Below are 56,203 nucleotides of genomic sequence, written 5' to 3' on the forward strand. Positions count from 1 at the left end.
CGTCGGCGTCGGCGTCGGCGTCGGCGTCGGCATCCGCATCGCAAGCGCCCGCAGCCGCATCGGGCGACAAGATCAACGTCCCGCTAACCGGCGAGTTGCGCTACGACACGCTCGTCAACGGCGTGATGAATCAGACCGGCACGATCCACTGGGCCAACGACGGTCAGCGCTACGAGATGGTCGTCTCTATTCCGCTGCCGTTCGTCGGGCCGTTCGTGTATTCGAGCAAGGGCCATATCGATGCGTTTGGCATCGCCCCGGAACAGTATTCGGAGCAACGCGGCCGCCGCGCCGCCGATATCGCCATCTTCAACCGCGATACCAAGCAGATCGTCTACACGCGCACGCCGAACAGCCAGCCGCTCGCCGACGGCGCGCAGGACCGCTTCAGCGTCGTCATGCAGTTGACGAGTCTCGTGCGCGGCGCACCCGACGTGTACAAGCCGGGCGTCACGCGCCAGTTCAGCGTCGCGGACAACGACAGCAGCGAAATCTGGCCGATGGAAACCGTCGGCGACGAAACGGTGCAAGCGCGCGACGGATACGTGACCGCGCGGCATTTCACGCGCCTGCCGCGCCGCGAAGGCGACCGCCGCAAGCTCGATGTATGGCTCGCCCCCGCCCTAGGCTGGCTGCCCGTGCGGATTCTGCAAACGGAGCCGAACGGCTTGGAGGTCGAAATGCTGTGGGCCGGCAAGCTCCAGACGCCGACCGCTGCCGTCGAGCCGGAGGCTCCGGGCACGCGGGATGCATCTGAAGAAACCGCGCCCGCCCCGAATCCCGAAATCCGGCCGTGAGGCGGCGCGTCGAAGCACGCATCCACACGCGGACAAGCACTTTCACCGGAGCCGATATGCAGTTGAACATCAATGGCATCGACACGCGGTACGTACTCGACAACGAAGGCGGCGGCCCCTGGCTGACGTTCATTCATCAGCTTGCGGGCGATTTGTCGGTCTGGGACCAGATGGCCGGTTATTTCCGCGACAGTTACACCGTGTTGCGTTACGACCTGCGCGGCCACGGGCACACGGCGGTGTCGCCGGATGCCTTCACCATCGACGATCTTGCCGATGATCTCTCCGAACTACTCGACCGGCTCGGCGCGCCGTCGACGCATGTCGTCGGCTTGTCGATTGGCGGAATGGTCGCGCAGAAGTTCGCAATCAACCATGCGGACAAAGTGGATTCGCTGACGGTCGTCGGCGCGCCCGCCTTCATTCGTGAGGAAGCGCGCCCGACCTTCCTGCAACGCGCGGCGTCCGTGCGCGAAAGCGGAATAGCCGGTATCGTGGAACCAACGCTCGAGCGCTGGTTCACTGCGGAGTTCCGCAAGGCGCATCCGGAAGTCATCGAGCAGATTGCTGAAACGATAGCCAACACGCCCGCTGAGGGTTTTGCGCGTGCAGCCGAGGCGCTGAGCCGTTTCGATGCGCGCGCCGAGCTTGCGTCCATAGCGAAACGCACGCTCGTCGTGGCCGGTGAACAGGACAATGGCACGCCGCATGCTGAATCCAAACTGATCGCCGACACTGTGCCGGGCGCGCAATTCGAGTTACTGAATGCGGCACATCTGTCTCCGGTCGAGGTGTCACAGCGTTTTTGCGCATTGCTGGATGCGTTCTTGCGCGGACCCGCCTGAGCTTGTATCACAAGAAATAGCCTCGATAAAACCGGCATCACGTCGAGGCCACCCCTTGAATTCCCACCCCGTCGCTCCACTTAGGATGCAGGTTTGCCAGGAGCAAAAGGAATAAGGAGTGTCGCCATGCAAATGATCTACAACAGCCCTAACTATTGCGTCGTCGAATTTCCGCCGCAGGACAACCATCTCGCGATGATGTCGGGCGGTTACGAAATCGTCGACAAGAACACGCAACGGGAGATCTTCATCGACGGTGCGCTCGCCGAAAAGTTTCGCGAGCACGTGCAAAAGCTGATCGAGGAAGAACCATCGCTCGAAGATGTCGATGAATTTCTTGGCCAGTTCGACATCTTGATGACGCAACCAGTCGTCCTCCACTGATCCGCCGCCCAGGCGCTTCGTGCGCCGGGCGCCGTCACTGCTTGCCGGCGATCGGGCAAGCCATGCAGCAAGGCAAACAAGCGACACGCCAGAAAGACCCCGTCCCTCATCGGCGGGGTTCTTTTTTTGTACGTCGTACACACGCCTCCGGGTGTCCCGCGCAGAGCGACTGCCCTTCGCTGCGGCTACAATGACGGACTATTTCATCATCCGGTACAGGGCCTGTCCGTCATGAACCAGAACGCCAATCCGAGTCCGTCGGGCGTGAAATCGCCCAAGCGCGAATACACGCGCGGCGCCGCGCTGCCCGCGCTTTTGCAACGGCGCATCCTCATTCTCGATGGCGCGATGGGCACCATGATCCAGCGCTACAAGCTCGATGAAGCCGCTTATCGCGGCGAGCGCTTCAAGGATTACGACCGCGATATCAAAGGCAACAACGAGTTGCTGTCGATCACGCAGCCGCAGATCATCCGCGAGATTCACGACAAGTATCTCGCTGCGGGCGCGGACATCATCGAGACGAACACCTTCGGCGCGACGCGCGTGGCGCAGGCCGATTACGGCATGGAAGAGCTCGCGGCCGAAATGAACCTCGCATCGGCGAAGCTCGCGCGCGAAGCCTGCGATACCTTCTCGACGCCCGACAAGCCGCGCTTCGTCGCCGGCGCGATCGGACCGACGCCGAAGACCGCGAGCATTTCTCCGGACGTCAACGATCCGGGCGCACGCAACGTCACCTTCGACGAGCTGCGCAATACCTATTACGAGCAGGCCAAGGCGCTGCTCGATGCGGGCTGCGATCTGTTTCTAGTGGAAACCATCTTCGACACGCTGAACGCCAAGGCCGCCCTCTTCGCACTCGATGAACTGTTCGAGGACACCGGCGAACTCGTGCCGATCATGATTTCAGGCACCGTCACCGATGCATCGGGGCGCATTCTCTCGGGGCAAACGGTCGAGGCGTTCTGGAACTCGCTGCGTCATGCGAAGCCGCTCACGTTCGGGCTGAACTGCGCATTGGGTGCGGCGCTGATGCGTCCGTACATCGCGGAACTGGCGAAGCTGTGCGACACCTTCGTGTCGTGCTATCCGAACGCGGGCCTGCCGAACCCGATGAGCGATACCGGCTTCGACGAGACGCCGGACGTGACGTCGGGATTGCTGAAGGAATTCGCCGAAGCCGGTCTGGTGAATCTGGCGGGCGGGTGCTGCGGGACGACGCCGGAGCATATCGCGGAGATTGCGAAGGCGCTGGCGGACGTGAAGCCGCGCCCCTTTCCCGCTCAGTACCGCGACGCCGCCTGACATCAGAGAGACAAGACAATGACCGATCACACGATGCGTCTTTCCGGCCTCGAGCCGTTCAACGTCACCGACGGCTCGCTTTTCATCAACGTCGGCGAGCGCACGAACGTGACAGGCTCGAAGGCGTTCGCGCGCATGATCCTGAACGGCCAGTTCGACGAAGCCCTTGCCGTCGCGCGTCAGCAGGTCGAAAACGGCGCGCAGGTCATCGACGTCAACATGGACGAGGCCATGCTCGATTCGAAAGCCGCCATGGTGCGCTTTCTGAATCTCATCGCATCGGAGCCTGACATCGCCCGCGTGCCAATCATGATCGACTCGTCGAAGTTCGAGGTGATCGAAGCGGGTCTCAAGTGCGTGCAAGGCAAGGCCATCGTAAATTCCATCTCGCTGAAGGAAGGCGAAGACGCGTTCCGCCATCACGCGAACCTGATCCGCCGCTACGGCGCGGCCGCCGTCGTAATGGCCTTTGACGAGCAAGGCCAGGCCGATACCTTCGAGCGCAAGACGCAAATCTGCAAGCGCTGCTACGAGATCCTCGTGAACGAAGTGGGCTTCGCGCCCGAAGACATCATCTTCGATCCGAACATCTTCGCCATCGCGACGGGCATCGAAGAGCACAACAACTACGCGGTCGATTTCATCAACGCGACGCGCTGGATCAAGCGGAACCTGCCGTACGCGAAGGTCAGCGGCGGCGTATCTAACGTGTCGTTCTCGTTTCGCGGCAATGATCCGGTGCGCGAAGCCATCCATACGGTGTTCCTGTATCACGCGATTCAGGCCGGCATGGACATGGGCATCGTCAACGCCGGACAGCTCGGCGTGTATGCCGATCTGGACGCCGAGCTGCGCGAGCGGGTCGAAGACGTCGTGCTCAACCGCCGCGAAGACGCGACCGATCGTCTGCTCGAGATCGCCGACAAGTTCAAGACCGGCGCGGCGAAGAAGGAAGAGAACCTCGAATGGCGCAATCAGCCGGTCGAGCAGCGTCTTTCGCATGCGCTCGTGCACGGCATCACGAATTTCATCGTCGAAGATACCGAGGAAGTGCGCGCGAAGATCGAGCAGGCTGGCGGCCGCCCGATCAACGTGATCGAAGGTCCGCTGATGGACGGCATGAACATCGTCGGCGACCTGTTCGGCGCGGGCAAGATGTTCCTGCCGCAAGTCGTGAAGTCGGCGCGCGTGATGAAGCAGGCGGTGGCGCACCTGATTCCGTTCATCGAAGAAGAGAAGAAGCGCATGGCCGATGCCGGCGCGGACGTGCGCTCGAAGGGCAAGATCGTCATCGCGACCGTCAAGGGCGATGTGCACGACATCGGCAAGAACATCGTGTCGGTGGTGCTCCAGTGCAATAACTTCGAAGTGGTCAACATGGGCGTGATGGTGCCCTGCGCGACCATCCTGCAGAAGGCGAAGGAAGAAGGCGCGGACATCATCGGCCTGTCGGGGCTCATCACGCCGAGCCTCGAAGAGATGGCCTACGTCGCGTCCGAAATGCAGCGCGACGAATACTTCCGCGGCAAGCAGACGCCGCTTCTGATCGGCGGCGCGACGACCTCGCGCGTGCATACCGCCGTCAAGATCGCGCCGCACTACGAGGGGCCGGTGGTCTATGTGCCGGATGCGTCGCGTTCGGTGTCGGTCGCGTCGAGCCTGTTGTCGGACGAGGGGGCTGCGCGCTATCTCGACGAACTCAAGAGCGACTACGAACGCATCCGCTATCAGCACGCGAACAAGAAGGCGCAGCCGATGGTCACCTACGCCGAGGCGCGCGCGAACAAGACGAAGATCGACTGGACCGCGTACACGCCCAAGAAGCCGAGCTTCATCGGGCGGCGCGTGTTTCGCAAATACGACCTCGCGGAACTGGCGAAGTACATCGACTGGGCGCCGTTCTTCCAGACGTGGGATCTGGCCGGCCCGTATCCCGCGATTCTCAACGACGAGATCGTCGGCGAATCGGCGCGGCGCGTGTTCTCGGACGGCAAGTCGATGCTTTCGCGCATCATCCAGGGCCGCTGGCTGACGGCAAACGGCGTCGTCATGCTGCTGCCGGCCAACACCGTCAACGACGACGACATCGAAATCTACACGGACGAATCGCGCTCGCAAGTGGCAATGACGTGGCGCAATCTGCGGCAGCAAAGCGTGCGTCCGGTCGTCGATGGCGTGATGCGTCCGAATCGCTCGCTGGCCGACTTCATCGCGCCGAAGGAATCGGGCGTGAAGGACTACATCGGCCTGTTCGCGGTCACGGCCGGGCTCGGCGTCGACAAGAAGGAGCAGCAGTTCGAAGCCGATCACGACGACTACAGCGCGATCATGCTGAAGGCCCTCGCCGACCGTTTCGCGGAAGCATTCGCCGAAGCGCTGCATGCGCGCGTGCGTCGCGAACTGTGGGGCTATGCCTCGGACGAAACGCTCGACAACGAAGCGCTGATCGCGGAAAAGTACGTCGGCATCCGGCCCGCGCCGGGTTATCCGGCGTGCCCGGATCACCTCGTCAAGCGCGATATGTTCGAAGTGCTTCAGGCGGATGAACTCGGCATGAGCGTCACCGAATCGCTGGCGATGTTGCCGGCCGCCAGCGTGTCGGGCTTCTACCTCGCGCATCCGGACAGCACGTACTTTTCGGTCGGCAAGATCGGTGACGATCAGGTGCAGAGTTTCGCCGAGCGCATGGCGATATCGTCGTCGGATGCGGAACGGGCGCTCGCGCCGCTTCGTTGATTGCGCACACGCAACATATTCCGCGCGTGATAGCCGGAAACAGGCAGGCTTTCGGCGGGAACATTTTGATTTCCGTAGACTGGTAGCCGCGATAGGCCGTCACGACGACGGCCACGCATTCTTTCGTCACGGAGAAAGTCGCATGAAGAAGATGACGTCCGCCGTAGCCGTTTCGATCGCTGCTGCTGTGTTCGCTGCGTCGGGTTCGGCTGCCTTTGCACAGGCCAGCAGCACCGAGGCTTCGTCCTACTCGCCGCCGCAAACGGAGCACAAGAAGAAGCCCAAGAAGCCGAAGAAGCCCACGACGGCCAAGCCGGCGCCGGCAGAAGGCGGCCAGTCGCAGTAAGCGCACGCTTCATAGCTGAAAAAAAGAAAACCCGCATCGTTCGTTGCCGATGCGGGTTTTTTTCGCGCTGCTGACGATGCGAGTCAGGCGTCACACGCCCCAGAGAATGTCCTTGTTCTCTTTCTGCGCAAGCCGAAGCATGTCCAGAAACGGATAGGCGCGCTGCGCGAGTCCGATGGGAATCTCATGCGGATCGTGGCCCGCCTCGCCTTCATGGAAATGCCCGTCATGTTCGGCGCGCTCTCGCTTGTCGGTCACGATGGCCACTTCGAGCTTCTGAATGGCGACGGGCAGTTCGGCCGGCGTAATGACGCCCCGCTCCGACAGAGGCTTGCCGATGATGCCAAGCAAATACTCCGCGAGGTTATCGAGCATCATGACATCGGGTGCAGCCATGGTCTTGAATGTAATCAGCATGGGAAGGTCCTTTCCTTTTGTTGGATGACAGCCGGCTTTCTATGCAAATCCTGTTGCAAGCGCCGACGAGCCTGTTCTTCGCTGACAGCCACCCTCTTTAGACAGTTTAGCATTTGCTAAACTCCCGGTTTAGCAATGTCTCACGCTCGAATCGCGCGTGGTTTCGCGTCGTTTCGCGTGGTTCTTCACCAGGCGGTTGGCTCCGAAGCCGCGTCGCATGGCGTCTCGCTTCGCCTTCATTCTTCGCATCCGCACCCGCTTCACCGGATCACATTCAGCATGCTGCCCGCACACAAAGAAATCCTGGAAACGCTCATCTCCGACGCGGTCAAGCAGGTCGCGCAATCCACGCAAGGCGCGACTGAAGCCGCCTTCATCGCACCTGCGATCGTCCTCGAACGGCCAAAGGTTGCCGCGCATGGCGACGTGGCGTCGAATGTCGCGATGCAACTCGCGAAGCCGCTGCGCGCGAATCCGCGTCAACTCGCGCAGCAGATCGTCGATGCCCTGCTCGCGCATCCGGACGCGAAGGGGCTGGTCGAGAGCGCCGAAGTCGCGGGTCCGGGCTTCATCAATCTGCGTCTCGCCGCGAAGGCCAAGCAAGACGTGATCCCGGCGGTGCTCGACGATGCCGCCGCCTTCGGTCGCTCGACGCGCGACGCGGGCAGGCACGTGCTCGTCGAATTCGTGTCGGCGAATCCGACCGGACCGCTGCACGTCGGCCACGGCCGCCAGGCCGCGCTCGGCGACGCGCTGTCGAACCTGCTCGCGACGCAAGGCTACGACGTGCATCGCGAGTTCTACTACAACGACGCCGGCGTGCAGATCGGCAATCTCGCGATTTCGACGCAGGCGCGCGCGCGCGGCTTCAAGCCCGGCGACGCCGAGTGGCCCGAAGCAGCGTACAACGGCGAATACATCGCGGACATCGCGCGTGACTACATGGCGGGCGCGACCGTCGCGGCGAAGGACGGCGAGCCGGTCAAGGGCCGTGGCGACGTCGACGATCTCGAAGCCATCCGAACGTTCGCGGTCGCTTATCTGCGTCACGAACAGGACATGGACCTGACCGCGTTCGGCGTGAAGTTCGATCAGTTCTATCTGGAGTCGTCGCTGTACAAGGAAGGCCGCGTCGAAGAGACGGTGCAGGCGCTGATCGATGCCGGCAAGACCTACGAGCAGGACGGCGCGCTGTGGCTGCGCACCACCGACGACGGCGACGACAAGGACCGCGTCATGCGCAAGTCCGACGGCACGTACACCTACTTCGTGCCGGACGTCGCCTACCACGTCACGAAGTGGCGGCGCGGCTTCACCAAGGTCATCAACATTCAGGGCTCGGACCATCACGGTACGATCGCTCGCGTGCGCGCCGGCTTGCAGGGACTCGGCATCGGCATCCCGAAGGGTTATCCCGATTACGTGCTGCACAAGATGGTGACCGTCATGCGCGACGGTCAGGAAGTGAAGATCTCGAAGCGCGCGGGCAGCTATGTGACCGTGCGCGATCTGATCGAATGGTCGGGCGGCATGACGCCGGGCAGCGAAGCCGCGCCCGATCAACTCGACGAAGACACGATCCGCCGCGGCCGCGACGCCGTGCGCTTCTTCCTGATCTCGCGCAAGGCGGACACCGAATTCGTGTTCGACATCGATCTCGCGCTGAAGCAGAACGACGAGAACCCGGTGTACTACGTGCAATACGCGCACGCGCGCATCTGCACGATTCTGAGCGACTGGAAGGACCGCTACGCCGGCGACATCGCGCAAGCGGCGAAGGCGGACCTGTCGCCGCTCGCGAGCGATCGCGCGATGGCGCTGCTCAACAAGCTCGCCGAGTATCCGGAGATGCTCGCGCACGCCGCCGACGAACTCGCGCCGCACGCCGTCGCGTTCTATCTGCGCGACCTCGCTGGCGAATTTCACTCGTTCTACAATGCCGAGCGCGTGCTGGTCGACGAAGAGAAAGAGCGCACGGCCCGCATCGCGCTGCTCGCGGCCACGCGCCAGGTGCTCGAAAACGGTCTCGCGACCATCGGCGTGTCCGCACCGCAGAAGATGTAAGCGCATCTCCGCTCCTGTCGCGCGCCCTGTAACTTTATGACTACAGGGCGTGCCCGGACGCGAGCATGGCGCGGGCGCGCGTGACGCGACCGCTATAATCGTCGGCCAACTCGAAGACTTTTTTGCAGGTTATTCATACGATGGCAACACCACGCCGCACGTCGAAGCAGTCGCAATCGAAGCAAACGGGGGGAACCTTTCTCGGCATCGTGCTGGGTCTGATCGTCGGACTCGCGATCGCCGTGATCGTCGCGCTGTACATCACTCGCGCGCCGACGCCGTTCGTGGCGAAGGTAGCGCCGCCGGCATCGGAGAGCTCGTCCGCGCCCGCTGCGCAGCCGTACGACCCGAACCGTCCGCTGCAAGGCAAGACGCCCGGCCAGCCGGTGCCGCAAGCCGCGCAACCGACGCCGCCGAACACCGCGCCCGGCCAGAGCAACAATCAGACGCAGTCGTCGGGCATGCTCGACGAACCGCAGATCGTCGAAGTCCCGCCGACCATCGGCTCGACGGCTTCCGCGCCGAAGAGCGGCAGCGCGGCCATCGCGAAAAAGCCTGAAGCGGCGCCGGGCACGAACGGCTCGACGAGTTCGCCGACCGCCTCCACGCCGCCGAAGGCCGGCAGCGCCCCGCCCGCCACCGCGAAGACCACGCCGCCCGCTCCCGGCGACGTGAACACCGGCTACTTCCTGCAAGTCGGCGCATACAAGACGCAATCCGATGCCGAACAGCAGCGTGCGCGTCTCGGCTTCCAGGGCTTCGAATCGAAGGTGACGCAGCGTGATGCGGGCGGTGTGACGTACTATCGCGTGCGTATTGGTCCGTTCGCGAAGTTCGAGGACATGAACACGGCGCGTCAGCGCCTGTCCGATGCGGGCGTCGATACCGCCGTGATCCGCTTCTCGAAGCAATAAGCTCGTCCATGCATGACCTCGCCCGCGCCGCCGCACGAAAGCTGCGCGGGCGAGACCAAGAGCGGCGTGCAGCCTTAAGCCTGGTTTAAGCGTCGTATGTCCCACTTATGGGCCTTTTACGCGGCTGCTACGTTGCCATCACCTGCTCCTTCGCTCTCTTTCCGATCATGAAAAAACTGTTCAGCGCCCTCGCCTTTTCCCTCGGCATCGCCGCCGCGTCGTTGAGCGTCGCGGACGTGGCATCCGCCGCTCCTGCCGCAGGCAAGGACTACACGGTGTTGCAGGCGCCGCAGCCGGCTGGCGCCGAAGCCGGCAAGATCGAAGTCATCGAGTTCTTCTGGTACGGCTGCCCGCACTGCAACGAATTCGAGCCGTATCTTGAAGCGTGGGAAAAGAAGCAGGGTCCGGATGTCGTGTTCAAGCGCGTGCCGGTGGCGTTCCGTGACGACTTCATTCCGCATTCGAAGATGTATCACGCGCTCGTGGCGCTCGGCGTCGCGGAGAAGGTCACGCCGGCCGTCTTCAATGAAATCCACGTGAAGAAGAACTACCTGCTGACGCCTCAGGCGCAGGCCGACTTCCTCGCGACGCAAGGCGTCGACAAGAAGAAGTACATGGATGCGTACAATTCGTTCTCGACGCAAAGCGACATCAAGCGCGACGCCAAGCTGCAGCAGGACTACAAGATCGACGGCGTGCCGACGGTCATCGTGCAGGGCAAGTACGTCACGGGCCCGGCGCAGACGAACAGCCTGGAAGGCACGACGCAGGTGATGGACTTCCTCGTCCAGCAAGTCCGCGCCAAGAAAATGTAACTACGCAGAAGCCGGTATGAACGCAGGTTCTTTGAAGGTTTTCATTACCGGCGCGTCGAGTGGAATCGGCCAAGCGCTGGCCGAAGAATACGTGAAGCGCGGGGCCGTGATCGGCCTCGTCGCCCGGCGCGCAGATGCGCTTGCGGCATTCGCGGCGCGCCATCCCGCAGCATCCCTCTCTCTCTACCCCGCCGATGTCCGCGATCCCGAAGCGATCGCCGATGCCGCGCGCCGCTTCATCGCGGATCACGGCACGCCGGATATCGTGATCGCGAACGCGGGCATCAGCCAGGGCGCGCTGACCGGACACGGCGAACTGGAGACGTTTCGCGCGGTGATGGACGTGAACTACTTCGGCATGGTCGCGACGTTCGAGCCGTTCGTCGCGTCGATGACGGCGGCGCGGCGCGGCACGCTCGTCGGCATTGCGAGCGTCGCCGGCGTGCGCGGGCTGCCGGGCTCGGGCGCTTATAGCGCATCGAAATCGGCGGCGGCGAAGTATCTGGAATCGTTGCGCGTGGAACTGAGGCCGCAGGGCGTTGCGGTCGTCACCATCGCGCCGGGCTACGTTCGCACGGAGATGACGGCGGGCAACCCGTATCCGATGCCGTTTCTGATGGACGCCGACCGCTTCGCCGCGAAAACCGCGGATGCGATCGCCCGCAAGGTGCGTTACGCGACGTTTCCGTGGCAGATGCGCATCGTCGGCATGCTGCTGCATGTGCTGCCGCGCTGGCTTTACGACGCGGTTTTCGAGCGCGCGCCCCGCAAACCGCGCGGGAATCAGTCGGCTCAGTAACCGGCTCAATGCTCGACTGGGCGAAAAAAATCCGGCCTGACGGCCGGATTTTTTTTCGTCCTCTGCACGGGGCGGCTAATTCGACGCCGCCCGCGCAGTTTTAGAACGCCACGTACGGCGGACTGTTCGGCAGGTCGTATCCGACGTAGACGTGTCGCCCGAAGAAGAACGGCAAGCCGAAGTCGAAGTATCCGGTCATTCCGAGATGACCCGCGAGGCTGTTGAACGCATACTTGCCGCCGCCCGAAGTCAGGGTGCGCGCGCTCACGACGCTGAACGGCACCGTCGCCGTGTTGCCTCCGCTTCCCTTCACCGTCGCCGAAAGCGACTGCTCCGAACTCGGGCAATAGAACACGCTCGAACTGGAACACAGCGGGAAGTTGTCCTGGAAGAACAGACCGTTCGATCCCGAATCGAAGAACGTCTGCAGCGTCGCGCCCTTGTACGTGCCGGTGAGGTCGCCGAACGTATCGGTGCCGAGCTTCGTCACGCCGGTCAGCGCGTTGTTGCTCTGCGTGCCGATGCCGAAGACCAGCGTGCCGGTCGCGCTCGCCGCACCGGTATCCGGCACCGGCGGCAATTGAAGGATCACGCCGTTGTTGTCGACGGGAAACTTCGTGACCGGATTCGTGACTTGCTGCACCACCGGAACCGTCGTCCCCGTGCAGTTCGTGCCGTTCGCGCACGAGAAATACATGCTGTTCTGGGCGGTGGTTGCGCAGTTCGTGCCGCAATCGTAGGTTGCCGGCCCGATGCCCAGAATGCCGTTCGCGCCGATATCGGCAGTGGAATTTTCGTCGTTGCCGGACGGACAGCCGTTCAGGCCCGTCGGCGCCGCCGATGCATCGAGATCGCCGATGATCTGCACCGGCACCGCGCTCGCCACTTCCGTGCCCATGCGCACGTCGGCCTGACGCACCGTGCCCCACGTATAGCCGTCGGCGAAACCGGCGCATTCGGCCAGTTGCCCGCCGTTCGCCGTGCTGATCTTAGGCAGACTGCCGATGACCGACTGCGCCGCCGAGTTCAGGATGCGCAGGCCGAACGAGGCCGTATCGAGCTGAATGTGGTCAATGGTCTGGCAAACATTGGTGCCGGGCGCGCACACCGTCACGGAGACGTTCGGGATGTTGACGAAATTGGCGACGCCCGCGTCGACCGTGATCGGCACCGCGTTCGTGCCGTTCGCGGCGGTGGGCTGTGCGTTCGCCGTGCTGGACGAGCCGCCGCCCGAACCGCCCGAACCGCTCGACGAGCCGCCGCTCGAGCTGGAATGATCGTCGCCGCCGCCGCCGCATGCGGCAAGCGTCAGCGCGAGAAACAGCGCGCTGAACCAGCGGACTGCATTGCCGGTGCGCGAGGAAGAAGCCGCGCCGGGGCCGAGTGTCGTTCTACGCATGTCGGATTCTCCGGTCGCTTACTGAATGTCGCTGGCGGACACGCCGGCGGGCAAAGACTGCGGGAGGTACGCGCTTCCCACGAACGCACCCATATGGCCGCCGGAGTTCACGACGAGACCCGAGTCCTGGACGCTCACCGGGCCACGTCCGCCGCGTGCGGTGCGCTGCGCGAACAGGCCCTGCTGATACTGCGGAAAGTAGCTGCCGAGCAGCGTCGCGAGGTCCGGCATGCGCGGCCCGCGCCAGGCGATGCCGAACACCGCACCCGCCGACGACACGTATTCGTTGACGACCGTTCCGCTCGCGAGCGTGGTCGTGCGGACGGTGTAATCGGATGCGGCCGATGCGCCCGATGCGGCGGCATGCACGACCGCCTTCGCGGTGGTCGCGCCTTGCGGCGCGCTCAGCGGGTCGCCGCCGAGTCCCGCGTGCGCGGGCACGACGGCGCATACGCCGACCACCCCCGCGATCAAGGCCAACGACGCCTTGAGATGCCCATGACGAGCCTGCTTCAGTGCCTTCACTGGGCCTCCTGTCTGTTCCTGTGAATGTGTGCCTCGCGCGGCCCCTCAGGGCGGCGCGGCCATGACGTTTCGGCGACGTTTCCGCCGCTTTTCTGCGCACCGGTGATGAACGCTGTAGCCATCAGTATGCCAAACCCGCGAGACTGGCTTCCGGGCGGGTGTCGAACGGTGGCTGAGAATGGAATCGTAAGACCAGGAAAAGTTCCGAGTATATCGATCGTTTGCGAAAAGCAACCATCGACGGAACGAGCAGACGCGACAAAGCGGAACGCATCGAACGATGCGCTCCGCTTGGCTCCGGCTACAGCCGGCAGGAAGTCTCAGAAGCCGAGGCTGGCGAGCAGATCGTCGACTTGCGACTGATCCTGCACGACGTCGCTGCGTCCCTGCGGATTGATTTGCGGGCCGTTGAGCAGCGATTCCGGGTTGCCGGCGCTCGCCGACACCAGCGCCGCCGCCGATGCCGCGAACTGCTCCCGGCGCTCCGGCGCGATGTTTTCCAGCAGGACGCCGAGCAATTGCTGCTCGATCAGATGCACGACATCCGTGATCTTCTTGATGACCTGTCCCGTCAAATCCTGGAAATCCTGCGCGAGCATGATCTCCAGCAGTTGCGCGTTGGTCGCCTGAGTCTTTTCCGGCACGCCTTGCAGAAAACTGCGCGTCTGCGCGAGCAGCTCGGCCGCCTCGCCCTGCGCGAGCGGCGCGCCGTACCATTGCGCCCAGCGCGCATCGAGCGCCTGCGCTTCGGCCTGCATCGCTTCCTGCATCGGCTTGGCGAGTTCGATCGCATTCAGCGCGCGGTCCGCCGCCTGCTCGGTCATCGTCGCGACGTACTTCAGGCGATCGCGGGCGTCCGGCACGGCTTCCGCCGCCGCTTCGAGCTGCTTGTCGAGCCCAAGCTCGCGCATCGAGTCGCGCAGCGTGCGCGTCAACTGGCCGATGCGCGCGAGAATGCGGTCGCTCGACTGATCGCCGTCACTCTCGACACTCGCCGCAGCGAATTCAGTGGTCAGATCGTTCACGATCAGCTCCCCGTTTTGGCCATCTTCTCGAGAATCTTGCTGAGCTTCTCGTCGAGCGTGGCCGCCGTGAACGGCTTCACCACATAACCATTCGCGCCCGCCTGCGCCGCCGCGATGATGTTCTCCTTCTTCGATTCCGCCGTGACCATCAGCACCGGCAGATGCGACAGCGCCGCGTCGGCGCGAATCTGCTGCAGCATCGAGAGGCCGTCGAGGTTCGGCATGTTCCAGTCGGAGATCACGAAGTCGAAACCGCCGCCGCGCAGACGCGCGAGGCCCGCTGCGCCGTCTTCCGCTTCGTCGACGTTCGAATAGCCGAGTTCTTTCAGCAGATTGCGCACGATACGGCGCATCGTCGGAAAGTCATCGACGACGAGGATCTTCATGTTCTTGTCCATCACTACTCCCTTGTGTTCTTCAACGCGGCGACGCCGCACATTCAATCGAAAAATCAGACGCGCTGTACGCGGTCGCCCATCGATGCCAGCCGCGCCATCACGCGGCGGCTCATTTCAGAAAGCGGCGCGATATCGCTCGCACCGCCCATTGCAATTGCTTCGCGCGGCATGCCGAACACCACGCAACTTGCTTCGTCCTGTGCGAGCGTGTACGCGCCCGCCTGCTGCATCTCGAGCAAGCCCGCCGCGCCGTCGCGGCCCATGCCGGTCAGGATCACGCCGATCGCGTTCTTGCCCGCGTGCTGCGCCGCCGAGCGGAACAGCACATCCACCGACGGCCGATGGCGGTTCACCGGCGCTGCATCCGAAAGATGCGCGACGTAGTTCGCCCCGCTTCGCGCGAGCACCAGATGCGCGTGGCCCGGCGCGATATACGCATGGCCCGGCAACACCCGCTCGCCGTGCTCCGCTTCCTTCACCGTGATGCGGCACAGCCCGTTCAGGCGCTGCGCGAACGACTTCGTGAATCCCGGCGGCATGTGCTGCGCGATCATCACGGCGGGTGCATCGGGCGGCAGCGGCACGAGCACTTCGCGAATCGCCTCGGTGCCGCCCGTCGATGCACCGACGATCACGAGCTTTTCCGTCGAAACGAGCGGATTGTTCAGATGCGGCGTTACCTTCGGCGCGGCATGCGCCGATGCGGCGGCCACGTGCGTCATCTGCCGCACGCGCGCCCGGGATGCCGTGCGCACCTTGTCGGCAAGCTTTTCGGCGTAGTCGAGCATGCCGTCGCGGATGCCGACCTTCGGCTTGGTCACGAAATCGACCGCGCCGAGTTCCAGCGCGCGCAGCGTGATTTCATTGCCGCGCTCCGTCAGCGACGACACCATCACGACCGGCATCGGCCGCAGGCGCATCAGCTTTTCGAGGAAGTCGAGGCCGTCCATGCGCGGCATTTCGACGTCGAGCGTCAGCACATCGGGGTTGTGCAGCTTGATCAGTTCACGCGCGACGAGTGGATCGGGTGCGGTCGCGCAGACGTGCATGTCCGGCTGCGCGTTGATGATCTCGGTCATCAGGCTGCGCACGAGCGCCGAATCGTCGACGCACAGCACCTTGATTTTCGGGGTGTTCGGCGTGCTGCTCATGCTTCCTCCGTCGTCTTGATGCCGCGCAGCGCGCCCGGCGCGCCGAACAGTTCCACGCGCGGCTTGCGCAGCGTGGCGCTCGCCGCACCCGCCGCGCCGGTGCCGAACAGCTCGACACGCGGCTTCGCGTTCGCCGGGGCCGGAGCCGCCGCCTTCGCACGATCGACATTGAACAGTTCGACACGCGCCCGTGCCCGCGCGAGCCGGTCGGCGCGCTCTTCCGGCGTGCGCGTGACGAGCGCCTGCTCGCGTTCGACGACGACCGGATCGTGCTGCGTCTTCAGCTTCTTGACCATCACCTGTCCGGTGCGCGGCATGAATGCGACCTTGCGCGGATACATGCCCTGCAAGTCTTCCGCGACGATGCGGATCTTCTCCAGCGCGAGATAGCGGCGCACGAATTCCGAATTGCGATCGCCGATGTTGATCGTCGTCATGCCCGCGAGCACCGCGCCGCCGCCGAACACTTTCGCTTCGAAACGCTCACGGCGTCCGCCGCGCTTGATGAGCTCGTTGATGAGCACTTCCATCGCGTACGCGCCGTAGCGCATCGAATCCGAAGAAGCATGCGACGGGTCGGAGCCGTCGTCGGGCAGCATGAAGTGATTCATCCCGCCGATACCCGCCGTGCGATCGTTGATGCACGCCGCCACGCACGAGCCGAGCACGGTCACGAGCACCATGTCTTCGCTCGTCATGTAGAACTCGTTCGGCAGCAGCTTCACGCCCGGCTTCTTAAAATGATTGTCGAAATAGAGATTCGACGCGATCGGCAATCCGCTCATGCCGGCTCTCCCGCGAGCGCGCGAGCGGACTTCGCCGCGCCGGCCGGCTTCATGTCGCGCGTCAGTTCGTAGACGGTCTGTCCGCGCAGCCTGAACGCCTGCGACACATACGTGAAGTTCTCCGAATGTCCGGCGAACAGCAGCCCGCCCGATTTCATCAGCGGCTCGAAGCGCGAGAGCACCTGGCCCTGCGTCGGCTTGTCGAAATAGATCATCACGTTGCGGCAGAAGATCGCGTCGAACGGGCCTTTCACGTCGTAGCGCGCGTCGGTCAGGTTGACGCGGCCGAACTGCACCATTGCGCGCAATTCAGGGCGCACCTTGACGAGGCCCGCTTGCGCGCCCTTGCCCTTCAGGAAGAAGCGCTTGAGGCGCTCCACCGGCATCCCCTTGACCTGATCGAGCGAGTACACGCCCGCGTCGGCCTTGGCGAGCACCTGGCTGTCGATATCGCTCGCGTACACCGTGCAGTGGCGCGCGGCCTGTTCGCCGAGCGCTTCGACGAGCGTCATCGCGATCGAATACGGCTCCTCGCCCGTCGATGCCGCCGAGCACCATACCGACACCGGCTGCTGACGGCGCTTGACGAAGTCCGCGAGGATCGGGAAGTGATGCGACTCGCGGAAAAACGCGGTCAGGTTGGTCGTCAGCGCGTTGACGAAGGCTTCCCACTCGGCGCTGTCGTCGTTCGATTCGAGGCGGTCCAGATATTCCTTGAAGGTATCCAGGCCGCATGCGCGCAGGCGTCGCGCGAGCCGGCTGTAGGCCATGTCGCGCTTGTGATCCGACAGGGAGATGCCCGCGCGGCGGTGAATCAGCTCGCGGATGCGGGCGAAGTCCGTTACGGTGAATTCGAAGTCGCGCTCGACTTCCGGACCGCGTATGCCCCCGGCGAGTTCGACGCGTGCCTTGTGTGCGTTCGGCGTTGCCATGATGATGTCTCGTGCTTTACTGGCGTCGTCATTGACGCTTGCTTGAGGCTTGCTCGACGCTCGCCTCTTTACCGCGCGCCGGGATCATTCGCTTGCTGGCTGTCCAGCGTTGATATGCCTTAGAAGGTTTCCCAGTCGCCGTCATCGGCGGTGGTGGCCTTCGCGCGCGGCGCGATTGCAGCCGGTGCGCTTGCCCGCGGCGCGGCTTTCGCGACGCTCGCGGGCTTGCTTGCTTCGCGGCTCTTATCCTTGATAACGGCCGTATCCGGCGCGACGTTAGGCTCTTCTGAAACTTTTGCGGCGACCGGCGCTTTCACCGGCTTTGCGGCCACGACGGGCGCGGACGGCACCGACACCGGCTCCACGCGCGTTTCCTTCGTGCCCTTGATGGCAGCCGATGCCAGCCGCGACGCCGCCACCGATGCGCTCGGACGCGCCGGCGCCGCCACCGCCGCGCCGTCGATGCGCCATTGCCCGACGACGCCCTTCAGCTGCCGCGTCTGCTCTTCGAGCGATGCCGCCGCAGCCGCCGCCTGTTCGACGAGCGCCGCGTTCTGCTGCGTCACGCTATCCATCTGCGTGACCGCGCGATTGACCTGCTCGATGCCGTCGGACTGCTCCTCCGACGCCGCGCTGATCTCGCCCATGATGTCGGTCACGCGGCGCACGGCCTGCACGATCTCGCCCATCGTCTCGCCGGCGCGCGTGACCAGTTCCGATCCGCTCTGCACCTTGTCGGCCGAATCGCCGATGAGCGCCTTGATTTCCTTCGCTGCCGCCGCGCTGCGTTGCGCGAGCGAACGCACTTCTCCCGCGACGACCGCGAATCCGCGTCCTTCCTCTCCGGCCCGCGCCGCTTCCACCGCCGCGTTCAACGCGAGGATGTTGGTCTGGAACGCGATGCCTTCGATCACGCCGATGATGTCCACGACCTTGTTCGAACTGGAGGCGATCGCGTTCATCGTATCGACGACCTGTTCGACGACCTGGCCGCCGCGCGACGCGATATCCGATGCGTTCACCGCAAGCTGGCTCGCCTGACGCGCGTTGTCCGCGTTCTGCTTCACCGTGCTCGTGAGCTCTTCCATGCTCGACGCCGTTTCCTGCAGCGACGCGGCCTGCTCTTCCGTGCGCTGCGACAAATCCGTGTTGCCGCTGGCGATTTCATGCGCGCCGACATCGATGGATTCCGCGCCGCGATGCACCGCGCCGACCATGGTCGTCAGGCTCGCGCGCATATGCTCGATGCCCGCGAACAGACGGCCGATTTCATTCTGGCTGTCCGAATGTGCGGGCTTCGTCAGATCGCCGCGCGACATGCGCTCGAAATGTTCGACGGCTTCGTTGATGGGCCGCACGATGAGTCCGCCCAGCGCGTAGCGCGTGCCGAAGAGGATCAGCACCGACAGGCCGAGCAGCCCGCCGATGACGCCGATCAGCGTCGAGTTCTGCGCCGACGCGCTCGACTGCGACTGCTCCGCATGCTTCTGCTGGAACAGCACCGCGGCTGTCACCGCCTGATCGAACGCGACGAACATCGGGCTGATCTTCGTATCGGCGATCGCGTGATACGCGGCCATGTCGTTCGCGCGGATCGCGGCAAACTCCGGTTCGACGCCGCTCTTCACCAGCGTGTCGTGCTGCGCGACGAGCGCATCGAGCGTCTCTTTCGGCAGCATCGGCTTGTTCGTGTTCAGGTAGAGCTTCCAGTTCTCATCGCTCTTGTCGAGCAGATACTGGCCGCGGTCCAGCGCCTTCTTCGCTTCGGCTTCGTTGCCCGCTTCGGTGAGCGAGCGCACGCGGTCCAGCGTGATGCGCGCGCGCAGCAGATACGACGACGTTTCCGACAACGCGCGCATCGCAACCATGTCCTCATGCGCGAGCGACGCGAGCGAGGCGCTCGCGGAACTCAGGCCGACGAGCGACAGCGCGCCGATGACGGCCGCGCAACCGACGAACAACAGACCGACGAGCGTGAGCGTCGTGCGGATCGACAACTTCTTGAGCATGGATTCCTTCCTTGGCCGGCGACGCGTGCGGGCGCTTTCTTAGGCGGCGACGGAGTCGATCAACTCCATCTCGCGGCTGGTCATGAGCTTTTCGATATCCATCAGGATCAGCATGCGGCCGTCCACCGTGCCGAGGCCGGTGAGATATTCCGAAGTGAGCGTCGCGCCGAATTCCGGGGCGGGCATCACTTGCTCCTGCGTGAGCGTGAGCACGTCGGACACGCCATCGACCACCATGCCGACCACGCGATGCGCGACGTTCAGGATGATGACGACGGTCTGGTTGTCGTACTCGACGCGGCCCAGGTTGAACTTGATGCGCATGTCAACGATCGGCACGATGATGCCGCGCAGATTGATCACGCCCTTGATGAACGCCGGCGCATTCGCGATGCGCGTGACGCTGTCGTAGCCGCGAATCTCCTGCACCTTCAGGATGTCGATGCCGTATTCCTCCGCGCCCAGCGTGAAGACGAGGAATTCCTGCCCTGCTGCTTCGGCGTGCTGCGCATCGCGGCGCGAAAGCGCGGCTTGAGTCGATTGGATGTCTGCCATGGGAATCCCCAAAGTCGGTCGTTGGTTTAGTGGGTATGCGAGTGCTGCGCCCGCGATTCGCGATTGAGCGCGGCTACGTCGACGATCAGCGCGACGCTGCCATCGCCCAGAATGGTTGCGGCGGAAATGCCGTGCACCTTGCGGTAATTCGTTTCGAGGTTCTTCACGACCACTTGCTGCTGGCCGACGAGTTCGTCGATCAGCATGGCCATGCGCCGCCCTTCGGTTTGCAGGATCGTGACGATGCCCTGCGTCGGCTCGGTGCGCGCGCCTTCGACGTCGAACACGGAATGCAGCGCGACGAGCGGCAGGTATTCACCGCGCACGCGCACCACGCGTTCACCGTTGGCGACCGTGTAGATGTCCTCGGCGACGGGTTGCAGCGACTCCATCACGAAGTTCAGCGGCAGAATGAAGATCTCGTTGCCGACCTTCACCGACATGCCGTCGAGAATCGCGAGCGTGAGCGGCAGCACGATCTTCGTGGTGGTGCCCGCGCCCTGACGCGACATGATTTCGACGTGGCCGCCCATCGACTGGATGTTGCGTTTCACCACGTCCATGCCGACGCCTCGGCCGGAAATGTCGGTGACTTGCTCCGCCGTCGAAAAGCCCGGCATGAAGATGAGCTGCCACACTTCTTCGTCGCTCATCGATTCGCTGACCTGCATGCCCTGCTTCTGCGCCTTCGCGAGAATCTTGTCGCGGCGCAGGCCGGCGCCGTCGTCGCTGACTTCAATGACGATGTTGCCGCCGTGATGCGCCGCCGACAGCACGAGCTGCCCGGTCGCGGGCTTGCCCGCCGCGCGGCGCGCTTCCACGGTCTCGATGCCGTGATCGAGCGAATTGCGCACGAGGTGCGTGAGCGGATCGATAATGCGCTCGATCAGGCTCTTGTCCAGTTCGGTCGCCTGACCGAACGTGACGAGTTCCACGTCCTTGCCGAGCTTGCCCGCGATATCGCGCACGAGGCGCGGGAAGCGGCTGAATACGTAGTCCATCGGCATCATGCGGATGGACATGACGGCCTCTTGCAGATCGCGCGCGTTGCGTTCGAGCTGCGCCATGCCGTTGAAAAGACGGTCGTGCAAGGCGGGATCGAATGCGCTCGTGGTTTCCGCGAGCATTGCCTGCGTGATGACGAGCTCGCCCACCAGATTGATGAGCTGATCGACCTTCTCCACGCCGACGCGAATCGAGCTGCCTTCCGCCGATGCCGCCGCGGCCGGGCGCGCCTTTTTCTCGGCGTCGCCCGTTGCGGTCTTCTGTTTTTCATTCGATGACGGGATGGCGGCGGCCACGTTCACCGCCGCCTTCGCCGTGTCCTCGTCCTTCTGCTGAGCCGCGGATGCGGGCGCGTCCTGCGCCTGCGATACAACCGGCTTAGCCTGTGGCGTCTGTTGCTCCGGCGCCGGAGCCGCGCCTTGTTGCGCGTTGCCCCGGCCGATCGTAATCTGCGATTCATCGATCACGAAGCAGCAAACAGCCACGATATCGTCGGCGGAGACGTCCGAATCGAGCCAAAGCACGAGTTCGGCGTCCGTCTTTTTCTCTCCGACGATGCTGCCCAGGTTCCCTAGCTCCTCGGTTAAGGTCGCCAGGTCCTTCTCGCCCACCCCCCGTAGCGTAATTTTCAGGTGGGGTCCTGCTTCCGCAGCCGACGCATCGGCTGCGGTTCCTGCGTTCTTTGCTTCAGTCGCACCGTCGGCGATTTCGAATGCGCCATCCCAGTTGCCGTCGTCTTCGATGGCTTCGGCGGCCTGCGAGAGCACGTGCGCAGGCGGCGCGTTCGGGCCTTCGTAGGCCGGCGCCGGTGCGGCTGCGGCTGGCTTGATCACCGCCGGCGTCGCCGGCTCCGCGACCGCGACGGCCTGCTGCGCCGCGTCTTCGTTCTTGAGCCGTTCGAGCTTCGCGCAGATGGCGGCGGCGGCGGCTGCATCCGGTTCCTCGCTCGCGCGATACGCGGCGAGCTGATCGGAGAGGACGTCCTTCGTCGCGAGGAACGTGTCGATCATGTCGTGGCGCAGGACCAGCTCGTTGTTGCGTGCGCGATCCAGCAGCGATTCGAGGATGTGCGTCGTTTCGGTCAGCGCCGTGAAGCCGAAGGTCGCCGCGCCGCCCTTGATCGAATGCGCCGCGCGGAAGATCGCCGCGAGGTCTTCGGGATCGGGATTCGCGATATCCAGAACGAGCAGCAGTTGCTCCATCTGCGCGAGCAGTTCATCGGCTTCGTCGAAGAAGGTTTGATAGAACTGGGTAATGTCGAGTGTCATGCTTGTATCACCGCGAGAATGCTGTTGTGTTCCGTAATGCGTCGCCGCGTCCGTGCTTCAGTGCTGCGCCTGCTCTTGCGAGTCCGCGATCGCCGCGACCACTTCGGTCAGCAGGTCCGGATCGAGCGGCTTTTCGATCCAGCCGGTCGCGCCCGCCGCCCGCGCCGCGTCCTTGAACGGCTCGCCGTCTTCGGTCGTGAGGACGAGGATCGGCGTGGCCTTGTAGGCCGGATTCGCCCGCAATTCGACGATCAGGTCGAGCCCGCTCTTGCTGGGCATGTGATGGTCCGTGAGCACCAGATCGAAGCGCTCGGCGAGCGCCCATTCGAGTCCTTCGTTACCGTCCGACGCCACGGTCACCTCGTAGCCCGCTGTCGTCAGCGTGGCGGAGAGGATTTGCCGCATGGCGGCGGAATCGTCGATTGCCAGAATGTTCTTGATCATGTGTATGTCTCGCGGTCTTGCCCTGATGTCGGCCAAAACGTGTGCAGTCTTGAGCGTTTTTTTGACGCGATGCCGCTTAATTTGCGAGCCTGTTGAAAAGCGGCGCGGCGTCCGCTCTCGCGGGGGCGTTGTCGAACACCGCGCCGCGCGTGCCGTCCTCGCGCAGCATCGCTGCTTCGGATCGCTGATTGAGCACGATTACGCTGATGCGGCGGTTCTCGGGATCGAGCGGATTCTGTTTGTTGAGGTTCTGCGTCGACGCGAGGCCGAGCACGCGCAGCACTTTCGCTTCGTCCATGCCGCCCGCGATTAGCTCGCGCCGCGACGCGTTCGCGCGGTCCGCCGACAGTTCCCAGTTGCTATAGCCCTTCTCCCCGCCGGCGTACTTCACGGCGTCGGTGTGTCCCTGCACGACGATGCGGTTCGGCACGTCGTTGAGCGTTCGGCCTATCTCGCGCAGGATGTCGCGCATGTAGGGTTGCACCGAATCGCTGGAGAGCGCGAACATCGGGCGTTTCTGCGTATCGACGATTTCGATGCGCAAGCCCTGTTGCGTCGACTCGATGCGAATCTGCTGCTTGAACTGCTGCAGCGTGGGGTTCGCTTCGATCGCCGCCATCAGCTTGACTTGCAGGTCGTGCAGGCGCACTTGCTCGCGCCGCTCGAGTTCGGTTGTCGCTTGTCTGAGCGCTTCCTCGTCGACTTCGTTGCGCGGGGTGCGCGCGTCGGTCATGCGGGTGGTGCCGGGGTCGGGGCTCGAAATGTCGCGTCCGCCGCCGGTGATGATGCTGGAATCCATGCCGACCGTTTTCCCGCCGACCATCGCGGCTTTAAGCGGCATGTTGAAATATTCGGCGATGCCGCGGCGCTGCACCGGCGAGGTGGACGACAGCAGCCACATCAGCAGGAAGAACGCCATCATCGCGGTCATGAAGTCGGCATACGCGAGCTTCCACGCGCCGCCGTGATGCCCTTTAGCGCCCTTGCCGACGACACGCTTGATGAAGATCGGCCGATCCTTTTCGCTGCTCATGTCGTCACTTCGCCTTCACGCGGCGCACGTGTTCTTCGAGTTCCGAGAACGACGGGCGCTCGGTCGAGAACAGCACCTTGCGGCCGAACTCGACCGCGATCGCGGGCGCATAGCCGTTGAGGCTCGCGAGGATCGTCACCTTGATGCACTGGAACATCTTCGTCTGCTCGGCGACACGCTGCTCCGCGATGTTCGCGAGCGGCGCGATGAAGCCGTACGAAAGCAGGATGCCGAGGAACGTGCCGACGAGCGCCTGCGCGATCATCTCGCCGAGCACCGCGGGCGGCTGGTCGGCGGACGCCATCGTGTGCACGACGCCCATCACCGCGGCGACGATGCCGAACGCGGGCATCGCATCGCCCACTTTCGAAAGCGCCTGCGCGGGCGCTTCGCCTTCGGCGTGATGCGTTTCGATCTCCTCGTCCATGAGGCTTTCGATCTCGAACGCGTTCATGTTGCCGCCGACCATCAGGCGCAGATAGTCCGTCATGAATTCGACGATGTGATGGTCCGCGAGAATCTTCGGGTACTGGCTGAAAATCGGGCTCTTGTTGGGATCGTCGATGTCGGCTTCGAGCGTCAGCGTGCCTTCCTTGCGCGCCTTGGCGAGCAGCACGTAGAGCAGCCCCATCAGTTCCATGTACACGTCCTTGTTGTACTTGGAGCCCTTGAAAAGCGTGGGGATGACGAGCAGCGTCGCCTTGATCGTCTTGATTCCGTTGCCGAGGATGAACGCGCCGATGCCCGCGCCCCCGATCATCAATATTTCGACCGGCTGCACGAGCGCGCCAAGGTGGCCGCCTTCGAGCGCGTAACCGCCGAAAACGGACAGCAAGGTCACGAGCGTTCCAACAAAGATCAGCACGGGCAAGTCCTCGGGTTTATTGCGGATGACCGGCGTGAGCGCGCGGTTAAGGATGTTTACGGCATGCGGGGAGAAAACTTTTAGGCGGGCGCCGTGGGGGGCTTGCGGCGTAATGGCGCAATCGCTTAATAGCGCAATCGCTTGCTAGCGCGCGTCGTCTTGCGGTCGACGCGGCGAAGCGTTCAGACGATCTGCGCGACCGGGACGTCGGCGGCCTGCGTGATGGCCGCCGACGTGCCCTTGTCCGCGAGCGAGGAAAGAATCGCGTGATCGTCGAACCGGAAGCGGCACAGCAGATGGCTCGATGAAGCCACCCTCAGCGCCTGCGTCGGCGTCAGCGCAGACACGACCTCCGCGACGCGCTCGGACAGTCCGAGGCGGAACATCGCCGCAACGCGGTCTTCTTGCAGCAGGCGCTGCGCAAGAAGCAAGTACGACAGATTCACCTCGCGGATTTCCGCGAGCACGCCTGTAATCGTGGCCGTCATCTTTCCCCCGAGTCGATTCGTGGCTGGTCAGGCCAAGCGGGAAACGTTTGCTCGAATGCGCCAAAAAAACGGCGCATTCGGCCCCGCATATGTCGGCTGATTGTCGCCCGGTGCGGTATGCGTGCCTATCGGATGAACGCACCGACTCGCCGACGGAAATTCGCCCGCGATCGTGTAGGAAAAAGTCGTACACGCGCGTGATGCCTGCTGCTCGGCAGAGGCTTTAACGGCGAAAAGCGGCGCGACTTTAGGAGTGATGCCGAAGGAACAATTTTTGCTGACAACCGATCTACCGCGCTGATTGCGCGTCGGATGGGTCCGACCGTTTTTGCCCCGGTGCAATTTCTCACTTCGTAACAGCCGTTGTTTCGCGCTGTAACAACGTTAAGCGATTGAAAATTGACGTGTAATGCGGCTCTCGATCCCGATAATGAACGTAAGGGATAACCCGGTCGAGAGCCGGAACCGACCTTGGGCGGCCTGAGCGACGAACTCGCTGCACGCGCGCTGCCCGTCCGAATGGCATGCGTCGATCGTTCAACCGGCTTCACCGCATGTTCACACGAATGCTTTGCACAGGGCCGGAGTCACGCCAGAAACGCCGCTCCGCCGCTGAATTGCAAGGACCGCACAGGCGTCGAACCGCCACGCGCGGACCACACTGGAGAACCACGTTATGCGAATCGCACAAATTGCACCGTTGCACGAAGCAGTTCCTCCGAAGTTTTACGGCGGCACTGAGCGCGTGGTGTCTTACCTGACGGATGCACTCGTCGATCTCGGCCACGATGTGACCTTGTTTGCAAGCGGCGATTCGCAAACCCGTGCGACTCTCGAAGCGGCCTGGCCGCGCGCGCTGCGGCTCGACCCGACCATCCGCGATCCGCTCGCCCCGCACATGCTGCTGCTAGAAACGGTTCGCCGCCGCGCGCATGAGTTCGACGTGCTGCACTTCCACCTCGACTACATGCCGTTCCCGCTGTTTTCGCAGATGGATACGCCTTTCGTCACGACGCTGCACGGCCGTCTCGATCTGCCCGAACTGCAACCGATGTTCAACACGTTCACCGACGCGAACGTCATCTCGATTTCGAATAACCAGCGTGGCCCGCTGCCGCAGGCGAACTGGCTGAACACGGTCTACCACGGGCTGCCCGACGATCTGCTCACGCCGCAGCCGCACAAGAAGCCGGAATATCTCGCGTTTCTCGGCCGCATCTGCCCGGAAAAGCGCGCGGATCTCGCCATCAAGATTGCGGCGCAAAGCGGTCTCCCGCTGAAAATCGCCGCGAAGGTCGACAAGGCAGACCAGGACTACTTCAAGTCGACGATCGAGCCGCTGCTGTCGCAGGCGCACGTCGAATTCGTCGGCGAAATCAACGAGGCGCAAAAGCCGGAATTCCTGTCCGGCGCAAAGGCGCTGCTGTTCCCGATCGACTGGAACGAGCCTTTCGGCCTCGTGATGATCGAATCGATGGCGTGCGGCACGCCGGTCATCGCGTTCAATCGCGGATCGGTGCCGGAAGTGATCGATCATGGCGTGACCGGGTTTATCTGCGAAGACGTTCAGGGCGCGGTGGGCGCACTGCATCGGATCGACGAACTGTCGCGCACCGAAATCCGCGCGCAATTCGAACGCCGCTTCAGCGCAAAGACGATGGCGCAAAACTATGTCGACACCTACACGTCGATGCTCCAGGCCGCGAAGCGCCCGGTGCTGCGTCAGGTTGCAGTGGGCTAACACCTTTCCCTTTCCGCTTCCGCTCTGGAATGCCGCCCAATCGGGCGGCATTTTCTTTTTGTGTCGCCAAAGCTGCGCGCCCCGTGAAACGCGCAACGATCGACCATTTTTGACAGTTCAGGAAATGAGCCGCGCTTAAACTGCGCTCCGCAGAAGCAAACGGCTTTCTTGCGTCAAATCAACGATCTTCATCTTTTCTCGGGGCTGGATCATGCAATTGTCGAAGCGTCTCGGCGCTGAAATTTTCGGTACCTTCTGGCTCGTGCTGGGCGGTTGTGGCAGCGCGGTTCTGGCCGCCGGATATCCCGGGCTCGGCATCGGGTTTGTCGGCGTTTCGCTCGCCTTCGGTCTCACCGTGCTGACGATGGCCTATGCCATCGGCCACGTGTCCGGCTGTCACCTGAACCCGGCGGTGAGCATCGGGCTCACGGTCGCGGGACGCTTTCCGGTGCGCGATCTCGCACCGTACATCATCGCGCAGGTGGTCGGCGCGACGCTCGGCGCGTTCGCGCTCGAGCTTATCGCGACCGGCGCGCCGAACTTCAACCTTGTCGCAAGCGGCTTTGCGGCGAACGGTTTCGGCGAGCACTCGCCGGGCCATTACACGATGATCGCGGCGCTCGTCTGCGAAGTCGTGATGACGTTCTTCTTCCTGTTCGTGATCCTCGGCGCCACCGATGACCGTGCGCCCAAGGGCTTTGCACCGATCGCCATCGGCCTGTGCCTGACGCTCATCCACCTGATCTCGATTCCGGTCACGAACACGTCGGTGAACCCGGCGCGCTCGACGGGTCAGGCGTTCTTCGTCGGCGGCTGGGCGCTGGATCAGCTCTGGCTGTTCTGGATTGCGCCGATCGTTGGCGCGGCCATCGCGGGCATCGTTTATCCGCTGCTGACTGCCGAATCGGAAGCGCGCAAGGTCGCTGCCGTCGCACAGTAAGCGGCTTTACGCAGCAAAAGAAACGGGCGCCTGGTGCGCCCGTTTTGTTTTTTCGCGCCGCGTGCGCGCGCCGTGCATTAAAAACGCGCGACAGATGTAATGGCGCATTACGCAATCCGCTTAATAACGTCACTGCACGGATCGCGCTTCTCCGCAAAACGCCCGCCATATAAGGCTTTCCGGGCTTCACCATCGACAGCACCGCCCTTACGCGCGGCTTGCACACCGTAACAAGTCGTCGAAGCGTGTAAGACAGCGGGCGCTTACATTGGACTCATGCGACACACGTCGCCTTCCAGGAGAAACACCATGAAGCGCATCGTCATTCAAACGCTTGTCGCGACCGGCCTTGTGGCAGGCGCCATCGGAGCGGCTCAGGCTCATACCGATCTGCACGTCGGCGTTTCGCTCGGCTCGCCGGTTTATGCGGCTCCGGCCCCGGTGTATGTGCGTCCTGCTGCGCCGGTGTATCGCTCGCCGGCGTGGCGGCATGAGGAGCCGCGCTGGCGCGGTGACTACGGCCGCTATGGCCACGACAACGGGCGCTGGAACCGTGCGCGCTGGGATCATGGCCGCTCGGACAACTGGGGGCATCGCGGCTAATCGCGCGAGGCCGGAAGCGAGGCGGCGCGATGCCGCCCGCCTCCCGCAACATCAGCGCGGCGAAGCGATTTCGTCGCGAATATCGAACAGCTTGCGCAGTTGATGCGCGACGCCCGCCTCGAAGTTGTTGCCGATGCGTGGCACGTTCGGCAAGCGCGTGATGAGGTCCGGGTTGGCGTTGTTCATCATGAACGGATGCCCGGCCGTTTCCAGCAGGTCGATGTCGTTCATGTTGTCGCCGAATGCGACGCAATGCGCGGGATCGATGTCCAGCCGCTCGAGCACGTAACGCAGCGCGCGGCCTTTGGATACATCCGACGTCATCACTTCCAGGCAGTCCGGCAGCGAGTAGGTGACGTACAGCGAATCGCCGAATTCCCGCTTCAGATTTTCAGCGGTGTACGCGAGATCGGCCGGTTCGCCAATATAGAGCACTTTCGCGATGTTCTCGCCGTCGTGCTCGCACAGATCCATCACTTCGTACTTGAAGCCGGAGTCCTGATGGAAGACGAGGAGTTCCGGCGCGTGGCGGTCGATGAGCCAGGCGTCGTCGGCGAACAGGTTGACGATCACGCGTCCGTGCTCGCCCACGACGTCCGGCTGCACCAGACGGCGCACGAACGCGGGCGCGAGATCGCGCGAGTAGATATGCTCGTCACCGGGGGCGTGCACGCGCGCGCCGTTCGACGTGATCAGGTACGCGTCGACGCCGAGCAGGTCGCGAATGCCGGCGACATCGCGATAGTGCCGCCCCGTCGCGATAATGATCGGTACGCCGCGCGACGCGAGCGTGCGCAGCGTGTGGGCGGTGAAGGGATCGAGCTGGTGGTCGCTGTTGAGGAGCGTACCGTCGAGATCAGTTGCGATGACCGAATACATGGCTGCCCTGTTTGAGCGCGAAGCTGCCTATTTTATCGCGGCGCGGTCGCCTGTCCGCGTAACCGCGCCCGGCGACGCCGACGCGCGCCGCGCCAGTTCCAGCGCACCGGCGGCGGAATCCGCGCATGGCTCGCGCAGACGTTCGCGCACGGACGCCGGCACGAAGGATTCGTACGGCGCGGCCAGTCCGCCGCATAGGGCAACCGGCAGCACGCCGGCCGGATCGAGCGCGGCGACGAGCAGTTCGATCTCGCGCCCCGCCTGTTCCAGCAATGCAGCGGCAGCCGGATGACCGCTGTACTCGAAGACGCTCGGCGCGAGCGTCGCATACGCCGTCTGATTCGACGCGCACAGCCAGACGACGAGGCTGTCGCGGTCCGTTGCGCCGGTCAGCGCGAGCAGCGCGCGAGACCAGTCGTCGGCGGGCGCGCGGACGTCCAGGACGCGCTGCAAGTGGACGACCGCGCGCAGGCCGAGCCATGCGCCGCTGGCTTCGTCGCCGCTCGGAAAGCCGTAGCCCCCGGCGATGCGGCACACACCATCCGCGTCCAGCGACGCCGCGATGCTGCCCGTTCCCAGCGCGACGACGACACCCGGCTCGCCCGCGTGCGCTCCGATGACGGTCGTGTACGCGTCGCTTTCGACGCTCATCGCCTGAACCGGCGGCGCCATGTCGAGGAACGCCGCAAGCCATTCCGCGTTGTTGACGCCCGCGAGCCCGCAGCCGAGCGCGCACGCCCGCCAGTCGAAGGGCAGCGCGGCGGCCTGGAACGCGCGCTCGCACGCATCGCCGATGGCTCGCCACGCCCGCTCGACACCGAGCCCCAGCCCCGACGGGCCGCCGCTCGCGCGGGCCAGTTCGACGCCGTTCGCATCGGCGAGAATCACGCGCGTGCCGCTTCCGCCGCCGTCGATGCCGAGCAGGAAGCCGTTGAAATTCGAAGTCGTGAATGTGTTCATGGCCGCAAGGATAACGGCGCAAACGCGGCACGCCAATTAGCCGAATGGCAGAGAGTGGACGGCGACGGCGTTCCGCTATGCTGGCGCATTCGAAATCGAGGATTCCCAATGACCGACACCGAACCGATCCGCTGCGCCTGGGCCACGACGCCAGCGATGGCGCACTACCACGACACCGAATGGGGCGTCCCGTCGCGCGACGAACGTCACCTCTTCGAAATGCTCGTGCTGGAGGGCGCGCAGGCCGGGCTTTCCTGGTCGACCATCCTCAACAAACGGGACGGCTACCGCACGCTTTTCGCGGGCTTCGACATCGACAAGGTCGCGCACTTCACCGAGGCCGATGTCGAGCGGATCGTCGGCGACGCGCGGATCGTTCGCAACCGCGCGAAGATCCAGTCCGCCGTCCTCAATGCGCGCGCCGTGCAGCGCATTCAGGCCGAGCACGGCTCGTTCGCAGCGTTCGTCTGGTCGTTCGTCAACGGCCAAACGATCGACACCCCGCGCGATGCGAACAATCCGACGCCGGCATCCACGCCCGAATCCGACGCCCTGAGCCGCGCGCTCAAGGCATACGGCTGCAAGTTCGTCGGCACCACCATCTGCTATGCCTTCATGCAGGCGACCGGCATGGTCAACGACCACGCCGCCGACTGCGTATCCCGCGCCACCGCTAAAACGAAACGCAAAGCAGCAGCGAAAGCGGGAGTTTAAGCAGCCTCCGATGCCACAGATTTTTGCTTTTTGGCAACATGCAAGCCGCGTAACCGTGCTGATGCGGGAAAGTCCCGATACCAGGTAATTTATTGCACTGAAGCACGGCGCAAACCGCTTGCAATCAGGCGGGCTGCCTTCTTCTGCGGCGCTGCACGATCGTGCGTGCCGTGTAAAAATGGCGTCCTCGCGTGCGCTGCCGCACCTTTTTACCGAGCCGAACCGTTATAACTGACGGTGTGCGGATCGTTCACTGAGTGGAGAGATCCGCCGCGAGTACAGGACGCTGTCAGTCGTCAGCGTCCATAGGCCGGGAAAACCATCGTGCTCGAAGCAGTAGCCGGACGGAATTACGCCGCCGGACGCCGCAAGTGCAGGTTGCTCGTAACTCAACGCATGGCCGCTGCGCAGGGGCGCAGGGGAGAAAGATCATGAAAAGCTTGAACTTCCTGACGCATCAGGAGATTTTCAACAACGCGGTAGAGCATCTTTTCGCGCAGGGACAGGCCGCTTTGCTGCCCCACGGCGGCGGCGCTTACCGCGGATACTGCGGCGGCTGCCCAGTCGGCACCTACATCAAGCCGCGCGACTACGTCACGGCAATGGAAGGCGTTCCTATCCGCTACCTCGCCAAGCCGCCCGAAGCGGTGCCGGCCTACATGGACGTCGGCATCGTGGCGCTCAAGCGTGCGCTGCTGCGCGCGCGCATCAACGTCTTCGATCCCAATACCGTCGAACTTCTTTCCTGCCTGCAGAACGTGCACGACGTGTTCGGTAAATGGGAATGGCGCGAGCGCCTGGCGTCGATCGCGCGGCAATTCGGTCTGTCGGCCGAGCTTCTGAAAACCGCTGCATAAGCGTACGGGTGCCGTATGTTGAGCCCAATCAGAATGCTGAGCCCGCAAGACATCTACGAACGCGTCGCCGCGCATTTGCTCGCGCAGCGGGCGGTATCGGAAGATGACAACGGCTCTTGCCGCCTGCGCAGCCCGCAAGGTCACAAGTGCGCGATCGGCTCGCTCGTCCGCGACGAGGTCTACGAGGCCGGCCTCGAAGGCGTCGGCATCTCGTACTATCGGCACGCGCAGGACGGCAAGCTGCTGCGCGCGCTGTATGCATCGAATGTGAATGCGTACGATCCGAACGTCATCGATTTGCTGATCGAACTGGAGCAGATTCACGACGACGCGAGCGTCGAAGAATGGCCGCACCTGCTCGCCACGCTCGGCAAGCGGCACGCGTTCGTCTAACGCGCTGAATCAAGCGCAAGACGCCGCACAAACGAAACGGCGGTGCGCCCCCTCGGGTCGCACCGCCGTTTTGCCTTCCGGGGCCAGGCTACACGCTCCGGCCCAGGCGATGACGCTTTAGTGCATCTTCTTCGGCAGCATCTGGCTACGCAGGCGCTTGCGCAGACGCGAAACAGCCGCAGCCTTCTTGCGCTTGCGCGCGGTGGTCGGCTTTTCGTAGGACTGGCGCTCACGCAGCTCTGCGATCAGGCCGTTCTTTTCGATCGTGCGGCGGAAGCGACGAATCGCGACATCGAACGGCTCGTTTTCTTTGAGGACGATAGTGGTCATGTAAATCCTGTTTGCTAAACGTATTTTCAAGTGCGCAACGGAAATCCGCCGCGCGCCGGCACTCCGATCGTCCGCCGGACATGACGCACCTTGAAGGCGCGACGGGCGGACACGAGCAAAGCGGCCACGGAGGCCGGAAAAGAGAGAGTTGAGATTCGACCGCGAGAGCGGCATGCGTGTTCGCGAGAGACACCTGAACGCGCAATTCTGAGCCGTTCGCCGCCAGCTTTTGACGTTGTCATATTTAGCGGCGAAGGCAAGAAACCGGGCACATTTCTCGATTCGGGCGCGATGTTACCAGAACATCGCGCCCCTGCCAACTCTTCGAGACACGCCAAGCCTTTGATGCAACAGATTTATTTCTGCCAGGCGCTGGCTTCGTCGAGGATTTTCAGGTCTTCGGCAGAAAGCTGGAGTTGCGTCGCGGCGGCAAGGCTTTCGAGTTGCTTCACCGATGTCGCGCTGGCGATCGGCGCGGTCACGCTCGGCCGCGCGATGATCCACGCCAGCGCGACCGTCGCGGGCGTCGTGCTGTTGCGCGTCGCCACTTCGACGAGCGCATCGACGATACTCAGCCCGCGATCGTTCAGATACTTCTCGACGCGCGAGCCGCGCGCCGCCTGCGTCGTGTCGTCTTTCGAGCGGTACTTGCCCGACAGAAAGCCGCTCGCCAGGCTGAAATACGTGACGACCGCAATCTTGTGCTTCTCCACGACGGGCTCGAGATCGGTCTCATAGCCTTCGCGGTCATAGAGGTTGTACTCCGGCTGAAGAATCTGGTACGCCGGCAATCCCGATTCCTTCGACACCCGCAACGCTTCTTCCAGCCGCTCGCCCTTGTAGTTCGACGCGCCGATCACCCGCACCTTCCCCGCCGCGATGAGCTTCTGATATGCGTCGAGCGTCTCGTCGAGCGGCGTCTTGTCGTCGTCGAGATGGGAGAAGTAGACGTCGATGTAATCGGTTTTCAGGCGGCGCAGCGAATCGTCGACGGCAGCCGCGATGTTCGCTGCCGACAGCCCGGCGCGCGTACCGAGCATGCCGACCTTGGTCGCGAGCACGATCTTGTCGCGCTTGCCGCTTTCCTTGAACCACTTGCCGATGATCGCTTCGGACTCGCCGCCCTGATGCCCGTCCACCCATGCGGAATACACGTCTGCCGTGTCGACGAAGTTGAGGCCGTGATCGACGAAGGCGTCGAGGATGGAGAACGACGTACGCTCGTCGGCCGTCCAGCCGAACACGTTGCCGCCGAACACGAGCGGCGCGACCTTGAGATCCGATGTGCCGATGCTGCGGGTTTGCATGGGTCCACTCTCCGTTGGAAAAAATGCGTCAACCGATGATACATGCGGCCCTCGCCGCCTGCAGGCGCGCGCCCTCAACCAGCAAACGTAAAACTAAAAGGAAAACTGAGGGGAAAAGCGCCCCCTTTTCGAGACTTTCGTTTGCGGGGCTTCACCTAACATCGCTTCAGTCCGAAAAAGCCTTTTGAAGCCCACTGGGCCCTGAACATGAGCAATTTGCTGATCTACTCGATGGCCGAGTTCGCGCCGGTCACCCTTCCCATTCTCGATATCTGCGCACCCCGCAAGATCGCGGAGATCGGGCTGGAATTCGGCGGCAACACCCGCATCCTGTCCGACTGGGCGCAAGCCCACGGCGCCACGCTGACCTGCATCGATCCTATGCCGCGCCCTGAAGCGACCGCGTGGATCGAAAGCACGGCGCATATCGAATTGCAGCGCGGGATAAGCCATGACGCCATCCCGCTCATCGCCGATGTCGACGCATGGTTCATCGACGGCGATCACAACTGGTACACCGTCTTCAACGAACTGCGGCTGATCGAAGAACGCTCGCACGCCGACGGCAAGCCGGTGCTCGCCTTCATGCACGACGTCTGCTGGCCCGCCGGCCGCCGCGATCAGTACTACAACCCGCACGCGATTCCCGAGCAGTTCCGCCAGCCGTACAGCTACGGCAACGGCGTGACGCTCGGTAATCCGGGCAAGGTGCGCGGCGGCTTCGGCTCGCCGGAAGGCTCGTTCGCCTATGCCGATCAGGAAGGCGGCCCGCGCAATGGCGTGATGACCGCGCTGGAAGATTTCATCGAGCAGTCCGCCACCGACTATGTGTACGCGGTGATTCCGCTCGTGTTCGGCCTCGCCGTGCTGATCGAACGCACGCATCCGTGCATCGAGGCGATCGCGCAGATCATCGCTCCGTATCACAACAACCCGCTGCTGGCGCGCGTCGAAGAGAACCGCCTCGCGAACTATCTCACCGTGATCGCCGCACACGCGCGCTGATCCGTCCAACATTCCGACGCCCGCAAGCGCAAGAGGAGCATCCTGAACATGACCGACCGCAACATACCGGCCGCAGACCTGATGGCGGCCTGGTCCGCAAAGCTCGACGGTCGCAAGATCGCCACCTTCGACTGTTTCGACACGATCTTCTGGCGCGGCGTGGCCGAACCGAGCGACGTCTATTACGCGCTCGCCGAGGACCCGCTGTTCGTCGCCCATCGCATTGGCGCTCGCGTGCGCTCGCAGGCCGAAGCCACCGCGCGCACCAACCGCTCGTTCAAGAACGGCACGATCGAAGCCTCGCTCGAAGAAATCTATGCGGTATGCGCGCCGCAGGCCGATGAATCCATCGTGCGCGAACTGGCCGAACGCGAAGTGCAGAAGGAGATCGAAATCGGCTTCGCTTTCGAGCCGGTTCTCGCGCTGATGCGCGAAGCGAAGGCGCGCGGCCTGGCCGTGGCTATCGTCAGCGATACTTACTACAGCGAGGCGCAACTGCGCCGCATCCTGTTCGCGACCGCGCCCGAACTCGAAACGCTGCTCGATCACGTCTTCTGCTCGTCCGAATTCGGTTTCGGCAAGTCGAGCGGCCTGTGGCCCAGGCTCATGGCCAAGCTGGGCGTGAGCGCATCGGAGATTTTGCATACCGGCGACAACCCGGTGGCCGACTACGCCGCGCCGATGTCGCTTGGAATCGGCTGCGTGCATTTTCTGCAACGCGACGAAGAAACGGTGAAGGCCGAACGCCAGCGGCTCATGGCGGCGCGCCTGCTGTTTCCCTCGATCCGCGCGACGCAAGCGGCCCCGAGCCTCTATCACGGCCTCAAGGCGCAGCAACTCACGCGCACGCAGGAACCGGACGAACGCGTCGGTTACTGGGCGCTGGGTCCGATCCTCTACAGCTTCGCGCGCTTCATTCTCGATGAGCGCCGCGAACTGAACGCGACCGGCAAGCCGCACAAGTTCGCGTTCCTCATGCGCGACGGCCATCTGCTGAGGCTCGCGTGCCAGGTCATGTCGAACGAGGCCATGAGCGATCCGGTCTATCTGAGCCGCTTCACCGCCGTGGCCGTCTCGTTCGATAGCGGCGAGAGCATTCAGCGCTACGCGGGCAAGCACGCGAGCTCGCACCCGCTGCACGTCATCTGCGACCAGATGTTGATGCCGCCCGCGCTCAAGAAGAAAGTGCTCGCACGCGCGACCAAGGCGAAGGCCCCGGCGCAGGAGTTCCGCAAGCTGCTGGCCGAGCGCGCGACGGAAAAGACCATCGTGAGCCAGTCGAACGCGCTGCGCCTGCGGCTGTTCCGCCATCTTCAGCAGACCGTCGGCCTCGAGCGCGGCGATACGCTCGTGCTCGCGGACCTCGGCTATTACGGGACCATTCAGCACGCCATCCGCGACGTCTTCAAGCGGCATTTCGACGTGGACGTGATCGGCCGGTACTTCGCCTCGCTCGATTCGCCGGGATCGCATCTCGACCGCAAGGCGCTGATCGATTCGAGCTGGACCGATGAGAACGTCGTCGAAACGCTGATCGCGCATATCGGCGATTTCGAGCAGATGTGCGCCATCAACTCCGGCAGCGTGATCGCCTACGAGGAGGACGGCACGCCGATTCTCGCCGGCCTCAAGAAGGGCAACATGCAGCTCGACACGACGCACACGATCCAGCAAGCGTGCTTGCAGTTCATCCGCGACGTGGAGGCGACGCCCGCCATCCATCTGCCGAAGCTCACGCGCGAGCGGCTGCGCGTGACCGCGGCGATCGAACTCGCGCGGCTCGTCTATCTGCCCGAGCACGACGAAATCGCGCGCAGCGCCAAGTCGCTTTTCGAACTGAACGTCGGGACGGATATCGCGTTCGACGTGGCCAACGTCGACGCCGGCATCAAGGGGCTGCGCCAGCGCGGACCGTTCTACATGCGCAGCATCGGCAAGGGTTTCCGTACCGGATATCCGTCGGAAATGCGCTATGCGGGCATCGACCAGGCGATCTTTCTGATGTCGATTCGCCGTCACCGGCTCAACTTCACCGTCGACGATACGTCCTACCGGCGCCTCGATGTACCCGCGCTCTTCGTGCGCGGCAATGAGAGCGCGACTCAGAACGTCTCGGCGCGTGCGACTTACGACGGCTTCTATTCCGTCGTGCTGCCGCGTTCCCAGTTCGACACCGCGTTGATGATCGGGCGCGAACTGAGCTGGATGCAGCTTGAATCGGCGACGACATTCTCAGCAGAGTTTCTGGATTCGAGTGCCGAATTCGATCGCCAGCGCGCGCTCGAAGCAGGCAGCGAGATCATTCTCGACGGCATGGAAGAACGTGAACCCGGCATTTATCAGGTTTCACCGAACGGACTGATTTATTTGCCGGCGGCAAAGGGACAATCTCAGCAAGTGGTACGGCTGATTTTCCGTCCGCTCGCTAAAGCCGCCGTCGCGCAAATGGCGCACGCCTTGTAGTTTTCATTTGCCGATCAGATCCGGTAAAGCCCAGCAGGAAGGCCGAAAGGCCCATCCCGCAAGGCTTTCCGACCGATCGAAAACACCGGGTGCATAAGCCCTAAAGTTTTTTTCGGGCAGCCCGATAACCTAGGTAAGGCGGTCAGCGTAAGTTCTAAAACAGCGCGACGCCGTAACTGATGTAGGCGCTAAAGTCGCCATACTTTAAAGAGGGAAAACAAGCCATGTTGAACATCAATACCAACACGCTGTCGCAAGCTACGCAAAAGAACCTGGCCGGTTCGCAAAGCGCCCTGTCGTCGGCAATCAACCGCCTTTCGTCGGGCAAGCGCATCAACAGCGCAGCTGACGATGCAGCAGGTCTCGCGATTTCGACGAACATGACGTCGTACGTCAACGCGCTGAACCAAGGCGTGTCGAACGCAAACAACGCAATCTCGATGATCCAGACGGCGTCGGGCGGCCTCAGCTCCACGACCGACAACTTGCAACGTGTCCGCCAGCTGGCAGTTCAGGCTGCTGACGGCTCGCTCTCCGACACGCAGCGCGGCTACCTCCAGACGGAAGTGACCCAGCGTCTCGGCGAACTGGATCGCGTTGCGAACCAGACGACGTTCAACGGCCAGGCCATGCTGTCGGGCTCGGTTTCGTCGGTGTCGTTCCAGATCGGCGCAGTGGCGAACCAGACGCTGAGCGTCGACTTCGGCAGCGTCTCGATGGGCTCGACCGGCCTGTTCGGTTCGGTGAGCGTCGACATCTCGACGGCAAGCGGCGCGCAAGACGTGATCGGCTATGTCGACACCGCGCTCGACACGGTCAACACGCTGCAATCGACGCTGGGCGCTGAGCAGAACCGCTTCACGTCGGCTGTCACCAGCCTGCAATCGCAGTCGACCAACCTGACCGCGGCACAGTCGGCCATCACCGACGCGGACTTCGCGCAAGAAACGGCGAACCTGTCGAAGGCTCAAGTGCTGCAGCAAGCCGGTATCTCGGTTCTGGCGCAAGCGAACTCGATGCCGCAGCAAGTGCTGAAGCTCCTCGGCTAAGGCGCACTCACTCACCCCGCCGCGGTTTGGCGGGGTTCAGTGCTCGACTGGGAGGCTTGCCTCCCAGCTTTCGTTAGCGGCGCGCGAAGATGTTCGCCGCGCCGCTCACGAAAGCTCGCAACCTGATAGGCAGTCCGTCCGGAGCATCCGATGACCACCACCACCTCGACCACGAGTTCGTCCAACATCAGCGCCACGCTCGCCGCTGCCGCGCAGTCCATCATCAGCGGCGCGACGAATTCCTCGCTGGATGTCTCCACGCTCGTCGGCTCGCTCGTCACCGCCAAGACGACGGCCCAGGCCACTCAGATCGCGAACAAGACATCGAGCGACAACACGCTGTTGTCCGCCGTCTCGCAGATCAAGTCCGCGCTGTCCTCGCTGCAATCGTCGCTTTCCGGTCTGTCCGACGGCACGGCGCTCGCGGCGTACACGGCGACGGCCAGCGGCAGCGGACTGACCGCCACCGCCGGCACGAGCGCGGTCGCCGGTTCGTACGAGATCAAGGTCAACAACGTGGCGAGCGCGCAGAAAATTTCTTCGACGGCGCACGCGGCCACCGACACGTTCGGCACCGGCACGCTCACGCTCAGTCTCGGATCGACTTCGATGAACGTCGCGCTCGACGGCACGAACACGCTGGCGAGCATTGCATCGTCGATCAACTCGGCCAACGACAACCCTGGCATCAGCGCGACCATCGTGACCGGCACCGACGGCCAGCACCTCGTGCTCGCCTCGAAGACCACGGGCGCATCGAACTCGATCTCGGTGACCGCGGGCGCGGGCGTCGATTCATCGCTTTCCTATAGCGCGGGCAGCAGCAACTACACGGAAACGTCGCAGGCAAAGGACGCATCGCTGACGGTCGACGGCACCGCCGTCACGAGTTCGACGAACACGCTCACGACGGCCATCGGCGGCGTGACGCTGAATCTCGCCTCCGCTGCGGCCGGCAGCACGCAAACGCTGACCGTGGCTTCCGACACGACTAAGGAAAAGAGCACGATCAAGTCGTTCGTCGATGCCTACAACTCGTTCGTGAGCCAGGCAGCCGCGCTGTCCACCTTCGACTCGACGAAAGCGGCCGGCTCGCAAGGCGGCGTACTGCTCGGCGATTCGATGCTGCAGACGATCCGGAGCACGCTCGCGAATATCGTCACGAGCGGCGTGGCGTCCACCTCCGGATCGACGTCGGTCACGACGAACCTGGCTTCGATCGGCATCGACCTTCAGGACGACGGCACGCTGTCCATCGACGATTCGAAGCTCTCGACCGCGCTGTCGAACAACCCGACTCGCGTGCAGCAGTTGTTCAGCCAGACGAACGGCATCGGCAAGCAACTCAGCTCGAAGATCACGACGTTCCTGCAGACGGGCGGCATCATCGACACGCGCACGACGGCGCTCAACGCGGACCTGAAGAGCCTGACCGATCAGACGGCCAAGCTCCAGACCTACGCCGATAGCCTGACCTCGCAATACAACTCGCAGTTCACGGCGCTCAACACGCTGATGGCGACGATGCAGAACAACACGGCGTATCTGACGCAGCTTTTCGGCGGCACGAACAGCGCGGGCGCGCTGGCAACGAACAAGTAACAGACGACGCACGGAGACGGATGTGAGCCAACACGAATTGCTGACGAACGCAGTGGCGCTCACGCGCGCGATGGCCGCGGCCGCTGCCGCCGGCGACTGGATGGAAGCGGCGCGCGTGGCCGAACTGCGCTCGCCGATCATCATGCAGTTGCAGAACGATCACGACCCCGCAACGCTTCAGGCGGCCCGCGACATCCAGGCGCTCGACGCCTCGTTGATGCAGACGGCGGACGCCGCGCGCGTCTCGCTGGGCAAGGGCTTCAGCGAAGCCTCCGCGCGCATCGACGCGGCGAGCCGTTATCAACAGGCCGCGCGCCTCTAAAGTTTCCCCGCTCAACGCCGTTAAACAAACAACAACAAGAACAACGCGCCGATGTCCGACGCGCCGCATGAACATCGATGCCCGCCTCGCGCGGGCATTTTTCTTTGGCCGGGCGTCAGCGTCCGAGCGTCAGCGTCAGATAGGCGGCATACAGCACGCCGTTGCCCAGCAGCGCCCACAGCGCCACACCATTGCCGCGCGCATGAAAGCGCAGCCACGCCGCCGCCGCGAGCGTGATCAGCACGCCGGTCAACACTTCGACTCGCGGCTCCCACGGCGTCAGCATGATGCCGATACCCGGCAGCAGCGTGCCCTGAAACACCATCGCGCCGGTGATGTTGCCGAACGCGAGCGTGTCCTTCCCGCGTCGCGCCCACATAATGCTGTTCACCTTTTCCGGCAGCTCCGTCGCGATCGGAATGATGATGAGCGACAGCAGCAGCGCCGATATCCCCAGCGCCTGCGACACGCCCTCGACGCCGTGAATGAAGCCCTTCGCACCGCCGACGAGCAGCACGATGCCGGCGAGAAACTGCAGCATGATCGAGCCGATGTTCGTCTTGAGGCCCAGTCGCGAGATGAAGAGCGTCTCGGGCGCTTCGGTGCCGTGCCCGCTTTCGACGAGATTGGCGGATGCCCGGAACGTCGCGATCACGTAGATGATGTACAGCACGACGAGTCCGCCCGCGAACAGCGCGCGCACTTGCCACGCATGATGCGGCACGAACATCGCGCCTGCCGCGATGAGAAACGCCACGAGAAAGAAATTGAGGTCACGCGTGAAGCCGCTGCGCTCCGGCATGATGACTCCGCGCAAGCCGCGCGACTTCAGGATGGCGAGCGTCATCAGGCAGGTGGAGAGCGTCGCGAGCATCAGCGGCGCGCCGAGGATCGCGCCGACGCCGATTTCTTCATTGACCGTGCGGCTGGCGGTGCCGCCGAGAAGCGCGATGATCGGCACGGTCGTTTCCGGCAATGCGGTGCCGACCGCCGCGAACAGCGATCCGGTGACGCCTTCGGAAATGCCGAGCCGCTCGCCAAGATGTTCGAGCGCGTTGGTGAACAATTCGGATGCGATCAGGATGATCGCGAGCATGAACGCGAGTTCGATGAAGAGCATCGTCATGCGGCACCCCGCATCGAACGATAAAGAGCGGACGCCGCGCCAACGCGAATGGCAGCGCGAGAGGGAGACGAATGTGGTGATTGTGGGGACACGACGATGATTCCACGGCCGGACGTCAGCGAACCATGATGCGCCACGCCCGTCCGACCAGGAACGACATAGCGCATCAATGGTCTCGCCAAACCGGACCGGTCGAACGCGCCACGGCAGCAGAGCCGAGGATGTTGACGCGTTCTCCTTCGAAGGACGAAGGAAGGCTACTCCCCAAAGACGGGGGCAGTTTAGCGTGATGCACACGGTTCGGCAAGCCGACACGCTTCACGCAAGGCATACCGGTATGCGCAATGCTTCGTTGTGGCCGGTCGCGCCGTTGGATAAGCTGTCGCGCGGGCGCGCCGCTTGCACGCGTCGACGGCCCGGCATGATCCGAGCAACAAGAAAACCGATGTGTGACCGAGAGTCACGGGAGAATCCATGCGCCTCAACCGCTTCAAAGTCCGCTCCACCGCCGCGCTCGCCGCCGTCCTCATGGCCGCGCCGATGCTCGCGATGTCGAAGCCGCTCACCGTCTGCACGGAATCGAGCCCCGATGGCTTCGATGTCGTCCAGTTCAATTCGCTCGTGACGACGAACGCATCGGCGGACGTCGTCTTCAATACGCTGGTCTCGTACGACGAGGCCGCGAAGAAAGTCGCGCCATCGCTTGCGCAGAAGTGGGACGTATCGAGCGACGGCCTCACGTACACGTTCCATCTGCGGCCGAACGTCCAGTTCCAGACGACCGACTACTTCAAGCCGACGCGCCCGCTCAATGCGGATGACGTCGTCTTCACGTTCGAGCGCATGCTGTCGGACAGCAACCCGTGGCACAAGGTGGCGGGCGCAAGCGGCTTTCCGCACGCGCAGTCGATGGGCCTCGTGAAGCTCATCAAGGCCGTGACGAAGGTGGACGATCAGACCGTGAAGTTCGAGCTGAACGAGCCGAACGCGACGTTCGTGCCGATCCTCACGATGGGCTTCGCTTCGATCTATTCGGCCGAGTACGCCGGCCAGTTGCTGAAGGCGGACAAGCAACTGGACATCAACAGCAAGCCCATCGGCACCGGCCCGTTCGTGCTCAAGAGCTATACGAAGGATGCGGTGATCCGCTACGACGTGAACCCGTCGTACTGGGGACCGAAGCCGAAGGTCGATAGGCTGATCTATGCAATCACGCCCGATGCCTCGGTGCGTGCGCAGAAGATCAAGGCGGGCGAATGCCAGATCGCGCTATCGCCGAAGCCGCAGGACGTGCTCGATGCGAAGAAGGACAAGGCGCTCAAGGTCAGCGAGACGCCCGCGTTCATGACCGCTTTCGTCGCGTTGAATACGCAGAAGAAGCCGCTCGACAACCCGAAGGTGCGTCAGGCGCTGAACATGGCGTTCGATCGCACGACGTACATGAAGACCGTGTTCGACAACACCGCATCGCCGGCGGTGAATCCGTATCCGCCGAACACGTGGAGCTATGACAAGAGCGTGCAGGCGTATCCGTACTCGGCGGATCGCGCGAAGAAGCTGCTCGCCGATGCGGGCTTGCCGAACGGCTTCGAGACGACGATCTGGGTGCGTCCGAATGGCAGCGTGCTAAATCCGAATCCGAAGGCGGGCGCGGAACTGCTGCAGGCCGACCTCGCGAAGATCGGCGTGAAGGCGCAGGTGAAGGTGATCGAATGGGGAGAACTGATCAAGGAAGCGAAGCAGGGCCAGCACGACATGCTCTTCATGGGCTGGGCCGGCGACAACGGCGACCCGGATAACTTCCTGTCGCCGCTCTTCAGTTGCAATGCGGTGAAGTCGGGCATCAACTTCGCGCGCTTCTGCGATGCTCAACTCGACAAGCTGATCGCGGATGGCAAGGCGACGCCCGATGTCGCGAAACGCACGAAGTCGTATATCGACGCGCAGAAGATCATCCACGATCAGGCGCTGTGGATTCCGCTCGTTTACCCGACGGCGGCGGCGCTTACCCGCGCGAATGTCAGCGGGTATAGCGTGAGCCCGTTCGGACGACAGAACTTCGGCGCAGTTGCCGTGCAGTAACCGATCTCAGGCCGGCGCGAACCGCAGCACGCCATCCGCGCCGGCCTGACGCTTCAACGCGCCTTCGAGCCAAAGCAGATTCAGGTGCGCAAGCGCTTCACCGAGCGCGAACGTCTTCTGGTGAATATCGAGCGGGCGCTTGAACATGACCGGCACGATGTCGGCGGCGCTGCAGGGTTTCGCGGCGCACGCCTCGCGCACTTCAGCCAGCCGCGCGCGATGATGCTCCCTCAGTTGCCCGATGCGCGTTTGCACGCCGCGAAACGGCTTGCCGTGCGAGGGCAGCGCGAGGACATCGGCGGGCATGGATTCATAGCGTCCGAGCGACTCCAGATACAGTGCGAGCGGGTTGCTTTCCGGCTCGATCGCGAACACGGACACGTTCGTCGAGATGCGGGGCAACACCATGTCGCCGGAAATGAGCAGCTTGTCCGACGCGCAATACAACGCGCTATGTTCGGGCGAATGACCATAGCCCGTCACCACTTCCCATTCACGCGCGCCAATGCGCAAGCGATCGCCATCGCGGATACGGCGAAACTCGCCCGGCATCGAAGGCACGAGCGTCGGGTAATAGCTGTCGCGCTTTCTCAACGCATCGAGCGATGCTTCATCGGTCAGGCCGTGCGTCGCGAAATGCCGCGCCGCGCGTTCGCCGCCCGCGTTGGAGCCATCGCCCGCGGCCATCACGCGGCCCATCGCGTACTCGCCGAGTGACATCCACAGCCGCACGTTCCAGCGTTGCCTGTCGCCGCCATCGCAGACCCAGTCGGCGAGGCCGAGGTGATCGGGATGGCAATGCGTGACGATCACGCGCAGCACGGGCAGGCCATCGAGCACGGTATCAAAGACACGCTCCCAGTTCGCGCGGATGCCGTCGTTCGCAATGCCGCAATCCACCACCGTCCAGCCTTGCACGCCGTCGATCTCATCGCGCAACAGCCACAGATTGATGTGATCGAGCGCGAACGGCAACGGCATGCGCAGCCAGTAGACGCCGGGGGCCACTTCCTTTACGCCGCCCGGCTCGGGCAATTCTTCGGCGAATACATAATCGAGCTGATGTTCGAGTGCGTTCATCGGCGATGCCTTTGGGGTTTGCGCCGCATTGCAATCCGGCGAAGTTGACGATAACGTAAACGTCATTCTATCGTCGGACGCCCGTTTGCGCGTCGCGCTTTCCAGATGACTCAGCCCACGCATTACACGATCACTGAACTGGCGCGCGAGTTTGACGTCACGCCGCGCGCCATTCGCTTCTACGAAGATCAGGGCCTGCTCGCGCCGCGACGCGAAGGCGCGAACGGCCTGCGCCGCGTGTACTCGCCGCGCGACCGCACGCGCCTCAAACTCACGCTGCGCGGCAAGCGGCTCGGCTTCACGCTGTCGGAGATTCGCACGCTGCTCGATCTCTACGATTCGCCGACGGGCACGACCGCGCAACTGCGCGCGTTCATCGACACCATCGCCGCGCATCGTGAAATGCTGCAGCGTCAGCTCGAAGACCTGAACACCACGCTGTCCGAACTCACCGCTTATGAAGAGCAAGGCCGCGCGCTGCTCGCGGCCGGCATCGACAAGCGGGCGCGGCGGTCGAAAGCCGCCTGATGCGAGCCGACATGAACCACTTTCCCAAGCTGCTCTCGTCGCAAATCGGCTTCGATGTCGCGCAGACGCTGCTCGAAGGTTTCGACCGGCATTACCGCGTGTTTCGCGAAGCCGCCGTCAAGGCGAAGACGCTGTTCGAGCAAGGCGACTGGCATGCGCTCTCGCAGCTTGCGCGCGAGCGCATCACATCGTATGACGAGCGTGTCGACGAATGCGTGATGCGTCTCGAAGACGAATACGATGCCGAGAACATCGACGACGAGGTATGGCAGCAAATCAAGCTGCATTACATCGGCTTGTTGACGACGCATCGTCAGCCGGAGTGCGCCGAGACTTTCTTCAACTCGGTGTGCTGCAAGATCCTGCATCGCTCGTACTTCAACAACGATTTCATCTTCGTGCGGCCAGCGATCTCGACCGAATACATCGAGAACGACGAGCCCGCCGCCAAGCCGACGTATCGCGCGTATTACCCGGACAAGGACGGACTCGCGGCCACGCTCGAACGCATCGTCACGAACTTCCAGTTGCAGCCGCCATTCGAAGACCTCACGCGCGACGTGCAATGCGTGATGCAATCGCTTAAAGACACTTTCGGCGATTTCGCGCCCGCGCCGAATTTTCAGATTCACGTGCTGTCGTCACTATTCTTTCGCAACAAGGCGGCGTATATCATCGGCCGCATCATTCATGGCGATTTGCTGCTGCCCTTCGCCATTGCCGTCCGCCACACGAAGCCTGGCCTGCTGGCGCTCGACACCGTGCTGCTCGAGCGTCAGCAATTGCTCATCATCTTCAGCTTCTCGCATTCGTATTTTCTCGTCGACATGGAAGTGCCGTCGGCGTACGTGCAGTTTCTGGGCAGCATCATGCCGGCGAAGCCGAACGCGGAAATCTACACATCGCTCGGCCTGCAGAAGCAGGGCAAGAACCTGTTCTATCGCGACTTGCTGCATCACCTGAAACATTCGAGCGATCAGTTCATCATCGCGCCGGGCATCAAGGGCCTCGTGATGATCGTGTTCACGCTGCCGTCGTTCCCTTATGTGTTCAAGCTCATCAAGGATGCGTTCCCGCCGCCGAAGGACACCACGCGCGCGAAGATCGAGGACAAGTACCTGCTCGTGAAGCGCCACGACCGGCTGGGCCGCATGGCCGATACGCTCGAATATTCGAGCGTCGCGCTGCCGCTCGCGCGGCTGGATCATTCGCTGATCCGCGAACTGGAGAAGGAAGCGCCATCGATGATCGAATACGAAGGCGACAAGCTGGTCATTCGCCACGTCTATATCGAGCGTCGCATGGTGCCGTTGAATCTCTTCCTGCAGAACGGCAATGCGGATGACATCGATCACGGCATCAAGGAATTCGGCGATGCGATCAAGCAGTTGATCCAGGCGAACATTTTCCCCGGCGATATGCTGTACAAGAACTTCGGCGTGACGCGGCACGGTCGCGTCGTGTTTTACGATTACGACGAGATCGAGTATCTGACCGATTGCAACGTGCGCCGCGTGCCGCCGCCGCGCAACGAGGAAGAGGAACTGTCGGGCGAGCCGTGGTATACCGTCGGGCCGCACGACATCTTTCCCGAAACGTACGGCACGTTCCTGCTCGGCGATCCGCGCGTGCGCGAAGCCTTCATGCGTCATCACGCGGATTTCTTCGATCCGGCGCTCTGGCAGCGTCACAAGGAGCAATTGCTGCAAGGCGAACTCGCCGATTTTTTCCCCTACGACGGAGCCATCCGTTTCTGCGTCCGGTATCCGGAGCGATTCGAGAAGGCCTCCGCGCGCGCCGCCTGAAGTGCAAAGTGCGGCGCATTCTTGAGACATGCAACACAGCAAACGAACATGACTGACCGAAACAACGAAGCCGCTCATCCCCTCGCCCATCTCTTCGACAACAACCAGAGCTGGGTCACGCGCAAGCTTGCCGAGGACGCGGATTTCTTCGAGCGGCTCGCGCATCAGCAGGCGCCGGAATATCTGTGGATCGGCTGCTCCGATTCGCGCGTGCCGGCGAACCAGATCATCGGCTTGCCGCCGGGCGAAGTGTTCGTGCATCGGAATATCGCGAACGTGGTCGTGCACTCGGACCTCAACGCGCTGTCGGTGATCCAGTTCGCCGTCGATCTGCTGAAGGTGAAGCACATCATGGTCGTCGGCCATTACGGCTGCTCGGGCGTGGGCGCGGCGCTCGTCGGACGGCGCGTCGGTCTCGCGGACAACTGGCTGCGCCACGTCGAGGACGTGCGCGAAAAGCACGCCGCGCTGCTCGACGAATGGCCGATGGGCGAAGCGCGGCATCGCCGGCTCGTGGAACTGAACACGATCGAGCAGACGCTGAACGTGTGCCGCACGACCGTCGTCGGCGATGCCTGGGCGCGCGGTCAAGAACTGACGATTCACGGCTGGACTTACGGCGTTCACGATGGCCGTCTGCGCAACATGGGCATGATGATCAGTTCGCAGGAAGCCGTGGACGCGACGTATCAATCGTGCCTCGCCGCGTTGACGCGCGACGGCGCACACGCAGCGGAGAACGACGTGATCGCGTCCGATGCGGCGCGGCTCGGCGATGTTCCCGCCGTCATTCAGGGCGTCATCAAGGAGCTAAAACATGAGTGAGACACAACGCGATGCGGTCGTCATCGTCTCGGCTGCACGCACGCCGATGGCCGCGTTTCAGGGCGATTTCGCTGCTTTGACCGCGCCGCAACTCGGCGCGGCGGCGATCCGCGCGGCGGTCGAACGCGCGGGCCTGACGCCGGAGCGGATCGACGAAGCGATCATGGGCTGCGTGCTGCCTGCGGGCCAGGGCCAGGCGCCCGCGCGTCAGGCGGCGCTCGGCGCGGGCTTGCCACTGTCCACCGGCTGCACGACCATCAACAAGATGTGCGGCTCCGGCATGCGCGCCGCGATGTTCGCGCACGACATGCTGCTCGCCGGCTCCGCGGAAATCATCGTCGCGGGCGGCATGGAAAGCATGACTAACGCGCCCTATCTGCTGCCGAAGGCGCGCGGCGGCATGCGCATGGGGCACGGCCAGGTGATGGATCACATGTTCCTCGACGGCCTCGAAGACGCCTACGAAAAGGGCCGTCTGATGGGCACGTTCGCGGAACAGTGCGCGTCGTCGTATGCGTTCTCGCGTGAAACGCAGGATGCGTTCGCGGTCGAATCGCTGCGCCGCGCGAAACGCGCGAACGAGGATGGATCGTTCGAATGGGAAATCGCGCCGGTCACGGTGCAGGGCAAAAAAGGCGAGTCGCGAATTGCGCGTGACGAGCAGCCGTTCAAGGCGAACATCGAGAAGATTGCGTCGCTGAAGCCGGCGTTCGCGAAGGACGGCACCGTGACGGCGGCGAATTCGTCGTCGATATCGGATGGCGCGGCGGCGCTCGTGATGATGCGCGAATCGACCGCGAAACGCCTCGGCGTGACGCCGATTGCGCGCGTCGCCGGGCACAGCACGTTCGCGCAGCAGCCGGCGCTGTTCACGACCGCGCCCGTCGGCGCGATCGCCCGGCTCTTCGACAAGAACGGCTGGCGCGCGGGCGATGTCGACCTGTACGAAATCAACGAGGCATTCGCCGTCGTGACAATGGCGGCCATGCGCGAACACGACCTGCCTCACGACAAGGTGAACGTGAACGGCGGCGCGTGCGCGCTGGGGCATCCGATCGGCGCTTCGGGCGCGCGCATTCTCGTCACGCTGATCGGCGCGTTGCGCTCGCGCGGGTTGAAGCGCGGCGTCGCCTCGTTGTGCATCGGCGGCGGGGAAGCGACGGCAATGGGCGTCGAACTCATCTGAAGCCAACAGGAACGACGACATGAGAACCGCTCTGATCATCGGCGCATCGCGCGGCATCGGCCACGAGTTCGCGCGTGAATACTGCCGCGACGGCTGGCGCGTGCTCGCCACCGCCCGCGACAAAGCCGCGCTTTCGTCACTCGACGCGCTCGGCGCGCAGACCTTCTCGCTCGATGTCACGCAGCCGGAGCAGATCGCCGCGCTCGGGTGGCAACTGGAAGAGGAGCGGCTCGACGTCGCGATCATCGTGTCGGGCGTGTACGGCCCGAGCACGGAAGGCGTCGAAGCGCCGAGCAACGACGACTTCGACGATGTGATGCACACCAACGTGCGCGGACCGATGCAGCTCATCCCGCTGTTGCTGCCGCTCACCGATGCCGCGCATGGCGTGCTCGCGGTCGTATCCAGCAAGATGGGCAGCATCAGCGAGACGAACGGCGCGACCGGCTGGCTGTATCGCGCGAGCAAGGCGGCGCTCAATTCCGCGATCAAGGTGGCGTCGATCGAATCGCGGCATTCGGCGTGCATCGCGCTGCATCCCGGCTGGGTGCGCACGGAGATGGGCGGACCGTCGGCCGCAATCGACGTGGCGCGCAGCGTCACCGGCATGCGCGCCGTGATCGCGGCAGCGCGTGCATTGCGCGACGACTTCAACGGCCGCTTCATTCAGTACGACGGCACGCAACTCGACTGGTAATCCGACTCGAAAGGGAACGCAAAGAATGACCTATCACGTGCATGGCGTCTCGGCATCCGGCAACTGCTACAAGGTGCGTCTCGCGCTCGAACAACTGAAGCTGCCGTACGTCTGGCATGAAGTCGACATGATGCACGGCGCAACCCGCACGGATGCGTTCCGCAAGCTGAACCCGAACGGCAAGGTGCCGGTGCTGTGCATCGACGAGACGACGACGCTGTCCGAATCCGACGCCATTCTCTGCTACCTCGCCGACGGCACGCCGCTCATGCCGGACGATCGCCTGCAACGTGCGCAAGTGCTGCAATGGATGTTCTTCGAGCAGTACAGCCACGAGCCGTATGTGGCGGTCGCGCGTTTCATCCGCCAGTTCCTGAAGCAGCCCGACGATCCGCGTCTGCCCGAGAAGACCGCCGGTTCGTATCGCGCGCTCGACGTGATGGAGCAGCATCTCGCGACGCGCAGCTTTCTCGTCGGCGAGCGTTATACGGTCGCGGATATCGCGCTTTTCGCGTACACGCATGTCGCCGATGAAGCCGGTCTCGACCTGTCGCGCTATCCGGGCATCCGCGCGTGGCTTGATCGCGTGCGCAGCCAGCCGGGGCACGTCGCGATGCCGGGAGTCCACGCTTGAAGCCGGTGGAGTGTCCTTGCGGCGGGGCATCGCCGGCGGCGAAGCCGAATGCGCGCGCGCCGCGTTATGCCGAGTGCTGCGGGCGTTTCATCGACGGTCACGCGGCCCCCGCGAACGCGATGGAACTGATGCGCTCGCGCTACACCGCCTACGTGCTCGGCGACACGTCCTATCTGCGCGCCACATGGGACGACACTACCTGCCCGCCCGATCTCGATGCCTCCGGCACCAGCACGCGCTGGCTCGGCTTGCAGATCAAACGCCATACGCCGATCGACGCGGATCACGAAGAAGTCGAGTTCGTGGCGCGCTACAAGGTGGACGGTCGCGCGCATCGGCTGCACGAGGCGAGCCGGTTCAGGCGAAATGCAAACGGCCGCTGGATTTATATCGACGGTGAACAAAAAGGAAAGTAAATGCTTTCTTAATACAACCGCCGATAAAGACGGTATTAATTTCCTTAAAAATCCCTTCCAGATTAAGCTGTTACGGGGTTTCCTTTATTGTGCAGTGCAATTTTGAACGGGTAATCTCTCTTTACGCCAGCGCATCGTCATTTCCGCGCCGGGCAAAGAGCGGCGCCCCGTTGCAACGCCTGTTCGAAGCCATTCGTCGTGCCTCGCCGAGGCAGGACTCCCGAAACCAGTAATCGATACTGCTCCCCGCGAGCAGCGCGACAGGTTTGTGACTTCGATCAGCGCAGTGTCCGGGCCACGCCGCATCAACATCGATGGGATGCAGTCGGAGTTCACGGATGGCGATCACAAACTGGTTGGTCGGATGCAGCATGGTGTGCTCGCTGGCGACGGCGTTCGTCACGTCCGCCGCCCGCGCCGAACCGATCGGCGGCGTGCGTCAGTCCGAGGGGCTGTCGGCCCCGGTCTTCGGCAGGATTCCCGATGCGCTCGATCCCAGCCTGCCTGTCGTCGCCAACGGACTGAACGAGACCGTCATCGGCGTGCCGGAAGACGACATCGCACTCGAAACCACTGTCTTCAAACCGGACGGCGCGGGCCCGTTCCCGATGATCGTCTTCAATCACGGCAAGCTCCCCGGCAACGCGCACGCGCAGCCGCGCAATCGCCCCATCGCGCTCGCGCGTGAGTTCGTGCGTCACGGCTATGTCGTCGTCGTGCCGAATCGTCGCGGCTTCGCGGGTTCGGGCGGCGACTACACGGGCCACGGCTGCAACGTCGAGGCAAACGGCTTCGGGCAGGCGCGCGACGTGGCCGCGACCGTCGCCTACATGAGCCAGCAGCCGTACGTCGACAAGACGCATATCGTCGTGGCCGGCACGTCGCACGGCGGCCTGACGACGATGGCCTACGGCGCACGCGATGCCATCGCCGCGCCGGGCGTGCGCGGCCTCATCAACTTCTCGGGCGGGCTGCGTCAGGACGAATGCGCGGGCTGGCAGAAAAATCTCGTCGGTGCCTTCGGCGCCTACGGCGAACACGTGCGCCTGCCGTCGCTGTGGCTCTATGGCGACAACGACTCGGTCTGGCAAGGCGACCTCTCCGCGCAGATGTACAGCGCATTCGTCGCGCACGGCGCGCATGCCGACATGCTGGACTTCGGCTCCTACAAGAGCGACGCCCACCGGCTGGTCGGCGATCGCGACGGCGTGCAGGTCTGGTGGCCGCGCGTAAAGGCGTTCCTCGCGCAGATTGGGATGCCGACCTCGGTGCAGTATCAGGTCGCCGAGCCGCGTGCGCCGCAGGCTTCCGGCTATGCGAATCTCGATGCGGTGCAGTCGGTGCCGTTCGTCGACGAGAACGGGCGCGCCGGGTATCGCAATTTCCTGAACCAGTATTCGAGCCGGGCGTTCGCCGTATCCGATTCGGGCGCGTGGTCGTGGGCCGAAGGCGGCGACGATCCAATGTCCGTCGCCATCGCGGGATGCCAGAAGCAAAGCGCCGATCCGTGCCGGCTCTACGCGGTCGATGACGCCGTCGTGTGGAAGGGCGCCGGCGCGGAAACGCAGACCGCATCGCGCTGAACGCTCGGCTCACAGGCTTCAAACAGACGCCGGCCCGCGCGCCGGCGTTTTTGCATCTTGCGCCGCGATCTTTCGCGTACGCATCAGGATCGGCGAAGATGCGCGCGATAACGCGTTGCCGCTCATTTGATGGGCACGTCCGCTCGCCGCAAATGTCCGTCGAAAAGGGAAGCGCGCGCTCATTTTCGGGATAATTGGAGCGCGCGATGTCGCGCGTTTTCCCCGAAATGCGCAGGCCCTACGGCCTGACCGATGTACCGGCTCGCGTCACGCGCGGGCCTGGGAGCCGTTTTTGAACACAGAAGCGAATCAAGACTGGGTCGCGCGCTCGCTCGCCGCGGTGTGGCATCCGTGTACCCAGATGAAGCATCACGAGCGCGTGCCGCTCGTGCCGATCGCGCGCGGCAAGGGCGCGTGGCTCTACGACCACGAAGGCAACCGCTACCTCGACGCCATCAGTTCGTGGTGGGTCAATCTCTTTGGCCACGCGAACGGCGATATCAACCGCGCGCTGAAGGATCAGCTCGACACGCTCGAGCACGCGATGCTCGCGGGCTGCACGCATGCGCCCGCCGTCGAACTGTCCGAGCGTCTTTCCACGCTCACGCAGCACACGCTCGGCCACGCGTTCTTCGCGTCCGACGGCGCGTCGGCGGTGGAAATCGCGCTGAAGATGAGCTTTCACTATTGGCGCAATCGCGGGCAAAGCGAGAAGCGCGAGTTCGCGTGTCTTGCGAACAGCTATCACGGCGAGACCATCGGCGCGCTCGGCGTGACGGATGTCGCGCTGTTCAAGGACGCCTACGATCCGCTGATCCGTCACGCGCATGTGGTCGCATCGCCGGCTGCGGCGGGCGTCGACGAAGCCATCGCTGCGATGCGCGCGCTCTTCGAAGCACGGGCGGCGCAGCTTGCCGCCGTGATCGTCGAGCCGCTCGTGCAATGCGCGGCGGGCATGGCGATGTACGACGCGTCGTATCTCACCCGCCTGCGCGCGCTCTGCGACGAATTCCGCGTGCACCTGATCGCCGATGAAATCGCGGTCGGCTGCGGGCGCACGGGCACGTTCTTCGCGTGCGAGCAGGCGGCCGTGTGGCCGGACTTCGTGTGCCTGTCGAAGGGCATCAGCGGCGGTTACTTGCCGCTTTCGATCGTCCTTACGCGCGACGACATCTACGCCGCCTTTTACGACGACGACGTGACGCGCGGCTTCCTGCATTCGCATTCGTACACGGGCAACCCGCTCGCATGCCGCGCGGCGCTGGCGACGCTCGATCTGTTCGGCAGCGCGAACGTGCTTGCGGAGAACCGGCGCAAATCCGCGTTGCTGCGCGAAGCCTTGCAGCCGCTTGCGAAGCATGATCGCGTGCGCAATTTGCGCGAGCGCGGGACGATTTTCGCGTTCGATGTCGATATCGACGACAAGACGTTCTCGCGCCGCTTCTTCGCCAACGCGTTGCAGCGCGAACTGCTGATGCGCCCGATCGGCAAGACCGTGTACATGATGCCGCCGTACATCCTCACGGACGACGAACTCGCGCTGCTCGCGGCACGCACGCGCGAAACGCTCGACGCGACACTCGCGGAGGCCGCATGACGCGCTCGTCCGACGCGCTCTTCGACGCGCTGAAACAAGGTCTCGCCGATATCGACGCACGCGGCCTGCGCCGTCGCCGCCGCACCATCGACGGAGCCAATTCCGCGCACATGACCGTCGATGGCCGCGCGATGATCGGCTTCGCAAGCAACGACTATCTCGGCCTCGCCGCTCACGAAGCGATCCGCGCGGCGCTGGCGGAAGGCGCGTCGCGGTATGGCGCGGGCAGCGGCGGATCGCATCTGCTCGGCGGCCATTCCCGCGCGCACGCGCAGCTCGAAGACGATCTGGCCGCGTTCTCGGGCGGCTTCGTCGACGATCCGCGCGCGCTCTACTTCAGCACCGGCTACATGGCGAACCTTGCCGTGCTGACGACGCTCGCCGGTCGCGGCACGCTCGTCTTCCCGGATGCGCTGAACCACGCGTCGCTGATCGACGGCGTGAGACTTTCCCGCGCGCAGACGCAGATTTATCCGCATGCGGACATCGACGCGCTCGACGCCATGCTCGACGCGTCGCGCGATGAGACCGCGACCAAGCTGATCGTCACCGATTCGGTGTTCAGCATGGACGGCGATATCGCGCCGCTCGCGCGCCTCGTCGACGTGGCGGAGAAGTATGGCGCATGGCTCGTCGTCGACGACGCGCACGGCTTCGGCGTGCTCGGCCCGCAAGGACGTGGCGCGCTTAGCGCTTGTGCGCTGCGCTCGCCGCACCTCGTTTATGTCGGCACGCTCGGCAAGGCGGCGGGCGTCGCGGGCGCGTTCGTGTGCGCGGACGCGACCGTGATCGAATGGCTCGTGCAGCGCGCGCGGCCCTATATTTTCACGACGGCGTCGCCGCCGGCGGTGGCTCATGCCGTGTCCGCGAGCGTCAAAATTATTGCAAGCGACGAAGGCGATCAGCGGCGCGCGCATCTGGCTTCGCTCATCGAAACGACGCGCGCGATGCTGAAACGCACGCGCTGGCTGCCGGTCGAATCGCGGACTGCGGTGCAGCCGCTCGTCATCGGCGGCAACGATGAAACCGTCGCGCTCGCCGCCGCGCTCGATGCGCAAGGGCTGTGGGTGCCGGCGATCCGTCCGCCGACGGTGCCTTCGGGCACGTCGCGTCTGCGCATTTCGCTTTCGGCCGCGCATACCGCTGATGACCTCGCACGCCTCGATCACGCTCTGACTACGCTATGACCGCTTTATCCTTATTCGTTGCCGGAACCGATACGGAGATCGGCAAGACCTTCGTTTCTGCCGCGCTGTTGCACGGCTTTGCTCGTGCGGGCCTGCGCGCCGCCGCGATGAAGCCGATCGCCTCGGGCGCGGCCGAACGCGATGGCGTGCTGCATAACGACGACGCCGATCAGCTCGACGCCGCCGCCAACGTCGCGCTGCCGCCCGGGATTCGCACGCCGTTCATGATGCGCGAGCCGATTGCGCCGCACATCGCGGCAGCGCGTGAAGGCATCGCGCTGGATATCGGGCGCATCGTGGAGGCGCATCGCTTCGCGGTGACGCAGGCGGATATCGTCGTGGTGGAAGGCGTCGGCGGCTTTCGCGTGCCGCTCGACGATACGCACGACACCGCCGATCTCGCCGTCGCGCTCAACGTGCCGGTGGTGCTCGTCGTCGGCATGCGGCTCGGCTGCATCAGCCATGCGCTGCTGACCGTGGAAGCGATTGCATCGCGCGGGCTGACGCTCGCGGGCTGGGTCGCGAATCGCGTCGATCCAAACATGCTGTATCCCGACGAAAACATTCGCACGCTTGAACAACTCATCGATGCGCCGCTCATCGGCGTCATTCCTCATCTCGCACCGGCCGATGCGTCGCGCGCCGCCGATCATCTCGACGCGCGCCTTCTGCTCGACCGGCTCCAACTCAAGGACTGAACTCACATGACGCAGACCATTACTGCCGAAGCCGCAACGCCTGTCAACGTGCCGACGCCCGCGCGCTGGCGCGTCGCGGATGTCGTCGCGCTCTACGACTTGCCGTTCAACGATTTGCTGTATCGCGCGCAGACGGTGCATCGCGAGCATTTCGATCCGAACGCGGTGCAGTTGTCCACGTTGTTGTCGATCAAGACGGGCGGCTGCGAGGAGGATTGCGCGTACTGTCCGCAGTCGGTGCATCACGAAACGGGCGTGAAGGCCGACAAGCTGATGGAAGTCGATGC

The 56,203-nt window shown here is 63.7% G+C and carries 56 protein-coding genes and 1 riboswitch (1 of these 57 cut by a window edge); of the genes, 34 read left to right on the forward strand and 22 right to left on the reverse strand.

Going from position 1 to position 56,203, the window contains the following annotated elements:
* The 6 genes from BG57_RS18825 to BG57_RS18850 form a co-directional block, all read left to right on the forward strand.
* A partial coding sequence (locus BG57_RS18825; protein ID WP_035967087.1) for a DUF3108 domain-containing protein occupies positions 1-797 on the forward strand: 797 nt, incomplete at its 5' end.
* 56 nt (positions 798-853) lie between these two features.
* Entirely contained in the window at positions 854-1,642 is a 789-nt protein-coding gene (locus BG57_RS18830) for an alpha/beta fold hydrolase (RefSeq protein WP_035967088.1), read from the forward strand.
* A 126-nt stretch (positions 1,643-1,768) separates the two neighbouring features.
* Positions 1,769-2,026, forward strand: a complete 258-nt coding sequence (locus BG57_RS18835; RefSeq protein ID WP_035967089.1) for a BTH_I0359 family protein — start codon at positions 1,769-1,771, stop codon at positions 2,024-2,026.
* 231 nt (positions 2,027-2,257) lie between these two features.
* A complete protein-coding gene (locus BG57_RS18840; protein WP_035967090.1) occupies positions 2,258-3,334 on the forward strand; it encodes a homocysteine S-methyltransferase family protein in 1,077 nt (358 codons plus the stop codon).
* A gap of 18 nt (positions 3,335-3,352) precedes the next feature.
* Positions 3,353-6,070: a methionine synthase gene (gene metH, locus BG57_RS18845; RefSeq protein WP_035967091.1), complete on the forward strand. Its 2,718-nt coding sequence runs from the start codon at positions 3,353-3,355 to the stop codon at positions 6,068-6,070.
* A gap of 142 nt (positions 6,071-6,212) precedes the next feature.
* Positions 6,213-6,416 (forward strand): hypothetical protein, encoded by a 204-nt coding sequence (locus BG57_RS18850; protein ID WP_052005886.1) that lies wholly within the window; start codon positions 6,213-6,215, stop codon positions 6,414-6,416.
* Between the two features lie 90 nt (positions 6,417-6,506).
* On the opposite strand, the gene BG57_RS18855 is transcribed toward BG57_RS18850, so the two are convergent.
* Positions 6,507-6,833 (reverse strand): DUF1840 domain-containing protein, encoded by a 327-nt coding sequence (locus BG57_RS18855; protein WP_035967092.1) that lies wholly within the window; start codon positions 6,831-6,833, stop codon positions 6,507-6,509.
* A gap of 279 nt (positions 6,834-7,112) precedes the next feature.
* On the opposite strand from BG57_RS18855, the gene argS reads away from it, so the two are divergent.
* The 4 genes from argS (at position 7,113) to BG57_RS18875 (ending at position 11,425) form a co-directional block, all read left to right on the forward strand.
* Complete coding sequence (gene argS, locus BG57_RS18860; RefSeq protein ID WP_035967223.1) at positions 7,113-8,897, forward strand: arginine--tRNA ligase; 1,785 nt, start codon at positions 7,113-7,115, stop codon at positions 8,895-8,897.
* 140 nt (positions 8,898-9,037) lie between these two features.
* On the forward strand, positions 9,038-9,811 hold the full coding sequence (locus BG57_RS18865; RefSeq protein WP_035967094.1) for an SPOR domain-containing protein: 774 nt from the start codon (positions 9,038-9,040) through the stop codon (positions 9,809-9,811).
* Between the two features lie 167 nt (positions 9,812-9,978).
* Complete coding sequence (locus BG57_RS18870) at positions 9,979-10,626, forward strand: thiol:disulfide interchange protein DsbA/DsbL (protein ID WP_035967095.1); 648 nt, start codon at positions 9,979-9,981, stop codon at positions 10,624-10,626.
* Positions 10,627-10,642: 16 nt separating this feature from the next.
* Entirely contained in the window at positions 10,643-11,425 is a 783-nt protein-coding gene (locus BG57_RS18875; RefSeq protein ID WP_035967097.1) for an SDR family oxidoreductase, read from the forward strand.
* Positions 11,426-11,525: 100 nt separating this feature from the next.
* Here the strand turns inward: BG57_RS18875 and BG57_RS18880 are convergent, their stop codons facing one another.
* The 14 genes from BG57_RS18880 to flhD all read right to left on the reverse strand — a co-directional run bounded on the left by BG57_RS18880 (position 11,526) and on the right by flhD (position 25,307).
* The gene (locus BG57_RS18880) at positions 11,526-12,824 is read right to left on the reverse strand and encodes a DUF3443 domain-containing protein (RefSeq protein WP_035967099.1); all 1,299 of its coding nucleotides are present in this window, start codon (positions 12,822-12,824) and stop codon (positions 11,526-11,528) included.
* 18 nt (positions 12,825-12,842) lie between these two features.
* Positions 12,843-13,349 carry a DUF2844 domain-containing protein gene (locus tag BG57_RS18885; protein ID WP_081850940.1) on the reverse strand — a complete coding sequence of 169 codons (507 nt, stop codon included), beginning with the start codon at positions 13,347-13,349 and terminating at the stop codon, positions 12,843-12,845.
* A gap of 320 nt (positions 13,350-13,669) precedes the next feature.
* A complete protein-coding gene (gene cheZ / locus BG57_RS18890) occupies positions 13,670-14,374 on the reverse strand; it encodes a protein phosphatase CheZ (RefSeq protein ID WP_035967101.1) in 705 nt (234 codons plus the stop codon).
* Between the two features lie 2 nt (positions 14,375-14,376).
* Positions 14,377-14,772, reverse strand: coding sequence for a chemotaxis response regulator CheY (cheY, locus tag BG57_RS18895; protein WP_035967103.1), 396 nt, complete (start codon positions 14,770-14,772; stop codon positions 14,377-14,379).
* A 53-nt stretch (positions 14,773-14,825) separates the two neighbouring features.
* A complete protein-coding gene (locus tag BG57_RS18900; protein ID WP_035967105.1) occupies positions 14,826-15,923 on the reverse strand; it encodes a protein-glutamate methylesterase/protein-glutamine glutaminase in 1,098 nt (365 codons plus the stop codon).
* The gene (cheD, locus tag BG57_RS18905; protein WP_035967107.1) at positions 15,920-16,708 is read right to left on the reverse strand and encodes a chemoreceptor glutamine deamidase CheD; all 789 of its coding nucleotides are present in this window, start codon (positions 16,706-16,708) and stop codon (positions 15,920-15,922) included. The genes BG57_RS18900 and cheD overlap by 4 nt, the downstream gene beginning before the upstream one ends.
* Entirely contained in the window at positions 16,705-17,640 is a 936-nt protein-coding gene (locus tag BG57_RS18910; protein WP_152562643.1) for a CheR family methyltransferase, read from the reverse strand. The genes cheD and BG57_RS18910 overlap by 4 nt, the downstream gene beginning before the upstream one ends.
* A gap of 119 nt (positions 17,641-17,759) precedes the next feature.
* Complete coding sequence (locus BG57_RS18915; protein WP_035967111.1) at positions 17,760-19,649, reverse strand: methyl-accepting chemotaxis protein; 1,890 nt, start codon at positions 19,647-19,649, stop codon at positions 17,760-17,762.
* 39 nt (positions 19,650-19,688) lie between these two features.
* Positions 19,689-20,204 (reverse strand): chemotaxis protein CheW, encoded by a 516-nt coding sequence (gene cheW / locus BG57_RS18920; RefSeq protein ID WP_035967113.1) that lies wholly within the window; start codon positions 20,202-20,204, stop codon positions 19,689-19,691.
* A 26-nt stretch (positions 20,205-20,230) separates the two neighbouring features.
* On the reverse strand, positions 20,231-22,477 hold the full coding sequence (gene cheA, locus BG57_RS18925; RefSeq protein WP_035967115.1) for a chemotaxis protein CheA: 2,247 nt from the start codon (positions 22,475-22,477) through the stop codon (positions 20,231-20,233).
* 57 nt (positions 22,478-22,534) lie between these two features.
* Positions 22,535-22,921: a response regulator gene (locus BG57_RS18930; protein ID WP_035967116.1), complete on the reverse strand. Its 387-nt coding sequence runs from the start codon at positions 22,919-22,921 to the stop codon at positions 22,535-22,537.
* Positions 22,922-22,997: 76 nt separating this feature from the next.
* A complete protein-coding gene (gene motB, locus BG57_RS18935; protein WP_052005887.1) occupies positions 22,998-23,954 on the reverse strand; it encodes a flagellar motor protein MotB in 957 nt (318 codons plus the stop codon).
* A 4-nt stretch (positions 23,955-23,958) separates the two neighbouring features.
* Entirely contained in the window at positions 23,959-24,819 is an 861-nt protein-coding gene (gene motA, locus BG57_RS18940; protein WP_035967229.1) for a flagellar motor stator protein MotA, read from the reverse strand.
* Between the two features lie 182 nt (positions 24,820-25,001).
* Entirely contained in the window at positions 25,002-25,307 is a 306-nt protein-coding gene (gene flhD, locus BG57_RS18945) for a flagellar transcriptional regulator FlhD (protein ID WP_035967118.1), read from the reverse strand.
* A gap of 676 nt (positions 25,308-25,983) precedes the next feature.
* On the opposite strand from flhD, the gene BG57_RS18950 reads away from it, so the two are divergent.
* The 3 genes from BG57_RS18950 (at position 25,984) to BG57_RS18960 (ending at position 28,591) form a co-directional block, all read left to right on the forward strand.
* On the forward strand, positions 25,984-27,048 hold the full coding sequence (locus BG57_RS18950; RefSeq protein ID WP_035967119.1) for a glycosyltransferase family 4 protein: 1,065 nt from the start codon (positions 25,984-25,986) through the stop codon (positions 27,046-27,048).
* A gap of 211 nt (positions 27,049-27,259) precedes the next feature.
* A complete protein-coding gene (aqpZ, locus tag BG57_RS18955) occupies positions 27,260-27,988 on the forward strand; it encodes an aquaporin Z (protein ID WP_035967120.1) in 729 nt (242 codons plus the stop codon).
* 309 nt (positions 27,989-28,297) lie between these two features.
* Entirely contained in the window at positions 28,298-28,591 is a 294-nt protein-coding gene (locus tag BG57_RS18960; RefSeq protein ID WP_035967122.1) for a PXPV repeat protein, read from the forward strand.
* Positions 28,592-28,642: 51 nt separating this feature from the next.
* On the opposite strand, the gene BG57_RS18965 is transcribed toward BG57_RS18960, so the two are convergent.
* Positions 28,643-29,470, reverse strand: coding sequence for a Cof-type HAD-IIB family hydrolase (locus tag BG57_RS18965; RefSeq protein ID WP_035967123.1), 828 nt, complete (start codon positions 29,468-29,470; stop codon positions 28,643-28,645).
* 27 nt (positions 29,471-29,497) lie between these two features.
* The gene (locus tag BG57_RS18970; protein ID WP_035967124.1) at positions 29,498-30,430 is read right to left on the reverse strand and encodes a glucosamine kinase nucleotide-binding domain-containing protein; all 933 of its coding nucleotides are present in this window, start codon (positions 30,428-30,430) and stop codon (positions 29,498-29,500) included.
* A gap of 108 nt (positions 30,431-30,538) precedes the next feature.
* Here BG57_RS18970 and BG57_RS18975 point away from each other — a divergent pair, with 108 nt between their 5' ends.
* From BG57_RS18975 to BG57_RS18985, 3 genes are all read left to right on the forward strand, one after another.
* Positions 30,539-31,144 (forward strand): DNA-3-methyladenine glycosylase I, encoded by a 606-nt coding sequence (locus tag BG57_RS18975; protein WP_035967125.1) that lies wholly within the window; start codon positions 30,539-30,541, stop codon positions 31,142-31,144.
* A gap of 431 nt (positions 31,145-31,575) precedes the next feature.
* Positions 31,576-32,001: a hypothetical protein gene (locus BG57_RS18980; RefSeq protein ID WP_035967127.1), complete on the forward strand. Its 426-nt coding sequence runs from the start codon at positions 31,576-31,578 to the stop codon at positions 31,999-32,001.
* A gap of 33 nt (positions 32,002-32,034) precedes the next feature.
* A complete protein-coding gene (locus BG57_RS18985) occupies positions 32,035-32,394 on the forward strand; it encodes a hypothetical protein (RefSeq protein ID WP_035967129.1) in 360 nt (119 codons plus the stop codon).
* Positions 32,395-32,511: 117 nt separating this feature from the next.
* Here the strand turns inward: BG57_RS18985 and rpsU are convergent, their stop codons facing one another.
* Both rpsU and BG57_RS18995 read right to left on the reverse strand, forming a co-directional pair.
* Positions 32,512-32,724, reverse strand: coding sequence for a 30S ribosomal protein S21 (rpsU, locus tag BG57_RS18990; RefSeq protein ID WP_035942296.1), 213 nt, complete (start codon positions 32,722-32,724; stop codon positions 32,512-32,514).
* 356 nt (positions 32,725-33,080) lie between these two features.
* Positions 33,081-34,031, reverse strand: a complete 951-nt coding sequence (locus tag BG57_RS18995; protein WP_035967133.1) for an aldo/keto reductase — start codon at positions 34,029-34,031, stop codon at positions 33,081-33,083.
* Between the two features lie 207 nt (positions 34,032-34,238).
* Here BG57_RS18995 and BG57_RS19000 point away from each other — a divergent pair, with 207 nt between their 5' ends.
* The 5 genes from BG57_RS19000 (at position 34,239) to fliT (ending at position 40,472) form a co-directional block, all read left to right on the forward strand.
* On the forward strand, positions 34,239-35,036 hold the full coding sequence (locus BG57_RS19000) for a class I SAM-dependent methyltransferase (protein WP_035967135.1): 798 nt from the start codon (positions 34,239-34,241) through the stop codon (positions 35,034-35,036).
* Between the two features lie 48 nt (positions 35,037-35,084).
* A complete protein-coding gene (locus tag BG57_RS19005) occupies positions 35,085-37,499 on the forward strand; it encodes an HAD family hydrolase (protein WP_035967136.1) in 2,415 nt (804 codons plus the stop codon).
* A 224-nt stretch (positions 37,500-37,723) separates the two neighbouring features.
* Positions 37,724-38,548, forward strand: coding sequence for a flagellin domain-containing protein (locus BG57_RS19010; protein WP_035967137.1), 825 nt, complete (start codon positions 37,724-37,726; stop codon positions 38,546-38,548).
* A gap of 150 nt (positions 38,549-38,698) precedes the next feature.
* A complete protein-coding gene (fliD, locus tag BG57_RS19015) occupies positions 38,699-40,150 on the forward strand; it encodes a flagellar filament capping protein FliD (RefSeq protein ID WP_035967138.1) in 1,452 nt (483 codons plus the stop codon).
* 22 nt (positions 40,151-40,172) lie between these two features.
* Positions 40,173-40,472 carry a flagellar protein FliT gene (fliT, locus tag BG57_RS19020; RefSeq protein WP_035967139.1) on the forward strand — a complete coding sequence of 100 codons (300 nt, stop codon included), beginning with the start codon at positions 40,173-40,175 and terminating at the stop codon, positions 40,470-40,472.
* Positions 40,473-40,587: 115 nt separating this feature from the next.
* On the opposite strand, the gene BG57_RS19025 is transcribed toward fliT, so the two are convergent.
* Entirely contained in the window at positions 40,588-41,598 is a 1,011-nt protein-coding gene (locus BG57_RS19025; RefSeq protein WP_035967140.1) for a sodium:calcium antiporter, read from the reverse strand.
* Positions 41,599-41,702: 104 nt separating this feature from the next.
* Positions 41,703-41,876, reverse strand: a riboswitch (yybP-ykoY riboswitch).
* Positions 41,877-42,072: 196 nt separating this feature from the next.
* On the opposite strand from BG57_RS19025, the gene BG57_RS19030 reads away from it, so the two are divergent.
* The gene (locus tag BG57_RS19030; protein ID WP_052005888.1) at positions 42,073-43,680 is read left to right on the forward strand and encodes an ABC transporter substrate-binding protein; all 1,608 of its coding nucleotides are present in this window, start codon (positions 42,073-42,075) and stop codon (positions 43,678-43,680) included.
* A gap of 6 nt (positions 43,681-43,686) precedes the next feature.
* Here BG57_RS19030 and BG57_RS19035 read toward each other — a convergent pair whose 3' ends face one another.
* Positions 43,687-44,760: an MBL fold metallo-hydrolase gene (locus tag BG57_RS19035; protein ID WP_035967141.1), complete on the reverse strand. Its 1,074-nt coding sequence runs from the start codon at positions 44,758-44,760 to the stop codon at positions 43,687-43,689.
* Between the two features lie 105 nt (positions 44,761-44,865).
* Here BG57_RS19035 and BG57_RS19040 point away from each other — a divergent pair, with 105 nt between their 5' ends.
* From BG57_RS19040 to BG57_RS19070, 7 genes are read left to right on the forward strand one after another with little or no spacing between them, the layout of a single operon-like run.
* Positions 44,866-45,288 carry a MerR family transcriptional regulator gene (locus BG57_RS19040; protein WP_035967142.1) on the forward strand — a complete coding sequence of 141 codons (423 nt, stop codon included), beginning with the start codon at positions 44,866-44,868 and terminating at the stop codon, positions 45,286-45,288.
* A gap of 11 nt (positions 45,289-45,299) precedes the next feature.
* Positions 45,300-47,093 carry a bifunctional isocitrate dehydrogenase kinase/phosphatase gene (aceK, locus tag BG57_RS19045; RefSeq protein ID WP_035967234.1) on the forward strand — a complete coding sequence of 598 codons (1,794 nt, stop codon included), beginning with the start codon at positions 45,300-45,302 and terminating at the stop codon, positions 47,091-47,093.
* A 48-nt stretch (positions 47,094-47,141) separates the two neighbouring features.
* Positions 47,142-47,918 carry a carbonate dehydratase gene (can, locus tag BG57_RS19050; RefSeq protein ID WP_035967145.1) on the forward strand — a complete coding sequence of 259 codons (777 nt, stop codon included), beginning with the start codon at positions 47,142-47,144 and terminating at the stop codon, positions 47,916-47,918.
* Positions 47,911-49,104, forward strand: a complete 1,194-nt coding sequence (locus BG57_RS19055) for an acetyl-CoA C-acetyltransferase (protein ID WP_035967147.1) — start codon at positions 47,911-47,913, stop codon at positions 49,102-49,104. Before can ends, BG57_RS19055 begins: the two co-directional genes overlap by 8 nt.
* A gap of 19 nt (positions 49,105-49,123) precedes the next feature.
* A complete protein-coding gene (locus BG57_RS19060; RefSeq protein ID WP_035967149.1) occupies positions 49,124-49,801 on the forward strand; it encodes an SDR family oxidoreductase in 678 nt (225 codons plus the stop codon).
* Between the two features lie 25 nt (positions 49,802-49,826).
* On the forward strand, positions 49,827-50,435 hold the full coding sequence (locus BG57_RS19065; protein WP_035967150.1) for a glutathione S-transferase family protein: 609 nt from the start codon (positions 49,827-49,829) through the stop codon (positions 50,433-50,435).
* Positions 50,432-50,851, forward strand: a complete 420-nt coding sequence (locus tag BG57_RS19070) for a YchJ family protein (protein WP_035967151.1) — start codon at positions 50,432-50,434, stop codon at positions 50,849-50,851. The genes BG57_RS19065 and BG57_RS19070 overlap by 4 nt, the downstream gene beginning before the upstream one ends.
* A gap of 121 nt (positions 50,852-50,972) precedes the next feature.
* Here BG57_RS19070 and BG57_RS33355 read toward each other — a convergent pair whose 3' ends face one another.
* Positions 50,973-51,224, reverse strand: coding sequence for a hypothetical protein (locus BG57_RS33355; protein ID WP_167569264.1), 252 nt, complete (start codon positions 51,222-51,224; stop codon positions 50,973-50,975).
* Here BG57_RS33355 and BG57_RS19075 point away from each other — a divergent pair.
* The 5 genes from BG57_RS19075 to bioB form a co-directional block, all read left to right on the forward strand.
* A complete protein-coding gene (locus BG57_RS19075; protein ID WP_035967152.1) occupies positions 51,190-52,434 on the forward strand; it encodes a dienelactone hydrolase family protein in 1,245 nt (414 codons plus the stop codon). The genes BG57_RS33355 and BG57_RS19075 overlap by 35 nt on opposite strands.
* A gap of 292 nt (positions 52,435-52,726) precedes the next feature.
* Complete coding sequence (locus BG57_RS19080) at positions 52,727-54,031, forward strand: adenosylmethionine--8-amino-7-oxononanoate transaminase (RefSeq protein WP_035967154.1); 1,305 nt, start codon at positions 52,727-52,729, stop codon at positions 54,029-54,031.
* Positions 54,028-55,218 (forward strand): 8-amino-7-oxononanoate synthase, encoded by a 1,191-nt coding sequence (bioF, locus tag BG57_RS19085; protein WP_035967156.1) that lies wholly within the window; start codon positions 54,028-54,030, stop codon positions 55,216-55,218. The genes BG57_RS19080 and bioF overlap by 4 nt, the downstream gene beginning before the upstream one ends.
* Positions 55,215-55,916, forward strand: coding sequence for a dethiobiotin synthase (bioD, locus tag BG57_RS19090; RefSeq protein ID WP_035967159.1), 702 nt, complete (start codon positions 55,215-55,217; stop codon positions 55,914-55,916). Before bioF ends, bioD begins: the two co-directional genes overlap by 4 nt.
* A 6-nt stretch (positions 55,917-55,922) precedes the next feature.
* Positions 55,923-56,203, forward strand: partial view of a biotin synthase BioB gene (bioB, locus tag BG57_RS19095; RefSeq protein WP_035967164.1) — the start only. Its footprint extends 727 nt past the window's final position; 281 of the gene's 1,008 nt are visible here — the first part of the coding sequence; it begins with the start codon at positions 55,923-55,925; the stop codon falls past the right edge of the window.

It is taken from the genome of Caballeronia grimmiae, assembly GCF_000698555.1.
Lineage (GTDB): Bacteria > Pseudomonadota > Gammaproteobacteria > Burkholderiales > Burkholderiaceae > Caballeronia > Caballeronia grimmiae.

What these genes read in the sequence shown, in the direction of transcription:
- BG57_RS18830 (WP_035967088.1), top strand. Translation starts at nt 854, where the DNA reads ATGCAGTTGAACATCAATGGCATCGACACGCGGTACGTACTCGACAAC.
- BG57_RS18835 (WP_035967089.1), top strand. Translation starts at nt 1,769, where the DNA reads ATGCAAATGATCTACAACAGCCCTAACTATTGCGTCGTCGAATTTCCG.
- BG57_RS18840 (WP_035967090.1), top strand. Translation starts at nt 2,258, where the DNA reads ATGAACCAGAACGCCAATCCGAGTCCGTCGGGCGTGAAATCGCCCAAG.
- metH (WP_035967091.1), top strand. Translation starts at nt 3,353, where the DNA reads ATGACCGATCACACGATGCGTCTTTCCGGCCTCGAGCCGTTCAACGTC.
- BG57_RS18850 (WP_052005886.1), top strand. Translation starts at nt 6,213, where the DNA reads ATGAAGAAGATGACGTCCGCCGTAGCCGTTTCGATCGCTGCTGCTGTG.
- BG57_RS18855 (WP_035967092.1), bottom strand. Translation starts at nt 6,833, where the DNA reads ATGCTGATTACATTCAAGACCATGGCTGCACCCGATGTCATGATGCTC.
- argS (WP_035967223.1), top strand. Translation starts at nt 7,113, where the DNA reads ATGCTGCCCGCACACAAAGAAATCCTGGAAACGCTCATCTCCGACGCG.
- BG57_RS18865 (WP_035967094.1), top strand. Translation starts at nt 9,038, where the DNA reads ATGGCAACACCACGCCGCACGTCGAAGCAGTCGCAATCGAAGCAAACG.
- BG57_RS18870 (WP_035967095.1), top strand. Translation starts at nt 9,979, where the DNA reads ATGAAAAAACTGTTCAGCGCCCTCGCCTTTTCCCTCGGCATCGCCGCC.
- BG57_RS18875 (WP_035967097.1), top strand. Translation starts at nt 10,643, where the DNA reads ATGAACGCAGGTTCTTTGAAGGTTTTCATTACCGGCGCGTCGAGTGGA.
- BG57_RS18880 (WP_035967099.1), bottom strand. Translation starts at nt 12,824, where the DNA reads ATGCGTAGAACGACACTCGGCCCCGGCGCGGCTTCTTCCTCGCGCACC.
- cheY (WP_035967103.1), bottom strand. Translation starts at nt 14,772, where the DNA reads ATGGACAAGAACATGAAGATCCTCGTCGTCGATGACTTTCCGACGATG.
- BG57_RS18900 (WP_035967105.1), bottom strand. Translation starts at nt 15,923, where the DNA reads ATGAGCAGCACGCCGAACACCCCGAAAATCAAGGTGCTGTGCGTCGAC.
- cheD (WP_035967107.1), bottom strand. Translation starts at nt 16,708, where the DNA reads ATGAGCGGATTGCCGATCGCGTCGAATCTCTATTTCGACAATCATTTT.
- BG57_RS18910 (WP_152562643.1), bottom strand. Translation starts at nt 17,640, where the DNA reads ATGGCAACGCCGAACGCACACAAGGCACGCGTCGAACTCGCCGGGGGC.
- BG57_RS18915 (WP_035967111.1), bottom strand. Translation starts at nt 19,649, where the DNA reads ATGCTCAAGAAGTTGTCGATCCGCACGACGCTCACGCTCGTCGGTCTG.
- cheW (WP_035967113.1), bottom strand. Translation starts at nt 20,204, where the DNA reads ATGGCAGACATCCAATCGACTCAAGCCGCGCTTTCGCGCCGCGATGCG.
- cheA (WP_035967115.1), bottom strand. Translation starts at nt 22,477, where the DNA reads ATGACACTCGACATTACCCAGTTCTATCAAACCTTCTTCGACGAAGCC.
- BG57_RS18930 (WP_035967116.1), bottom strand. Translation starts at nt 22,921, where the DNA reads ATGATCAAGAACATTCTGGCAATCGACGATTCCGCCGCCATGCGGCAA.
- motB (WP_052005887.1), bottom strand. Translation starts at nt 23,954, where the DNA reads ATGAGCAGCGAAAAGGATCGGCCGATCTTCATCAAGCGTGTCGTCGGC.
- flhD (WP_035967118.1), bottom strand. Translation starts at nt 25,307, where the DNA reads ATGACGGCCACGATTACAGGCGTGCTCGCGGAAATCCGCGAGGTGAAT.
- BG57_RS18950 (WP_035967119.1), top strand. Translation starts at nt 25,984, where the DNA reads ATGCGAATCGCACAAATTGCACCGTTGCACGAAGCAGTTCCTCCGAAG.
- aqpZ (WP_035967120.1), top strand. Translation starts at nt 27,260, where the DNA reads ATGCAATTGTCGAAGCGTCTCGGCGCTGAAATTTTCGGTACCTTCTGG.
- BG57_RS18960 (WP_035967122.1), top strand. Translation starts at nt 28,298, where the DNA reads ATGAAGCGCATCGTCATTCAAACGCTTGTCGCGACCGGCCTTGTGGCA.
- BG57_RS18965 (WP_035967123.1), bottom strand. Translation starts at nt 29,470, where the DNA reads ATGTATTCGGTCATCGCAACTGATCTCGACGGTACGCTCCTCAACAGC.
- BG57_RS18970 (WP_035967124.1), bottom strand. Translation starts at nt 30,430, where the DNA reads ATGAACACATTCACGACTTCGAATTTCAACGGCTTCCTGCTCGGCATC.
- BG57_RS18975 (WP_035967125.1), top strand. Translation starts at nt 30,539, where the DNA reads ATGACCGACACCGAACCGATCCGCTGCGCCTGGGCCACGACGCCAGCG.
- BG57_RS18980 (WP_035967127.1), top strand. Translation starts at nt 31,576, where the DNA reads ATGAAAAGCTTGAACTTCCTGACGCATCAGGAGATTTTCAACAACGCG.
- BG57_RS18985 (WP_035967129.1), top strand. Translation starts at nt 32,035, where the DNA reads ATGCTGAGCCCGCAAGACATCTACGAACGCGTCGCCGCGCATTTGCTC.
- rpsU (WP_035942296.1), bottom strand. Translation starts at nt 32,724, where the DNA reads ATGACCACTATCGTCCTCAAAGAAAACGAGCCGTTCGATGTCGCGATT.
- BG57_RS18995 (WP_035967133.1), bottom strand. Translation starts at nt 34,031, where the DNA reads ATGCAAACCCGCAGCATCGGCACATCGGATCTCAAGGTCGCGCCGCTC.
- BG57_RS19000 (WP_035967135.1), top strand. Translation starts at nt 34,239, where the DNA reads ATGAGCAATTTGCTGATCTACTCGATGGCCGAGTTCGCGCCGGTCACC.
- BG57_RS19005 (WP_035967136.1), top strand. Translation starts at nt 35,085, where the DNA reads ATGACCGACCGCAACATACCGGCCGCAGACCTGATGGCGGCCTGGTCC.
- BG57_RS19010 (WP_035967137.1), top strand. Translation starts at nt 37,724, where the DNA reads ATGTTGAACATCAATACCAACACGCTGTCGCAAGCTACGCAAAAGAAC.
- fliD (WP_035967138.1), top strand. Translation starts at nt 38,699, where the DNA reads ATGACCACCACCACCTCGACCACGAGTTCGTCCAACATCAGCGCCACG.
- BG57_RS19025 (WP_035967140.1), bottom strand. Translation starts at nt 41,598, where the DNA reads ATGACGATGCTCTTCATCGAACTCGCGTTCATGCTCGCGATCATCCTG.
- BG57_RS19030 (WP_052005888.1), top strand. Translation starts at nt 42,073, where the DNA reads ATGCGCCTCAACCGCTTCAAAGTCCGCTCCACCGCCGCGCTCGCCGCC.
- BG57_RS19035 (WP_035967141.1), bottom strand. Translation starts at nt 44,760, where the DNA reads ATGAACGCACTCGAACATCAGCTCGATTATGTATTCGCCGAAGAATTG.
- BG57_RS19040 (WP_035967142.1), top strand. Translation starts at nt 44,866, where the DNA reads ATGACTCAGCCCACGCATTACACGATCACTGAACTGGCGCGCGAGTTT.
- aceK (WP_035967234.1), top strand. Translation starts at nt 45,300, where the DNA reads ATGAACCACTTTCCCAAGCTGCTCTCGTCGCAAATCGGCTTCGATGTC.
- can (WP_035967145.1), top strand. Translation starts at nt 47,142, where the DNA reads ATGACTGACCGAAACAACGAAGCCGCTCATCCCCTCGCCCATCTCTTC.
- BG57_RS19055 (WP_035967147.1), top strand. Translation starts at nt 47,911, where the DNA reads ATGAGTGAGACACAACGCGATGCGGTCGTCATCGTCTCGGCTGCACGC.
- BG57_RS19060 (WP_035967149.1), top strand. Translation starts at nt 49,124, where the DNA reads ATGAGAACCGCTCTGATCATCGGCGCATCGCGCGGCATCGGCCACGAG.
- BG57_RS19065 (WP_035967150.1), top strand. Translation starts at nt 49,827, where the DNA reads ATGACCTATCACGTGCATGGCGTCTCGGCATCCGGCAACTGCTACAAG.
- BG57_RS19075 (WP_035967152.1), top strand. Translation starts at nt 51,190, where the DNA reads ATGGCGATCACAAACTGGTTGGTCGGATGCAGCATGGTGTGCTCGCTG.
- BG57_RS33355 (WP_167569264.1), bottom strand. Translation starts at nt 51,224, where the DNA reads ATGCTGCATCCGACCAACCAGTTTGTGATCGCCATCCGTGAACTCCGA.
- bioF (WP_035967156.1), top strand. Translation starts at nt 54,028, where the DNA reads ATGACGCGCTCGTCCGACGCGCTCTTCGACGCGCTGAAACAAGGTCTC.
- bioD (WP_035967159.1), top strand. Translation starts at nt 55,215, where the DNA reads ATGACCGCTTTATCCTTATTCGTTGCCGGAACCGATACGGAGATCGGC.